This window comes from Billgrantia desiderata, assembly GCF_900108215.1.
GTDB classification, from domain to species: domain Bacteria; phylum Pseudomonadota; class Gammaproteobacteria; order Pseudomonadales; family Halomonadaceae; genus Halomonas; species Halomonas desiderata.
Map to the genome: position 1 here is coordinate 1 of NZ_FNVC01000010.1, position 57671 is coordinate 57671.

44 protein-coding genes and 1 pseudogene (1 of these 45 running past the window's edge) are annotated in these 57671 nt (G+C 67.0%); 21 read left to right on the top strand and 24 right to left on the bottom strand.

The window, feature by feature from the left end:
* Positions 1 to 419 precede the first annotated feature (419 nt).
* From C4S71_RS10785 to zwf, 3 genes are read right to left on the bottom strand one after another with little or no spacing between them, the layout of a single operon-like run.
* Positions 420 to 1082, bottom strand: a complete 663-nt coding sequence (locus tag C4S71_RS10785) for a bifunctional 4-hydroxy-2-oxoglutarate aldolase/2-dehydro-3-deoxy-phosphogluconate aldolase (protein WP_103969114.1) — start codon at positions 1080 to 1082, stop codon at positions 420 to 422.
* 16 nt (positions 1083 to 1098) lie between these two features.
* Positions 1099 to 1776: a 6-phosphogluconolactonase gene (pgl, locus tag C4S71_RS10790; RefSeq protein ID WP_086510050.1), complete on the bottom strand. Its 678-nt coding sequence runs from the start codon at positions 1774 to 1776 to the stop codon at positions 1099 to 1101.
* Position 1777: 1 nt separating this feature from the next.
* Positions 1778 to 3286, bottom strand: coding sequence for a glucose-6-phosphate dehydrogenase (gene zwf / locus C4S71_RS10795; protein WP_103969115.1), 1509 nt, complete (start codon positions 3284 to 3286; stop codon positions 1778 to 1780).
* Between the two features lie 196 nt (positions 3287 to 3482).
* On the opposite strand from zwf, the gene C4S71_RS10800 reads away from it, so the two are divergent.
* The 4 genes from C4S71_RS10800 (at position 3483) to C4S71_RS10815 (ending at position 7582) form a co-directional block, all read left to right on the top strand.
* Complete coding sequence (locus tag C4S71_RS10800; protein WP_086510052.1) at positions 3483 to 4343, top strand: MurR/RpiR family transcriptional regulator; 861 nt, start codon at positions 3483 to 3485, stop codon at positions 4341 to 4343.
* 82 nt (positions 4344 to 4425) lie between these two features.
* Positions 4426 to 5298 (top strand): putative selenate ABC transporter substrate-binding protein, encoded by an 873-nt coding sequence (locus C4S71_RS10805; RefSeq protein ID WP_103969116.1) that lies wholly within the window; start codon positions 4426 to 4428, stop codon positions 5296 to 5298.
* Positions 5298 to 6062 (top strand): ATP-binding cassette domain-containing protein, encoded by a 765-nt coding sequence (locus tag C4S71_RS10810; protein WP_103969117.1) that lies wholly within the window; start codon positions 5298 to 5300, stop codon positions 6060 to 6062. The genes C4S71_RS10805 and C4S71_RS10810 overlap by 1 nt, the downstream gene beginning before the upstream one ends.
* The gene (locus C4S71_RS10815; RefSeq protein ID WP_235014305.1) at positions 6059 to 7582 is read left to right on the top strand and encodes a PhnE/PtxC family ABC transporter permease; all 1524 of its coding nucleotides are present in this window, start codon (positions 6059 to 6061) and stop codon (positions 7580 to 7582) included. The genes C4S71_RS10810 and C4S71_RS10815 overlap by 4 nt, the downstream gene beginning before the upstream one ends.
* Before the next feature lie 142 nt (positions 7583 to 7724).
* Here C4S71_RS10815 and C4S71_RS10820 read toward each other — a convergent pair whose 3' ends face one another.
* Positions 7725 to 8099 carry a RidA family protein gene (locus C4S71_RS10820; protein WP_086510055.1) on the bottom strand — a complete coding sequence of 125 codons (375 nt, stop codon included), beginning with the start codon at positions 8097 to 8099 and terminating at the stop codon, positions 7725 to 7727.
* Positions 8100 to 8306: 207 nt separating this feature from the next.
* Here C4S71_RS10820 and modA point away from each other — a divergent pair, with 207 nt between their 5' ends.
* From modA to modC, 3 genes are read left to right on the top strand one after another with little or no spacing between them, the layout of a single operon-like run.
* On the top strand, positions 8307 to 9083 hold the full coding sequence (gene modA / locus C4S71_RS10825; protein WP_103969118.1) for a molybdate ABC transporter substrate-binding protein: 777 nt from the start codon (positions 8307 to 8309) through the stop codon (positions 9081 to 9083).
* A gap of 6 nt (positions 9084 to 9089) precedes the next feature.
* On the top strand, positions 9090 to 9788 hold the full coding sequence (modB, locus tag C4S71_RS10830) for a molybdate ABC transporter permease subunit (RefSeq protein WP_086510057.1): 699 nt from the start codon (positions 9090 to 9092) through the stop codon (positions 9786 to 9788).
* Entirely contained in the window at positions 9785 to 10849 is a 1065-nt protein-coding gene (modC, locus tag C4S71_RS10835; protein WP_086510058.1) for a molybdenum ABC transporter ATP-binding protein, read from the top strand. Before modB ends, modC begins: the two co-directional genes overlap by 4 nt.
* A gap of 21 nt (positions 10850 to 10870) precedes the next feature.
* On the opposite strand, the gene C4S71_RS10840 is transcribed toward modC, so the two are convergent.
* The 6 genes from C4S71_RS10840 to C4S71_RS10865 all read right to left on the bottom strand — a co-directional run bounded on the left by C4S71_RS10840 (position 10871) and on the right by C4S71_RS10865 (position 17319).
* Positions 10871 to 11239 (bottom strand): winged helix-turn-helix domain-containing protein, encoded by a 369-nt coding sequence (locus C4S71_RS10840; RefSeq protein ID WP_200825274.1) that lies wholly within the window; start codon positions 11237 to 11239, stop codon positions 10871 to 10873.
* A gap of 76 nt (positions 11240 to 11315) precedes the next feature.
* Positions 11316 to 12170: a universal stress protein gene (locus C4S71_RS10845; RefSeq protein ID WP_103969119.1), complete on the bottom strand. Its 855-nt coding sequence runs from the start codon at positions 12168 to 12170 to the stop codon at positions 11316 to 11318.
* Positions 12171 to 12188: 18 nt separating this feature from the next.
* Positions 12189 to 13679 (bottom strand): SulP family inorganic anion transporter, encoded by a 1491-nt coding sequence (locus C4S71_RS10850; protein WP_103969120.1) that lies wholly within the window; start codon positions 13677 to 13679, stop codon positions 12189 to 12191.
* A gap of 311 nt (positions 13680 to 13990) precedes the next feature.
* Positions 13991 to 14905: a DMT family transporter gene (locus C4S71_RS10855; RefSeq protein ID WP_086510062.1), complete on the bottom strand. Its 915-nt coding sequence runs from the start codon at positions 14903 to 14905 to the stop codon at positions 13991 to 13993.
* A 65-nt stretch (positions 14906 to 14970) separates the two neighbouring features.
* A complete protein-coding gene (locus C4S71_RS10860) occupies positions 14971 to 15771 on the bottom strand; it encodes a slipin family protein (RefSeq protein ID WP_086510063.1) in 801 nt (266 codons plus the stop codon).
* 51 nt (positions 15772 to 15822) lie between these two features.
* A complete protein-coding gene (locus tag C4S71_RS10865; protein ID WP_086510064.1) occupies positions 15823 to 17319 on the bottom strand; it encodes an NfeD family protein in 1497 nt (498 codons plus the stop codon).
* Positions 17320 to 17456: 137 nt separating this feature from the next.
* On the opposite strand from C4S71_RS10865, the gene C4S71_RS10870 reads away from it, so the two are divergent.
* The 4 genes from C4S71_RS10870 to C4S71_RS10885 all read left to right on the top strand — a co-directional run bounded on the left by C4S71_RS10870 (position 17457) and on the right by C4S71_RS10885 (position 22024).
* Positions 17457 to 18653: an ABC transporter substrate-binding protein gene (locus C4S71_RS10870; protein ID WP_103969121.1), complete on the top strand. Its 1197-nt coding sequence runs from the start codon at positions 17457 to 17459 to the stop codon at positions 18651 to 18653.
* A gap of 15 nt (positions 18654 to 18668) precedes the next feature.
* The gene (locus C4S71_RS10875) at positions 18669 to 20363 is read left to right on the top strand and encodes an ABC transporter permease (RefSeq protein WP_103969122.1); all 1695 of its coding nucleotides are present in this window, start codon (positions 18669 to 18671) and stop codon (positions 20361 to 20363) included.
* Positions 20360 to 20995 carry an ATP-binding cassette domain-containing protein gene (locus C4S71_RS10880; protein ID WP_103969123.1) on the top strand — a complete coding sequence of 212 codons (636 nt, stop codon included), beginning with the start codon at positions 20360 to 20362 and terminating at the stop codon, positions 20993 to 20995. The genes C4S71_RS10875 and C4S71_RS10880 overlap by 4 nt, the downstream gene beginning before the upstream one ends.
* 75 nt (positions 20996 to 21070) lie before the next feature.
* Complete coding sequence (locus tag C4S71_RS10885) at positions 21071 to 22024, top strand: sulfurtransferase (protein ID WP_103969124.1); 954 nt, start codon at positions 21071 to 21073, stop codon at positions 22022 to 22024.
* 83 nt (positions 22025 to 22107) lie between these two features.
* Here the strand turns inward: C4S71_RS10885 and C4S71_RS10890 are convergent, their stop codons facing one another.
* Together C4S71_RS10890 and C4S71_RS10895 are read right to left on the bottom strand one after the other, a co-directional pair.
* Positions 22108 to 23502, bottom strand: a complete 1395-nt coding sequence (locus C4S71_RS10890) for a hypothetical protein (protein WP_103969125.1) — start codon at positions 23500 to 23502, stop codon at positions 22108 to 22110.
* 91 nt (positions 23503 to 23593) lie between these two features.
* Complete coding sequence (locus C4S71_RS10895; protein ID WP_103969126.1) at positions 23594 to 24577, bottom strand: SDR family oxidoreductase; 984 nt, start codon at positions 24575 to 24577, stop codon at positions 23594 to 23596.
* A gap of 530 nt (positions 24578 to 25107) precedes the next feature.
* Here C4S71_RS10895 and glgA point away from each other — a divergent pair.
* From glgA to C4S71_RS10935, 8 genes and pseudogenes are all read left to right on the top strand, one after another.
* Positions 25108 to 26724 carry a glycogen synthase GlgA gene (glgA, locus tag C4S71_RS10900; protein WP_086510071.1) on the top strand — a complete coding sequence of 539 codons (1617 nt, stop codon included), beginning with the start codon at positions 25108 to 25110 and terminating at the stop codon, positions 26722 to 26724.
* Positions 26721 to 28532: a malto-oligosyltrehalose trehalohydrolase gene (gene treZ, locus C4S71_RS10905; protein ID WP_103969127.1), complete on the top strand. Its 1812-nt coding sequence runs from the start codon at positions 26721 to 26723 to the stop codon at positions 28530 to 28532. The genes glgA and treZ overlap by 4 nt, the downstream gene beginning before the upstream one ends.
* Entirely contained in the window at positions 28529 to 30661 is a 2133-nt protein-coding gene (gene malQ, locus C4S71_RS10910) for a 4-alpha-glucanotransferase (protein ID WP_103969128.1), read from the top strand. The genes treZ and malQ overlap by 4 nt, the downstream gene beginning before the upstream one ends.
* Positions 30654 to 33446: a malto-oligosyltrehalose synthase gene (gene treY / locus C4S71_RS10915; protein WP_103969185.1), complete on the top strand. Its 2793-nt coding sequence runs from the start codon at positions 30654 to 30656 to the stop codon at positions 33444 to 33446. The genes malQ and treY overlap by 8 nt, the downstream gene beginning before the upstream one ends.
* A gap of 1 nt (position 33447) precedes the next feature.
* Positions 33448 to 34167, top strand: coding sequence for a DUF2934 domain-containing protein (locus C4S71_RS10920; RefSeq protein WP_086510074.1), 720 nt, complete (start codon positions 33448 to 33450; stop codon positions 34165 to 34167).
* Between the two features lie 89 nt (positions 34168 to 34256).
* Complete coding sequence (glgX, locus tag C4S71_RS10925; protein WP_200825275.1) at positions 34257 to 36440, top strand: glycogen debranching protein GlgX; 2184 nt, start codon at positions 34257 to 34259, stop codon at positions 36438 to 36440.
* Between the two features lie 28 nt (positions 36441 to 36468).
* The gene (gene glgB / locus C4S71_RS10930) at positions 36469 to 38700 is read left to right on the top strand and encodes a 1,4-alpha-glucan branching protein GlgB (protein ID WP_200825276.1); all 2232 of its coding nucleotides are present in this window, start codon (positions 36469 to 36471) and stop codon (positions 38698 to 38700) included.
* Between the two features lie 41 nt (positions 38701 to 38741).
* A pseudogene (locus C4S71_RS10935) lies at positions 38742 to 40043 on the top strand (MFS transporter); the annotation flags it as partial.
* 123 nt (positions 40044 to 40166) lie between these two features.
* On the opposite strand, the gene C4S71_RS10940 reads toward C4S71_RS10935, so the two are convergent.
* The 12 genes from C4S71_RS10940 to doeA all read right to left on the bottom strand — a co-directional run bounded on the left by C4S71_RS10940 (position 40167) and on the right by doeA (position 55784).
* Positions 40167 to 40850: a haloacid dehalogenase type II gene (locus C4S71_RS10940; RefSeq protein ID WP_103969130.1), complete on the bottom strand. Its 684-nt coding sequence runs from the start codon at positions 40848 to 40850 to the stop codon at positions 40167 to 40169.
* An 89-nt stretch (positions 40851 to 40939) separates the two neighbouring features.
* The gene (locus C4S71_RS10945; protein ID WP_103969131.1) at positions 40940 to 41890 is read right to left on the bottom strand and encodes a cyclodeaminase; all 951 of its coding nucleotides are present in this window, start codon (positions 41888 to 41890) and stop codon (positions 40940 to 40942) included.
* Positions 41891 to 41913: 23 nt separating this feature from the next.
* Positions 41914 to 42918 (bottom strand): hydroxyectoine utilization dehydratase EutB, encoded by a 1005-nt coding sequence (eutB, locus tag C4S71_RS10950; protein WP_103969132.1) that lies wholly within the window; start codon positions 42916 to 42918, stop codon positions 41914 to 41916.
* A gap of 155 nt (positions 42919 to 43073) precedes the next feature.
* A complete protein-coding gene (locus C4S71_RS10955) occupies positions 43074 to 44498 on the bottom strand; it encodes an aminotransferase (RefSeq protein ID WP_103969133.1) in 1425 nt (474 codons plus the stop codon).
* Between the two features lie 268 nt (positions 44499 to 44766).
* Positions 44767 to 46266: an NAD-dependent succinate-semialdehyde dehydrogenase gene (locus C4S71_RS10960; protein ID WP_200825277.1), complete on the bottom strand. Its 1500-nt coding sequence runs from the start codon at positions 46264 to 46266 to the stop codon at positions 44767 to 44769.
* Positions 46267 to 46454: 188 nt separating this feature from the next.
* The gene (locus tag C4S71_RS10965) at positions 46455 to 49232 is read right to left on the bottom strand and encodes an aminotransferase class I/II-fold pyridoxal phosphate-dependent enzyme (protein ID WP_103969189.1); all 2778 of its coding nucleotides are present in this window, start codon (positions 49230 to 49232) and stop codon (positions 46455 to 46457) included.
* 63 nt (positions 49233 to 49295) lie between these two features.
* The gene (locus tag C4S71_RS10970) at positions 49296 to 50279 is read right to left on the bottom strand and encodes a C45 family autoproteolytic acyltransferase/hydrolase (protein ID WP_234245307.1); all 984 of its coding nucleotides are present in this window, start codon (positions 50277 to 50279) and stop codon (positions 49296 to 49298) included.
* Between the two features lie 41 nt (positions 50280 to 50320).
* A complete protein-coding gene (locus C4S71_RS10975; protein WP_103969135.1) occupies positions 50321 to 51793 on the bottom strand; it encodes a biotin carboxylase in 1473 nt (490 codons plus the stop codon).
* Between the two features lie 149 nt (positions 51794 to 51942).
* On the bottom strand, positions 51943 to 52812 hold the full coding sequence (locus C4S71_RS10980; RefSeq protein ID WP_200825278.1) for a carbon-nitrogen hydrolase family protein: 870 nt from the start codon (positions 52810 to 52812) through the stop codon (positions 51943 to 51945).
* 196 nt (positions 52813 to 53008) lie between these two features.
* On the bottom strand, positions 53009 to 53485 hold the full coding sequence (locus C4S71_RS10985) for an Lrp/AsnC family transcriptional regulator (RefSeq protein WP_086510083.1): 477 nt from the start codon (positions 53483 to 53485) through the stop codon (positions 53009 to 53011).
* A 54-nt stretch (positions 53486 to 53539) separates the two neighbouring features.
* Positions 53540 to 54553 (bottom strand): N(2)-acetyl-L-2,4-diaminobutanoate deacetylase DoeB, encoded by a 1014-nt coding sequence (doeB, locus tag C4S71_RS10990; RefSeq protein ID WP_103969137.1) that lies wholly within the window; start codon positions 54551 to 54553, stop codon positions 53540 to 53542.
* Between the two features lie 31 nt (positions 54554 to 54584).
* The gene (doeA, locus tag C4S71_RS10995; protein ID WP_086510085.1) at positions 54585 to 55784 is read right to left on the bottom strand and encodes an ectoine hydrolase DoeA; all 1200 of its coding nucleotides are present in this window, start codon (positions 55782 to 55784) and stop codon (positions 54585 to 54587) included.
* A 213-nt stretch (positions 55785 to 55997) separates the two neighbouring features.
* Between doeA and ehuR the strand changes: the two genes are divergently transcribed.
* Complete coding sequence (ehuR, locus tag C4S71_RS11000; RefSeq protein WP_103969138.1) at positions 55998 to 57404, top strand: MocR-like ectoine utilization transcription factor EhuR; 1407 nt, start codon at positions 55998 to 56000, stop codon at positions 57402 to 57404.
* Positions 57405 to 57434: 30 nt separating this feature from the next.
* Positions 57435 to 57671, top strand: the start of a protein-coding gene (locus C4S71_RS11005) for a 2-hydroxyacid dehydrogenase (protein WP_103969139.1). The gene runs 699 nt beyond the window's last position; 237 of the gene's 936 nt are visible here — the first part of the coding sequence; its start codon is at positions 57435 to 57437; its stop codon lies beyond the right edge, outside the window.

Genomic DNA, 57671 nt, shown 5'->3' on the forward strand with positions numbered 1-57671 from the left:
CACTGTGGCAGACCATCAGACCTCCCAGGGTAAGACGCGCGACCTTCCTCCCATACACCCGCCGCATCTACTGCCGCCCCTTCCGGATAGCTATTGGGCTTCGAGTTTCTTGGCCCTCTCGCCCAGGTGGCGACAGCCTCGTATGCGATTTCTGTTCGTCGGGCCGGGAGTTTGCCTCCAACTTCCTTCAGATTCCGTCTCGCGACGGACACCCTTGCTGTTCGGCTAACGGTTCCCGCTATCAGGGTCCGTAGGGGACTTTCACCCCCAAGTCATTCCGAGGCACCACCCTCGGAAACAGCGCCCGTCGGGCGCTGCGCGCCATGCCTGGCGCACCAAAAAAAGCCCGGCCTACCAAGGCCGGGCAAATGACAGCACCTGGCTGCCGAGAGAGCACAACAATAGGGTCGGTGAGCCGCTCAGTGATGGAAATGCTGGGCGGCTTCCTTGGCGAGCTGGCGGATGCCGTTCCAGTCCTCGGCCTCGACCAGGGACTTCGGCGTCAGCCACGAGCCGCCCACGCACATCACGTTCTTCAGCGCCAGGTAGTCCTCGGCGTTGTCGAGAGTGATACCGCCGGTGGGGCAGAAGCGCGCCTCGGGGATCGGACCGGCGAAAGCCTTCAGCGCCTTGACGCCACCGCTGGCCTCGGCGGGGAAGAACTTGAAGCGGCGGTAGCCGTACTGCCAGCCGGTCATCAGCTCGGACACCGTGGCCACGCCGGGCAGCATCGGCACCGGACTGGTGACACCGTAGCGGTAGAGCGCTTCGGTAGTGCCGGGGGTGACCACGAAGTCGGCGCCCACCTGTTCGCTCTGGCGATACTGAGCCGGCGTGAGCACCGTTCCCACCCCGATGCTGGCCTGGGGCAGCGCCTGCTTGAGGCGCTTCACCGCTTCCAGTGCGCAGTCGGTGCGCAGGGTCACTTCCAGCACGCTGAGTCCGCCTTCGACCAGGGCGCGGCCGAGCGGCACGGCATCCTCGATGCGCTCGATGGCCAGCACCGGGATGACTTCCGCCTTGAGGCAGATGCTGTCGAGCTCGGTGGTCCGCGTGGACGGCAGCTGTTTGTCGATGGTCATGCGCAAGACTCCAAGTTCAGGGGGCCCAGTAGACGGCCAGCGGGCAGGAAAGAAAGGCACGGATCGGCAGTTCGCGAGAGTCGTCGCCGGACATGGCCCGGGCCAGTACGCTGCGCTTGTCGTCACCGGTGATGTGCAATACGTGGCGCCGGGCCTGGTGCAGGCGGTCGGCGCTCAGGGTGATACGCGGCTGAGGCTGGCTGGGGGTACGTGCGGCCAGCACCGGCGCATCGGTGGTCAGCCCCAGCTCCAGCTCGCGGCTGTCGGGGAACAGCGAGGCGGTGTGACCGTCGCCGCCCATGCCCAGCACCACCAGGCTGGCGGGCCAGGTCAGCGCCTCGATGCGCTGGGTGACCGCCTCGACGCCCTGCTCCGGCGTCTCGTCGTCGGTGGTCAGCGAAACGAAGCTGGCCGCAGCGGCGTGCCCGGTAAGCAGATGGCGACGCACCAGGCGCGCATTGCTCGCCTCGTCGCTCTCGCTGACCCAACGCTCGTCGGCCAGGGTCACCTCGACCCGCTCCCAGGGCAGCTCCTGTTTGGCCAGGGCCTGGAAGAACGGTACCGGCGTCGAGCCGCCGGAGAGCACCAGCAACGCACGCTCCTGCTGCGCCAGGTCGCGGCGCAGCGCCTCGGCGGCGGCTTCGGCGAGCTGCTCGGCAAGCTGCTCGCGCGGTGTGGCATCCAGGTTCGTCATCTCAGTAGTCCTCGTACCAGCTGCGCCCGTCCTGGGTGATCATGGCGATGGAGGCCACCGGCCCCCAGGAGCCGGCCGGATAGCGCCGCGGCGGCTCGCCCATCTCTTCCCAGGCGGCGATCAGGCTGTCGCACCAGTGCCAGGCGTGCTCCACTTCGTCACGCCGCACGAACAGGTACTGGCGACCCTTCATCACCTCGAGCAGCAGACGTTCGTAGGCATCGGGTATGCGCTCCTGAGGGAAGGCGCTGCCGAAATCCAGATGCAGCGGGCCGCGCCGCAGGCGCATGCCGCGGTCCAGGCCGCTGTCCTTGGTCAGCACCTCCAGCGCGATGCCTTCGTCGGGCTGCAGGCGGATGACCAGCTTGTTGGCGGCCAGATTGCGCTGATCGGGGTCGAAGATGTAATGCGCCTGCTGACGGAAGTGAATCACGATCTGCGACAGCTTCTCGGGCATGCGCTTGCCGGTGCGCAGGTAGAACGGCACCCCGGCCCAACGCCAGTTGGAGACGCCGGTCTTCATCGCAACGAAGGTCTCGGTGCCGCTCTCGCGGTTGGCGCCCTCCTCCTCGAGGTAGCCCGGCACGCCCTTGCCATTGATGGTGCCGGCGATGTACTGCCCGCGCACCACGTCGCGATTGAGCTTGGCCTCGCTGAAAGGCTGCAGCGCCTTGAGTACCTTGACCTTCTCGTCGCGGATGGCGTCGGCGTCCAGGTTGGCCGGCGGATCCATCGCGATCAGGCAAACCAGCTGCAGCAGGTGGTTCTGCACCATGTCGCGCAGCTGGCCGGCACGGTCGAAGTAGCCCCAGCGGCCTTCGATGCCGACCTGCTCGGCCACGGTGATCTCCACATGGGAGATGTGGTTCTGATTCCACTGGGTGCCGAACAGGGGATTGGCGAAGCGCAGCGCGATCAGGTTCTGCACGGTCTCCTTGCCGAGATAGTGATCGATGCGGTAGACCCGGGACTCCGGGAACACCTCGCCGATGGCGTCGTTGATCTCGCAGGAGGACTCGAAGTCGTAGCCGATCGGTTTCTCGACCACCACGCGGGAGAGTTCGTCGAGACATTCACCGGTTTGCAGATTGCGGCAGATATCGCCATACAGGCTGGCCGGCACGGCCAGATAGACCACCAGGGGGCAGACCACGGTGTCGTGACGCACCGCCTTGCGCCACTCGGCGATGCCGCGATAGCCCTCGGCGGTGCCGAAGTCGAGCTGCAGGAAGTCGAGACGCGCGGTGAAACGCTTGACGGTCTCGCGCTCCAGCTCGGCGGGCTTGACGTAGGTCTGCAGGGTCTCGGCCACACGCTTGCGGAAGGCGTCGGTCTGCATCTCCTGACGCGCCAGCCCGAGGATGCGGGTATCGTCGTGAAGCAGCCCCTCGCGGTCGAGATGGTACAGCGCGGGATAGAGCTTGCGCAGCGAGAGGTCGCCCAGGGCGCCGAAAAGCGCCAGATCGATGACCGGCCGATCCTCGTCTTCAGACCGCCTGGTTGCCTTCATGTTTGCCCCCAATCTGGTTAACTTACATAAAAAATACGTCAGCACTGCTGCTCATGCAACGCATGTTTTGTAATATTACACTAATTTCTTAGTGACGGACCTGTCTCGTTCGCGGCCGGGACGACACCGCGATAGGATAGCCCATCATTTTGTTGTTAAATCACTACATCATCTGTTTCAGAGAGTCGCAACCGCCATGGCCCATGATCTGCTGCAACGCATTCGACAACGCCTCGATGAGCTCAACCGCTCCGAGCGCAAGGTAGCAGACGTCATCCTGGCCGACCCGGCTCGGGCCACCGGCCTGAGCATTGCCAGCCTGGCCCAGGCGGCCTCGGTCAGCGAGCCCACCGTAAACCGTTTCTGCCGCAGCTTCGATGCCAAGGGCTATCCCGATTTCAAGATCAAGCTGGCCCAGAGCCTGGCCGGCGGCACGCCCTACGTCAGCCAGTCGGTGGAGCCCGGCGACGCGGCGGAGGACTACACGCGCAAGATCTTCGGCGCCACCATCGCCGCCCTCGACGAAGCCAGCCGCACCCTGGACCCGGCCCGCATCGAGCGGGTGGTGGACTACCTGATCCAGGCCAAGCAGATTCACTTCTTCGGCCTGGGCGCCTCCGGCGCGGTGGCCCAGGATGCCCAGCACAAGTTCTTCCGCTTCAATCTCCCGGTTACTTCCTACGTCGACGTGCTGATGCAGCGCATGGTGGCATCGGCCTGCCATACCGGCGACGTGGTGGTGATCATCTCCTGGACCGGGCGCACCCGCGAGCTGGTCGACATCGCCCGCCTGGCGCGGGAGAGCGGCGCCGTGGTACTGGGCATCACCGCCCCCGCCTCGCCGCTGGCCATGGAGTGCACCGAAACCCTGGAGGTCGCCACCCCCGAGGACACCGACGTCTACATGCCGATGACCTCGCGCATGATCCAGCTGACCCTGATCGACGTGCTGGCCACCGGCGTGACCCTGCGTCGCGGCGAGGATTTCCTGCCGCACCTGAAGAAGATCAAGGACAGCCTGCTGGAGACCCGCTACCCGGCCACGCGCCAGGATTGAGTTAAGGTGATCAAGGGTTGTCAGCCAGGCGGCACGGCCCAACAATAGCGGCTCCGTCCTCGCCGACCGCCAAGGAACCACCATGCGCCGGATCGCACGCTCTGCCATCTCCCTCACCGCCCTTGCCTTCGCCCTGTTCGCGCAGGGAGCCCTCGCCGAAACCTTCCGTTTCACCGCCATTCCGGACGAGGATCAGGCGCGGTTGGTGGAGCGCTTCGGCAAGGTGGCCGACTACCTCGAGGAGCGCCTCGGGGTCGAGGTGGAGTACGTGCCGGTGAAGTCCTACAGCGCCGCGGTCACCGCATTCCGTAACGACCAGGTCCAGCTGGCCTGGTTCGGCGGCCTTTCCGGCGTGCAGGCCCGGCGTCTGGTACCGGGCTCCCAGGCGCTGGCTCAGGGCAGCGAGGACGATGCCTTCATGAGCTACTTCATCGCTCACGCATCCACCGGTCTCGAGCGTGCCGACGAGCTGCCCGACGCGCTGGAAGGCATGAGTCTGACCTTCGGCTCGCGCACTTCGACCTCCGGGCGCCTGATGCCGGAGCACTTCTTCCGCGAGCGTTTCGACGACGTCGCCCCGGAGCGCTTCTTCTCCCGCGTCGGCTACTCTGGCGATCACTCACGCACCATCGCGCTGGTCGAAGCCGGCACCTACGACATCGGTGCGGTCAACTACACCGTGTGGGAAGCCGCCGTCGAGGATGGCCGGGTCGATACCGATCGGGTCCGGGTGATCTGGGCCACACCGTCCTACCCCGACTACAACTGGACCCTGCGCGGCGACGCCGACGAGCGTTTCGGCGAAGGCTTCACCGAGAAGGTACGGGCCGCCTTCCTCGAGATGGACGACCCGGAGCTGCTCGCCTCCTTCCCCCGTGAGGCGTTCATTGCCGCCGACAACGAGCTCTATGCTCCCATCGAGGAGGTGGCCGAAGCGCTCGGCCTGCTGCGCTGATGGTGGGTGAGCAACGGCGTCTGCTGATCCGCTTCGAGGGCGAGGACCTCGGTCAGGGCGCGCATGTCGTGCTGCCGCGTCTGACCCTTGCCCTGCACGAAGGCGAGCGGGTCGCCCTGCTCGGCCAGAGCGGCGCCGGCAAGTCGACGCTGCTCGCCGAGCTGCGCCGCCGCCTGGGCGGTCAGGCGGCCTGGTGTCCCCAGCACCACGGCCTGGTGCCGCAGCTCGCCGTCTATCACAACGTCTTCATGGGACGCCTGCCGGAACACTCGGCGCTGGCCAACCTGTGGAACCTGGTGCGCCCACTGCGCGGACCATGGCGAGAGGTGGCCGCGCTGTGCGACGAACTGGGCCTGGCCGGCCTGATGCGCCGTCCGGTGGGCGAGCTTTCCGGCGGCCAACGCCAGCGGGTGGCCATCGCCCGCGCCCTGTATCAGGCCCGCCCGCTGTTCCTGGGTGACGAGCCGGTGGCCAGCGTCGACCCTCACCAGGCGCTGCGGCTGCTGGACCTGATCGACTCCCGCCACACCACCTCGGTGGTGGCGCTGCACCAGCGCGAGCTGGCACTCTCCCACTTCGACCGGGTGTGGGGGCTGCGCGACGGCCGCCTGGCGATCGACGCCCGTGCCGATGCGCTGACCCTGGCCGAGCTCGATGCGCTCTATCCCGATGCCGCGGAGCCGAACCGTCGCCCGCCGCCCGATGGCAGCGACGCCGCAATGCCGAGCCCCGAGGCGCTGCCCTGCGCCCGAGGGCGGCCATGAGCGATGCCCTGGTCGACAGCCGCCTCCCCTCGGCACGCAGCTGGTGGCGCGGCGGCTCCCCCGGCCTGCGCCTGGCCCGTCATAGCCTGGGCCTGGTGGCGCTTGCCGTGCTGCTGGTGCCCTTCGCCGATCTGGCCATCCACACCCGCGACCCCTGGGGCGAACTCGGACGCATGGCCGCCGGGCTGGCGTGGCCCGCCTGGGGCGCGCTGGAATCGCCCTTCGCGGCCCTGGGCCTGACCGTGGCGGTGGCCTTGTGGGGCACCCTGGCCGGCGTGGTGCTGGGCTTTCCCCTGGCGCTGCTGTTCGCCCGCTCGCGCCTGGTGCGCGCCGCCTGCGCCTTCGTGCGTGCCATTCACGAGCTGTTCTGGGCGCTGCTGTTCCTGCAGGTGTTCGGCCTCTCGGCGCTCACCGCCCTGGCGGCGCTGGCGATCCCCTATGCCGGCATCTTCGCCAAGGTCTACGCCGAGATCCTCGAGCAGACGCCGCGCGCACCGCGCGATGCCCTGCCACCCGGCAGCGGACGGCTGGCACGCTTCGTCTACGCCGAGCTGCCGCTGGCCTGGTCTCAGCTCGCCGCCTATACCCGCTATCGCTTCGAGTGCGGCCTGCGCGCCAGCGTGCTGCTCGGCTTCGTCGGCCTGCCGACCCTGGGCTTCCATCTCGAGACGGCGTTTCGCGAGGGGCGCTACCATGAGGCGGGTGCACTGCTGTGGCTGTTCTACCTGCTGATCGCCAGCCTGCCGTGGTGGGGCCACAAGCGGTTGATCCCGCTGCTGCTGGTGGGCGGTGTCTGGCTGCTGGGCCCCTGGCCCAGCGTTGACGGCGCGCTGCTGTGGCGCTTCGTCTCAGAGGATATCTGGCCGGCGGCGCTGCTGGTCGGCGACTGGGCGGGGCTGTTCGAGTGGCTGGCGCGGGTACCGGCGCTGGGCCCGGCCATCGGCAACACCCTGCTGCTGGGGCTGCTCGGCAGCGTGGGGGCGCTACTGGTAGCGCTCATGCTGTGGCCGCTGGCCAGCCGCCATTTCGGCAACCGTGCCACCCGTCTGGCCGGACACGGCGTGCTGATCTTCCTGCGCTCGACGCCGGAGCTGATGCTGGCGTTCGTCTTCCTGCTGCTGCTCGGCCCCTCGCTGCTGCCCGCCTGGCTGGCCCTGGCGCTGCACAACGGCGCCCTGATCGCCTTTCTGGTGGCACGCCACGCCGATGCCATCACCCCCGGCATGCCGGGGCTTACCGCCAGCGGACGCCTGGCCTACGAGCTGCTGCCGCGGGTCTATCCGGGGCTGCTGGCGCTGCTCTACTACCGCGCCGAGGTGATCCTGCGCGAAACGGCGATCCTCGGCATGCTGGGGGTGGCCACGCTGGGGTTCTATATCGAAGAGGGCTTCGACTACCTGATGTTCGACGTGGCCTTCTTCCTGCTGCTGATCACCGCCGCGCTCAACGTCGCCGTGGACGCCCTCTCGCGACGGCTGCGGCCGCGAGAGGCACCGCTCGACGATCCCTGCGTTCGTTAGGAAACCACCGAGGTTCTGCTGCACTCGATATCCGGGTCGCCGGCAGTACTCGTATTCCTCATTGAGCAGACAGTCAACTCCGGTTACTCCGTGCTGGCGGCAACCCGCCTATCTTCGCTCGCCAAGAACCTCGACGGCTTCCTCAGTAGGAATAGTCGCCGCCGACGACTGCCGCCGTGACGGTGATCTCCACCTTGAGCTCGTCGGCAGGCATCGGCGCACAGACGCAGGTACGTGCCGGGGCATGGCCGGTGGGTACCCAAGCGTCCCACACCGCGTTCATGGCGGCGAAGTCATGACCGTCCTTGAGGTAGATGGTGGCCGTCAGCAGGTGCTCGCGGTCGGAACCGATCTCGGCCAGCAGCGCATCCACCCGCGCCAGCATGCTTTCGGTCTGCTCGGTGATGTCGCCGTGGCGCGCCTCGGGGCCGGCGACCTGGCCGCACAGGTAAGCGATACCCTGGTGGATCACGGCGCGGCTCATGCGTGCCTTGGTGTCATGACGGACGATGGTCATCTCTTGCTCCTCGGGAAGTAAAAATCTCGCCGATTCTAACGCATTCGGCGGAGTCGACGTCGACACACCCAACCGGCATACCTCCTGCGCGGTATATCCAGGATGCGTTATGCATGGCAGTATACGACGAAGCGTTATATCCATCGGGATATGACGATGACTCGCCCACGCCGGAAGAGCACAGAGAACCCAACGGGGGAACGATCGATGAGCCGTGTTTTTCGTCTGCTGGCCGGCGTGGCCGCCCTCGGCCTGAGCCTCACCATCGCCACGGCCATGGCCGACCCGCAGCCGACCCGGATCGCCGCCGCCTCGGACCTGCGCTTCGCCATGGACGAGATCCTGGAGAACTTCGCCAGCGACCATCCGGAACACCCCATCGAGGTGCTCTACGGCTCCTCGGGGCGTTTTCGCAGCCAGATCGAGCACGGCGCCCCCTTCGATCTCTTCTTCTCGGCGGACATCGCCTACCCTCGGGCACTGGAACAGGCCGGCCATGCCGCCGGCGAGGTGATCCCCTACGCCGAAGGGCGCATCGTGATCTGGAGCGACGGACTCGACGCCTCGGAACTGACACTGAGTGACCTCGCCGACGAGCGCTTCCGCCGCATCGCCATCGCCAACCCCCGCCACGCACCCTATGGCGACCGGGCCCGGGAGGCCCTGCGCGCCAGCGGCCTGTGGGAGACGCTGGAGCGACGCCTGGTGTTCGGCGAGAACATCGCCCACACCCTGCAGCTGGTGCAGAGCGGTGCCGCCGAGGTGGGCATCATCGCCCTGTCGCTGGTCCGCCACCCGTCGATACTCGACCAGGGTGGCTACCACTTGATCGACGACGCGCTCCACGCGCCGCTCACCCAGGGCTTCATCATTACCCGCCGCGCCGCCGACAACCCTACCGCGCGGCTGTTCGCCGACTACATGAGCGCAGCGGAAACCCGCAGCATCATGCGCGCCTATGGCTTCCAGCTACCCGATGAGTAAGGCGAGATGACCTGGCTCGGGATCGGCGAGGCCGACTGGATCGCCCTGCAGCTCACCTTCCGTCTGGCGCTGATCAGCACCGCCCTGCTGCTGGTGCTGTGCCTGCCGCTGGCCTGGTGGCTGGCCCATACCCAGCGCCGCATCAAGGTGGTGATCGAGGCGCTGGTCGCGCTGCCGCTGGTGCTGCCGCCCACGGTGATCGGCTTCTACCTGTTGATCCTGCTCGGCCCCCGCGGCGCCGTGGGCGGCACCCTGGAGCGCCTGGGCGCGAACCACCTGGCCTTCACCTTCACCGGGCTGGTGATCGGCTCGATGATCTATTCGCTGCCCTTCGTGGTACAGCCGTTGCAGAACGCCTTCCAGGCCATGGGGCGCCGCCCGCTGGAAGTGGCCGCCACCCTGCGCGCGGGCCCATGGGACCGCCTGGTGTCGGTGGTGCTGCCGCTGTCGCGCCAGGGGCTGCTCACCGCGGCGGTGCTCTCCTTCGCCCACACCCTGGGCGAGTTCGGCGTGCTGCTGATGATCGGCGGCGGCATCCCCGGCCAGACCCAGGTCGCCTCCATCGCCATCTACAGCCACGTCGAGGGCATGGACTACGCCTCCGCCCACCGCCTGTCGCTGTTGCTGATCGTGACGGCCTTCGTGATGCTGGTGTGCATCTATGCGCTCAACAAGCGCTTCAAGATCGTGGGAGTGGCGCCATGAGCCTGGCGTGCGAGTTTCGGCTGGCGCGCGGCGACTTCGCGCTGGACGCCCGGATGACCCTGCCCGAGCGCGGCGTCACCGCGCTGTTCGGCCGCTCCGGCTCGGGCAAGACCACGCTGCTGCGCTGCCTGGCCGGCCTCGAGAGAGCCGAGGGATGGCTGACGGTGAACGGCTGCCGCTGGCAGGACGACGAACGCTTCCTGCCGGTGCATCGCCGCCCGCTGGGCTACGTGTTTCAGGAAGCGAGCCTGTTTCCCCACCTGCGGGTACGCGACAACCTGCGCTACGGCTACCGGCGGGTGCCGGTGGCGCGGCGCCGGGTGGACTTCGACGAGACGGTGCGGCTGCTCGGCGTCGAGGCGCTTCTCGAGCGCTACCCGCAAGCGCTCTCCGGCGGCCAGCGCCAGCGGGTGGCCATCGCCCGGGCGCTGCTGGCCAGCCCCCGGCTGCTGCTGATGGACGAACCCATGGCATCGCTGGACGCCACCAGCAAGGCGGAGATCCTGCCCTACCTGGAGCGGCTGCACGACCACCTGGAGATTCCGGTGGTCTATGTCAGTCATGCCCTGGAAGAGGTGGCCCGACTGGCGGATCACATGGTGCTGCTGGAAGCGGGCCGGGTGCTGGCCACCGGGCCCTTGCACGAGTTGCTGACCCGCAGCGACCTGCCGCTGGCCCATGCCGACAATGCCGCCGCGGTGCTGGAGGCGCAGGTGCTGGATTACGACGCCGGGCGGCAGCTGGTCACGCTCGGCTGCGGCGACGTGCGACTGCGGGTCTCGCGGGAGCAGGCACCGTCGAGCCAACGCCTCAGACTCAGCATCAGGGCCAGTGACGTGGCGATCAGCCTGAGCCCAGCGCGGGATTCCAGCGTGCTCAACTGCCTGCCGGTGCGGATTGCCGAGATCGACGACGACCCCCATCCCGGCCATCGGCTGGTGCGTCTGGCCCTCGGCGATCAGGCCCTGCTCGCGCGCATTCCCCGCGAGGCCGTGGAGCGTCTGGCACTCGCCCCCGGCATGGCCGTGCATGCCCAGGTGCGGGCGCGGGCGCTGACATGAGAATTGAGATCGACAAGGCGATCAGTTGGATGGCGGCGAATCGGCAAACAGCGCAGTGAAGGCCTCCATCTCCTCGGCCACCGCCTCGCTGGCGATGCGCTGCATGCGCCGGTAGCGCTCCAGCACTTCCTCGCCGAAGGGCGTGATCCGCGCACCGCCGCCTCGTTTGCCGCCGGTGGCGGTGGTCACCAGCGGCTCCCTGAAGCACTGGTTCATGGTGTCCACCAGCATCCAGGCGCGTCGATAGCTCATGCCCATGTCGCGTGCGGCGGCACTGATCGACCCGGTGGCGGCAATCGCCTCGAGCAGCTGCGCCTTGCCCGGCCCGATGGCGATGGCAGGGCCCAGCTGAATGCGCAGGCGGGGAATGGTCGGATCATGGGCGGCCACGCTGTGCCTCCTTGGACAAGTCAGCAGGATGCTACCACTCCTCATCTTGTCTGACATGTCGCCAAGGGAAGCCCTCTCAGCGAAGCAGCAGTACCGGCACCCTGGCCCGCCGCAACATGGCGGTAGTGGTGCTGCCCACCAGCAGGTGGCGAATGCGCGAGTGGCCGTAGGCGCCCATCACCAGCAGATCGATGGCGTTCTGCTCCTGGTAGACGCGCAGGGTCTCCTCCACCTCGCCGGCACGGATCGCCCCTTCGGCCTCGTGGCCGGCCTCGCGCAGCGTGGCCAACGCCCACTCCAGCTGCGAACGGTTGTCGCCGGTCTCGGCCCCGACGATCACCACGTGCACCGGAATGCCGTTGAACAGCGGGCTCTTGGCCAGCATCTCGACTCCCTTGCGGGTGGTCTTGCTGCCGTCGAAGGCAAGCATCACCCGCCGGGGCTGGGTGAAGCTCTCCGGCACCATCAGAATCGGCCGATGCAGCGTGCGCACCACCCGCTCCAGGTTGGAGCCCAGATGCTCGCTGGCCTGGTGGGCGGTCTCGCCGCGCTTGCCCAGTACCAGCAGGCGAATCTCGTTCTGCAGCTCGTCGAGGGTTTCCACCAGGGTGCCGTTGCGCTGGCGGGTGGCGGGCTCGGCCACGCCATCCTCGATGGCACGCTCCTTGGCCGCCGTGAGCACCAGCCGCCCCTGCTTCTGGGCCACCTTGGCGCGCTGCTCGTCGAGCTGAGCGAGCTCCTCGAGCAGATGCTCGCGGGAACCCAATCCAATATGGCCGGAGAGGTCCGCTTCGGCGGTCTGAGGATGGTTGTCCACCACGTGCAGAAAGGTCAGCGGCGCGCCGAGCGCCTGGCTGGCCCAGGCGGCGTAGTCGCACACCCCGGTGGAGAACTGCGAGCCGTCGATGGCGGCCATTACCTGTTCGGTCATGTCTTGCTCCTCGTTTCCTTAGTGTCCGCCCATCAACTTTTCCACGGCCGCCGGGTCATCGTGGATGGCATGGCGGTCGACGATGGTGGCACTGGCCTCGTTGAGCCCGATCAGCTCCACCTCGGTACCCTCACGACGGAACTTGATCACCACCCTGTCCAATGCCTGCACCGCCGTGATGTCCCAGAAGTGAGCGCGAGAGAGGTCGATGGTGACCTTCTCCACCGTCTCCTTGAAGTCGAAGACGCTGCCGAAGCGCTCGGAGGAGGCGAAGAACACCTGGCCCACTACATGATAGATTCGACGGCTGCCGGCGTCGGCCTCTGCGGAGCCGATGTAGAGAATGTTGCCCACCTTGTTGGCAAAGAACATCGCCGCCAGCAGCACGCCGACGAACACCCCGATGGCCAGATTGTGGGTTCCCACGGTAACCGCCACGGTGGTCAGCATGACGACGTTGGTGCTCAGCGGATGCTTTTTCAGGTCGCGAATCGAGGCCCAACTGAAGGTGCCGATGGAGACCATGATCATCACCGCCACCAGCGCGGCCATGGGGATCAACGACACCCAGTCGGAAAGGAACACCACCAGGATCAGCAGCAGCACACCGGCCACCAGGGTGGAGAGCCGCCCGCGTCCGCCCGACTTCACGTTGATCACCGACTGGCCGATCATCGCGCAGCCGGCCATGCCGCCCAGCAGGCCGGAGCCGATATTGGCGATACCCTGTCCCTTGCACTCACGGTTCTTGTCGCTCGGGGTGTCGGTCAGATCGTCGACGATGGTGGCGGTCATCATCGACTCCAGCAGACCCACCACGGCGAGCATCACCGAGTAAGGCAGAATGATCCACAACGTGTCGAGAGTCAGCGGCACGTCGGGCCACAGGAAGACCGGCAGGGTATCGGGAAGCTCGCCCATGTCGCCAACGGTACGAATCTCCATGCCGGAGAGCAGGTAAACGGCGGTCAGCACCACGATGCACACCAGCGGCGAAGGAATCGACTTGCCCACCCTGGGCAGGTAGGGAAAGAGGTAGATGATCGCCAGGCCGGCCACGGTCATGGCGTAGACGTGCCAGGTTACCCCGGTCAGCTCAGGCAACTGCGCCATGAAGATCAGGATGGCCAAGGCGTTGACGAAGCCGGTGACCACCGAGCGCGAGACGAAGCGCATCAGCTCGGCCAGTTTCAGGTAGCCGGCCACGATCTGCAGCACCCCGGTGAGCAGGGTGGCGGCCAGCAGGTATTCGAGACCGTGATCGCGCACCAGCGTGACCATCAGCAGCGCCATGGCGCCGGTGGCTGCGGAGATCATACCCGGCCGGCCGCCGGTGAAGGCGATGATCACGGCGATACAGAAGGAGGCATAGAGGCCGACCTTGGGGTCGACACCGGCGATGATGGAGAAGGCGATTGCCTCGGGAATCAGGGCCAATGCGACCACGATGCCGGCGAGGGTATCGCCCTTGATGTTGGAGAACCATTCTTGCTTGGTGGATCGGAACATGCTTCGGTCCAGTCTGTGAGTCGTCATGCCAACCGGCACATATCGGATGGCGTCAGGTGCGATGACACATGTTTCCCACGGCGCGCCGGGTAGCGACCTGAGGGAGCACTGTGAATCGGTGAGATAGGGGCAAGCGGCCCGGGACATCGGCAGATGTCGAGCGGTGGCGTGCCGATGGCGGCATCACCGAGAGAAGGGAAGCGCTAGGGCGGCGTGACCAGCCCTGTCGAAGGTTTCAGCACGTTGCGTTGCATCCGTGGTCGGTTGAGCGGGGCAAAGACGGCATGCCCCGAAACGAGCGGCGCATTCTATCAGTTCCGCTGCAATGCTGCACCCTGAGCCCTCAGCCGCCGCTCCAGCCGCCGTTCGTAAAGCCCTTTGGCCAGCAGCGTACCCAGCACCAGGCCGCCGCCCAGCAGGGCAAAGGGCGCCGGTCGTTCGGCCAGCAGCCACCATACCCATAGCGTGCCTACCACCACTTCCATCAGCATCAGCAGCCCCACCTCGGCGGCGGGCAGGTAGAGCGGCCCGCGCTGGATCAGGGTGAAGCCCAGAGGCAGCAGCACCAGGCACAGCAGTATCAGCAACAGCAGGCTATCGGCCGGCGGCAACGCGATGCCGCCGCCGGCCAGCCCGAGCAGCCCCGCGGTGGCGGCCACGATCAGCCCCGACAGCGTGAGCATCGGGCTCATGTCGACCCCGGGGCGGGTGCGGCAGAGGGTGAAGTTGGCCGCCAGCGCCGTGGCCGCCAGCAGGGCGAAGGCGTTGCCGATCCACGACCCCGCCCCGGTGTCGTCGAGCACGATAAGCGAGGTGCCGAACAGGCAGATCCAGATGGCGAGCCAGGTGCGCCGGGGCAGCCGCTCGCCGAGGAACAAGCGTGACAGCAGTGCCGCAATCAGCGGCGCCCCGGCCAGGATCATCAGCACGTTGCCGCCCTTGGTGTACTGGTTGCCGAGCACGAAGCCGTAGGTGGAGAGGCTGAACAGCACGGCCACGCCGATGCCGGTCCAGCCGCAGCGGCGATAGGCAGCGACGGTGCCGGCACCGTGGCGGGCCAGCATGATGAGGAGGAAACCCAGTGCGGTGAGCAGACCCCGCCAGACCAGAATCTCGCTGTCGGGCAGAGCGATCAGCTTGATCAGCAGGGCATCGGGGGAAATGATCAGCGCACCGCCGCCGGTCAGCAGCAGCCCCTGCTGGCGGTGCGAAAGAGAGTGGATCAAGGCGACCTCGAATTCCGTCGGATCGCCTCAGCATGCCACGTCCGGGGGGACGTGGCACGCTTCGCTCAGCCTTCGCCCAGGTCGCTTGGCCGCGTGGCGTTGGTCTTCGCCTGGGCGGTGGACGCCTGCATGTGCCGGAACGCCTCCATGATGTCCATCGGCAGCGGGAAGACGATGGTCGAGGCGTTCTTGTTGCTCATGTCGCTCATGGTCTGCAGATAGCGCAGCTGCAGGGCGGCGGAGTTCTCGGCCATGACGTTGGCCGCTTCGACCAGCTTCTTCGAGGCCTGCAGCTCACCCTCGGCGTGGATCACCTTGGCACGACGCTCACGCTCGGCCTCGGCCTGCCGGGCGATGGCGCGGATCATGCTCTCGTTGAGGTCGACATGCTTGATCTCGACGTTGGCCACCTTGATGCCCCACTCCTCGGTCTGGGCGTCGATGATCTCCTGGATGTCGTCGTTGAGCTTGTCGCGCTCGGAGAGCATCTCGTCGAGGTCGTGCTTGCCGAGCACCGAACGCAGCGTGGTCTGGGCCAGCTGGCTGGTGGCCACGGCAAAGTTCTCGACCTGAATGATCGCCTTCTCCGGATCGACCACACGGAAGTAGAGCACCGCGTTGACCTTCACCGTGACGTTGTCCTGGGAGATGACGTCCTGCTCCGGCACGTCCATGGTGATCACGCGCAGGTCCACCACGCTCATCTGCTGGATGCCGGGAATGACGATGATCAACCCCGGCCCCTTGACCGACTGAAAGCGGCCGAGGAAGAAGATCACGCCGCGTTTGTACTCCGGCAGAATGCGGATCGACGCGGCGATCAGCATGAACAGCAGGACGACCGGAATGAGATATTCGAGCATCATGAGAACTCTCCTTGATGTGTGTTGCGCTTGGACTCGATGAATTCCGTTACATTACCGAGCGGTTCGTTGCACGGGTTCGACGTGTAGCGTCAGGCCGTCGACCGCCACCACCCTGACCGCCTCTCCACGCCTCACGGCAACGGGGCTGTGCGCATTCCAGCGCTCCCCCCGCATGCGCACATGGCCTTCCTGCCGGAAGTCCTCCAGGGCCATGCCATGACAGCCTATCAGCTGCTCCTGGCCGGTGCGGGCCGGGCGCCGGCGCAGGCCGGTGAAGCGAATCATCACCCACAGCATGAGTCCCGCCGCCACCAGGGCGACGCCGCCGATCATCGGCAGCGAGACGGCGAGCTGGTCGGTATCCATCAGCATCACCGAGCCGATCACGAAGGCCGCGATCCCGCCCATGCCTAGGATGCCGAAGCTCGGCATCAGCGCCTCGCTCACGATCAAGCCCAGCCCCACCAGGATCAGCGCCAGGCCGGCGTAGTTGATCGGCAGCAGCTGAAAGGCGAACAGCGCGAGCAGCAGCGAGATGACGCCGATGGTGCCCGGCACCAGGGCCCCCGGATTGGAGAGTTCGAAGATCAGCCCGTAGAAGCCGATGATCATCAGGAAGTAGGCCACGTTGGGGTTGGTGATCACCTGCAGGAACTGGGTGCGCCAGTCGGGATCGAAGCGCTCGACGGTGATGTCGGCGGTACTGAGAGTAAGCTCGCCACGCTCCATGACCACCTCGCGACCGTCGATCTGCTCCAGCAGGTCGTCGATGTCACGCGCCACCACGTCGATGACGTTGATTTCGAGCGCTTCGCGGGAGGTCAGGTTGACCGCTTCGCGTACCGCCTCCTCGGCCCAGTCGGCGTTGCGGCCATGGCGCTCGGCCAGCCCGCGAATGTAATAGACGGCGTCCTCCAGCACCTTGCGCTCCATGGCGGTCTCGCCGCGCCGACGCGTATCGGCAGGCTCGGCGGGAGCGTCGCCTTCGGCCTCCGTGGCCTCGGCATCGTTGGCCTCGTTCGCCTCGTCGGCTTCCTGCTCCGCCTCGTCGTTCTCCCGTGCGTTGCGCTCCTCGGTCTCTTCCTCTTCGTCGCGCTCGTCCAGGCCGGGAAACCCACCGCCCATCTGTACCGGCGTGGCCGAGCCGAGATGGGTCGAGGGCGCCATGGCGGCCACGTGGCTGCCGTAGAGCAGATAGGTGCCGGCGCTGGCGGCCCGGGCGCCGCTGGGCGAGACGTAGATGGCCACGGGCACCGGCGAGGTGAGCATGGAACGGATCATGCTGCGCATGGTGGCATCGAGCCCGCCCGGGGTGTCCATCTGCACGATGACGAGTTCGGCATTGCGCTCGGCCGCCTTGCGCAGCCCGCGTTCGAAGTAGTCGCCGGTGGCCGGCCCGATGGCGCCCTCAACCGTCATCACCAGGGCGATGCGTTCGTTCTCCTGAGCCTGGCTCTGCCAGGCCAGCAGACCACCTCCGACAGCCAGGCACAGGAAGCTGAACCACAGCACAAGACGGTGAAGCCGGGCGACACGGCGCACGCTCATGACAGACTTACCTCGCGTCGTGATATGGGTATGCTTGTAGGACCCTACTGTTGGTGATTCAGTTTCTCCTTAAATCAGGTTAGCAGGCGAAGCCGAGAAAGCCGAACCCGACACGAAGCCAACCCAGGAGCACGACGATGCGCCTTCTTGTCACTGCCATAGCCCTCTCGTTGATCCTGGTACCGCCGGCGGCGGCCGACTCATGGTCGCAGGTGCTCGACGAAGCCCGCGGCCAGAGCGTCTACTGGCACGCCTGGGCCGGCGATACGCGGGTCAACGACTATCTCGAATGGGTGAAGCGGCAAGTGCGGGACGAGCACGATATCGAGCTGGTGCATGTCAAGATCGACGATACCGGTGCCGCCGTCTCCCGCGTGCTGGCCGAGCGCAGCGCCGGCAATCACGACGACGGCAGCATCGATCTGATCTGGCTCAACGGCGAGAACTTCGCCGCCATGAAAGAGAACGACCTGCTGTACGGCCCCTTCGCCGAGCGGCTGCCCAACTTCGCGCTGACCTTTCCGGAACACAATCCCGAGGTGGTCACCGACTTCACCCTGCCCACGGAAGGCTATGAGTCGCCCTGGGGCAAGGCACAGATCACCTTCTATTACGACGCCAGCGAAGTCGGGGACGAGCCGCCGCGCAGCATGACACAGCTGCTCACCTGGGCCGAGGCCAACCCGGGACGCTTCACCTACCCCCGCCTGCCCGACTTCCTCGGCAGCACCTTCCTCAAGCAGGCCCTCATTGCTCTGGTGGACGATAGCGATGCCCTCTATGAACCGGTGGCGCAGAGCGACTTCGAAGACGTCACGGCACCGCTGTGGGAGTATCTCGACGCCCTTCACCCTCACCTATGGCGCAGCGGGCGACAGTTTCCCGCCAATGGCCCCGAGCTGCGGCGGCTGATGGCCGACGGCGAAGTCGCACTGGCCTTCACCTTCAATCCGGCGGAGCCGGCCGCCGCGGTGGCCGACTTCGAGCTGCCCGAAACGACCCGCAGCTACGTACTCGACGGCGGCACCCTGGGTAACGTGCATTTCGTTGCCATTCCGTTCAACTCACCGCGCCGTGCCGCCGCCATGGTGGTGGCCGATTTCCTGCTCTCACCCGAGGCCCAGGCGCGCAAGCAGGACATCTCGGTGTGGGGCGATCCCACCGTGCTCGACGTGACGCGCCTCAATGCCGAGACCCGCGCACTCTTCGAACAGGCGCGCGACAATCCCGCCCTGCTGGCACCGGAGGCACTGACCGAGACCCTGCCGGAGCCGCACCCGAGCTGGATGACGGCGCTGCAGGACGCCTGGCAGGCGCGCTACGTCGGCCGCTAGGGACAGCCGCTGCCGATGCTGCGCCTTGCTCCGTGGCTGATCGTCATCCTGCTGGTCGGCCCGATACTGGCCGGCCTGACCATGGCGGTACTGCCTGCGTTCGGCTATTTGCCGGCGCTGGGCGGCCATGCCTTCAGCCTGGAGCCCTGGCGGCTGCTCCTGGCCCAACCGGGCCTGACCCGCTCGGTGGGTGTGAGTTTCGCCAGCGGTCTGATTACCACGGCCATCTCGCTTGCCGTGGTGCTGCTGTTTCTGGCCGGCGTATCGGGCAGCCGGCTGGACCGATGGATCCGACGCCTGGTCGCGCCGCTGCTGTCGATCCCCCACGCCGCCGCGGCCTTCGGCCTGGCCTTCCTGATCGCACCATCCGGCCTGCTGTCACGACTGGTCTCGCCGGGGCTGACCGGCTGGGAGCGTCCGCCGGACGTGCTGATAGTTCAGGACCCCTGGGGGTTCTCGCTGATGGCTGGGTTGATCATCAAGGAGATCCCCTTCCTGCTGCTGATGTGCCTTGCCGCCCTGCCCCAGCTCGACCCGGAACGGCGCGTGGCCATGGCCCGCTCGCTCGGCTATCGCCCGACCACCGCCTGGCTCAAGGTGGTGACCCCTTCGCTCTATCCGCTGATCCGACTGCCGGTCTTTGCCGTCATCGCCTATGCCACGTCGGTGGTGGACGTGGCGCTGATTCTCGGCCCGACCCTGCCGCCGACGCTGGCGGTCTCGATTCTCGTCTGGTTCAACGACCCCGATCTGAGCCGGCGCTTCATGGCCTCGGCCGGCGCCGTGCTGCAGCTCGGCGTCACGGCCGCGGCGCTCATCGCCTGGTGGTGCCTGGAACGCCTGGTCGCCCGGCTGGGGCGGCACTGGCTCGCGCGTGGCGGACGCGACAGCGGCGATTTGCCGCTGCGTCTGGCCGGCAAAGGGCTGATCGGGCTGGCCACACTCACTGCCTTCGCCGGCATCGCCGGCCTGGCGCTATATTCCATTGCCGGCTTCTGGCGCTTTCCCGATGCCCTGCCGCAAGGCCTCACCGCGGCGCACTGGCTGCGCGCCCTGCCCGCCCTTGCGGGGCCGGTCGCCACCACGGCGCTGATCGCCATCGGCGCTACGCTGATCGCTCTGGCGCTGACCCTGGCGGCGCTGGAGAACGAACAGCGAACGGGCCGGCAGCCGGCCCAGGGACGGCTGCTCTCGGCGCTCACGCTGCTCTACCTGCCGCTGATCGTGCCGCAGATCGCCTTCCTGTTCGGGCTGGTGGTGGTGATGGAGTCGCTGGGCACTCGCCCCACCCATGCGCTGGTGATCTTCGGCCACCTGCTGTTCGTGCTGCCCTACGTGTTTCTCTCCCTCGCGGAGAGCTACCGCCGCTTCGACCCGCGCTGGTCGCAGCTGGCGGTGAGTCTCGGCGCCTCGCGCAACGGCGCCTTCTGGCGGGTGCGGCTGCCGCTGCTGCTGGCGCCGCTGCTCACCGCCGCCGCCGTGGGCCTGGCCGTCAGTATCGGTCAGTACCTGCCCACCCTGCTGCTGGGTGCCGGCCGTGTGCCCACCGTGACCACCGAGGCGGTGTCGCTGGCCGCCGGTGGCAATCGTCGGGTGATCGGCGTGTGGGCAATGGTTCAGGCCAGCCTGCCGCTGGTAGGCTTCGTCATCGCCGTGGGCCTGCCACGGCTGCTGTGGCGCAATCGACGCGACATGAGGGGATCACCATGAGCACAGGTCACCGCCTGGTGCTGGACGAGGTCCGCATCGTCCTGGCGGGCAGCACACTGCTCGAACTCGGCGCCGAGATCGGTCCCGGCGAGGTCTTCACCGTGATGGGACCGTCGGGATCGGGCAAGTCGACCCTGCTGGCATACCTGGCCGGCTTCCTGGCACCTGTCTTCCAGGCCAGCGGCCGGGTACTGCTCGACGATAGCGACATCACTCGACTGCCGGCGGAGCGCCGCGGTATCGGCCTGCTGTTCCAGGACCCGCTGCTGTTCCCGCATCTCTCGGTGGCCGGTAACCTGCGCTTCGGCATGCCCCGCGCCCTACCCGACAAGGCGGCAAGGGTCGAGACGGCACTGGCGCAGGTCGGCCTGGCCGGCTTCGGGTCACGCGACCCGGCCACCCTCTCCGGCGGCCAGAAGGCCCGAGTGGCGCTGATGCGCCTGCTGCTTTCCGAACCGCGTGCCGTACTGCTCGACGAACCCTTCTCGAAGCTCGACAGGCAGCTGCGCCACGACATGCGCCGACTGGTCTTCGACCGGCTGCGCGAGGCGGGGCTGCCCAGCCTGCTGGTGACCCACGACCGCGAGGATGCCGAGGACGCCGGCGGCAGGGTGATCGAGCTGGGCCAATGAGCCGAAGACGCAACGTTGCCTCCCCGCTGCCACCGGCCTAGGCTTTCATCCATCCCCAGCGAGGAGGACGGGCTCATGCGAACTCCACTGATCTTGGCAGTCACGCTGGCAATGGCCGGCACCGCCCAGGCGATGCACCCTTCTCCCCTGGTCGAGGCCGAGTGGCTGGAAGAGCATCTGAACGCTGCAGGTCTCGTGGTGCTCGACGTGCGCTCCACCATCGACGACGGCGGCGACCGTACCGCCTTCGAGGCCGCCCGCATTCCCGGCAGCCGCTACAGCAACTACGCCGAGGATGGCTGGCGCGAAGAACGCGACGGCGTGGCCGGCCTGATGCCGGACGTGGACGATCTGGCACGGCTGATCGGCGGCCTGGGCATCGACAACGGCGACACCGTCATCGTCGTGCCGGCGGGCACCGGCCCCACCGACTTCGCCAGCGCTACCCGGGTCTACTGGACCTTCAAGACCCTGGGCCATGACGAGGTGGCGATCCTCAACGGCGGCTTCGCCGGTTGGGAACGGCAAGGGTTCGAGACCGCCAGCGGTCCGCTCGAACCGCCCGAGGCGACCGCTTTCTCCGCAACGCTGCGCGAGGAGCTGCTGGCAAGCGACGCCGAGGTCGACGCCTCACGGCAGGCCGGCGAGCAGCTGGTTGATGCCCGCCCCGAGGAGTTCTTCAGCGGAGCACGGCAGTCGCCAGCCACCCGTGCGCCGGGCACCATCCCGGACTCGGTGAACCTGCCCCATGATGATGCGCTGGTAGAGCGCGACGGCGCCTGGTACCTGGAGCCCGAACGCTTGACCGCGGCGATCGACGCCCTGGGGCTGGACCGGGAAGCCCCTACCGTCGCCTTCTGCAATACCGGTCATTGGGCCGCCAGCGGTTGGTTCCAGTTGAGCGAGGTGGGCGGCTTTACGAATGCCACCATGTACGATGGCTCCATGGCCGCCTGGACCCGAGACGACGCCCGGCCGGTGCAACTGGCCGACCGCGGCGTCATGACGGTGGGAGAAATGAGGGACTGATCCCTCTCGGGCGAAGTGCAGATCGCGAACGGACCAGGCCTGCTTCGTCCTCGCAGCGGCCGAAGCAGGCCACGCTGTCCGCCTCATGCCGCCAGCAGTTCGACGTCGTAGCGCTCACCGTGACGTTCCATGTAGTCGGTCAGCCGCGCCAGCGGCAGCGGGCCCGGCAACGGGTAGCGCGCCTTTATCTTCTGCCGGGTCTCGAGGTAGTAGCGTCCCAGCGAACCGAAGTCCCGCGGGTGCAGCTCCTCGCTGACGCCGATGAACTGACCCTGCCTGCGGGCCCGCTCCAGCACCTGCCGCCAGCGGTCGATCTGCGGGAACCCCACCCCCTCGACGCCGTTGTTGAACAGCATCAGGTTGATCTCGTCGAAGGGCTCACGAGAATCGAGGTAGGACTCGATGGCGTCCACCGAGGGGTTCATGTTGAACTTCATCCAGAACGGCACCGAGCCCGTGCGCAGCGCCCAGTAGGGCTCGAGCATGATGAAGGACTCGACCAGTACCCGATTGGCCTTGAGCCCCCGTTCACGGTTCCAGTCGCGGTAGAAGTCGGCCACCATCGGGCTGAGGGAGTCCGGCTCGTCGTAGATCAGTCGCTTGACCTGATAGCCGTGCTGGGCGGCAAAGCGCAGGATGTCGTCGCGCAGCGCCGCCTCGAAGCCCCACTCCGCCTCGGGGCTCCTGCCATCCGGCTCCGGCGAGTCCCAGCGCCGTACCGGCGCATCATAGCGCTCCAGGTACTCCTCGACCCGCTCGCTGCCGTGGTGGAACTCCTCTTCGGTGGCGCCACCCAGCGCCCCGTGCTGGAAGAAGTGGCGCTCGCCGATACGGGTCGTCGGCCAGCTGCTGCCGCACTCGGTCACTATGATGGTGCCGCCCGGCTCGAGGTTCGCCTCGAGAAAGCGCTCGTAGGCCCGACCCAGGGTCAGCCGCTTGACGCGAAAGTAGTCCATGTACTCCACCATCAGGCGATCCTGATTGGCGTCGTGCATGTGATGGAGCTGCAGATCCGGATTGGCTTCGAGCAGCTTGGGGGCATAGCGACGACCGAACTCCATGGCCTTCTTCGGGTCGTCGTTGTCCCCCGAGAGGTGACGCACCGGGATGAAGAAGGTCTGCGGCAGCCAGGGGATGTCGAAGGCGGCGGAGAGATGCGTCAGCGCGCCGCTGGCCGAGCCGACCATCACCGCCTGATAGCGCCGCTGGGGATAGCGGGCGGTGATCCACTCCGCCACCTTTTCGGCATCGACCTGATCGAGCTTGTCGGGGGCGTGCCCCTCGGTCACGCCGCCCACCGCATAGACCTCTTCGCGAGCCGCCTGCGGCAGCCAGTTCGCCGCCTGCACAATTCGGCCCATGGCATGCCCCTTGCCCAGGCCGGGGTAATCCTGACCGTGCAGGTAGTTGGAGGTGGCACGCAGCATGCCGGTAGCGGAATCGAAATCGGCAATGTAGGAAGGGGAACTGGGTCGCATGAGAAACTCCTGTCTTCAGCGATGTGATTCGAAATCCCAAGGGAGCGACATCCTGTCGCTCCCGGCGGTCAGGCTTGGCAGTGAGGCGACGTCAGGTTTGACGGTGATAGGCGTACATCGCCAGCGGCACCACCACGGCCGCCAGCCCTAGTGCCAGCCCCATGCCGCTGCTGGTGCCGCCATGTTCGCGCTCGATCCAGCCGCCGCGAACGGCCCCGACTCCGCGCGAGTGGAACAGGTTGCCCGAGCCGGGCTCGACGGGCAGGTCCTGGGCGAAGTGGTCGCTGTTCACCTTGCGTTCCATCATCTTTTCGCCGAGCGGCGGTGCCAGCGTGCGAAGCGCCGCCATCATACGCCCCGAGTTGCCGACGAAGTGTTCGCGCATCGGGTGCCTGGCCACGTGCACGATGGCCGCCGCCACCTTCTCCGGGGGATAGACAGGCGTCATGGCCTTGACCGGCTGCCCCACGTAGTTGGCCGCACGCTGAAACAGCGGTGTATCGATGGAGGCCGGCAGAATGGTGGAGACATGGATGTCCGGCGCATCGGCGAGCTCCATGCGCAGGCACTCCGACAGGCCGCGAATGCCCCATTTCGAGGTCACATAGGCACTGGTGAAGGGCTGACCGGAGTGGGCCACCATCGAGGAGACGTTGATCAGCCGCCCATGACCCTGCTCGCGAAACTGGCGAATCGCTTCCCGCGCTCCGTTGACGCAGCCCAGCAGGTTGGTCTGGATCACCTTTTCGAAGGCGTCACGCGGCGTTTCCTCCAGGCGGCCGAACAGCGTCACCGCGGCGTTGTTGATCCAGACGTCGATGCGCCCATAGCGCTCCACCGCCTTCTCGCATAGCCGCTCGACCTGATCGGCCTCGCACACGTCGGTGGGAACGACGATGCCACGGCCGCCAAGCCGCTCGCACTCCTGCAGTGTCTCCTGCAGGGCGGATTCTCGTCGGGACGCCAGCACCACAGTGGCCCCGCTGCGGGCGAAGGCATGTGCCGTGGCTCGCCCGATGCCGCTCGAGGCACCGGTGATGACCACTATGGCGTCGTGCAACTCGCTGCGTTTCATGACCTACCTCCTTGGAAAATCAACGCTGTCGAACATCTTGCCGTGATGCCGGCTCACGCTCCTGCGACTTTTGAGCCTGCGATGAGATTGAGTGCGTGGCGCCCTGCCTCTCGATCGCGCTTCTCTCACCTCATTGCGTAAATATAAAAAAATATTCCAGGCACATTTATTTACCCAAAAAGACGAAATAACAAATCGCATCGAGTTCAATATGGCACACACCGTCGCTCTCCATTGTGTCGACGGGTGAGGAAGTATTTCATGCCTGTTATCAAAAAAACCTTGCTGTTCCGACAGGTATCCTTCCATGCTCCGCCCCACCGTCTTCATGCCTGTCGAGGCAATACCTGGATTACATAGGTTAGTGAGAGATCGACTTCACCAAGGTAGATTTCATCGTCTATACCTAGGCAACGACATCAGCGTCGCACTATGTTTTTCCCGGTTGGCCGATACGGATGCGGCTCCAACCGGGTAGACAGGCTGCATGAACATTGTCTGGCCATGCCACAACAGGGAGGGTTGTCATCATGGGCAATGTGGCATTGAAGGGTATCGATTCCGATACGAAAGCGGTTCCTCGAAGTCGCGCGTTCACCACACGCCTCGAGGAGATCAGGCTCGACGATCACGTCAAGAGCGAACGCGACGCAGCCCTGCCTCGGGACAGAAACGAAGGACGACACCCGTCGCAGCGAATCCTCTTCGTCACCCCGGAAATAGCCGATTTCGTCAAGGTCGGCGGGTTGGGTGACGTCTCTTCGGCACTGCCCCGGGCGTTGGCGGCCCACCACGACATTCGCATTCTCATGCCGGCCTACCGCGAAGTTCGCAATTCGGCGCTCAACATCCGTCGCGTCGGTCGCTTGCCCGCTCACGCCGGGCTGCCGGCCTGCGAGCTTGGCGAGATGACCTGTGCCGATGGCATGGTGATCTACGTACTGCTCTGCCCCGAGCTCTACGAGCGCGATGGCGGTCCCTATGGCACCGGCCCCGGGGGCTACGGCAGCGGCGGCTGGGAAGACAACGACGTACGCTTCGCCAGGCTGTCGCTGGCTGCCGCCCAGATCGCTGCCGGCCAGGCCGGGCTCGACTGGCGGCCCCAACTGCTGCATCTGAACGATTGGTCGTGCGGCCTGGCCCCCGCCTATCTGGCGTGGATGGGACACAAGGTCCCGAGTGTCTTCACCATCCATAACCTGGCCTATCAGGGGCTCTTCGACAGATCGCGCTGCGCGGCGCTGGGCATTCCCGAAAGTGCCTTTCATATCGAAGGGGTCGAGTATTACGACAGGCTCTCCTTCATGAAGGCGGGCATCGTCTACGCCTCCCACGTGACCACGGTGAGCGCCACCTATGCGCGGGAGATCACCACGCCGGAGTTCGGCTGCGGCCTGGATGGGCTGCTACGCTGCAAGGCGCAGCAAGGGCGGCTCAGCGGTATTCCCAACGGTATCGACGACTCCTGGGACCCGCGCACCGACGCTCATCTGGTGCAGGCCTTCTCGGCCAACGACTGGCGCGGCAAGCGCGCCAATGCCGATTACGTGCGCCACCGCTTCGGCCTGGCGCCCAGCGCCGGCCCGCTGTTCGCCATGGTCTCGCGCATGGTGCACCAGAAGGGGGTCGACCTGGTCATCGAGGCCGCCCCCAGCATCGTCCAGGCCGGTGGTCAACTGGTCTTCATCGGCAGCGGCGAGCGCCGCGTGGAGGCACAGCTGGATCGGCTGGCGGAGCGCTATCCGGGGGCCGTGGGAACCTACATCGGCTTCGACGAGTACGAAGCCCGCTGCATCTACGCCGGCAGCGACTTCCTGCTGATGCCGTCGCGCTTCGAACCATGCGGTCTCAGTCAGATGTATGCCCAGCGCTTCGGCTCGTTGCCCATCGCTCATCGCACCGGGGGGTTGGCCGATACCATCGAGAACGGCGTGACCGGGTTCCTGTTCGAGGGCGCCAATCTGGCCAGCTTCATGCAGGCGCTCCAGCAGGCCTTCTCGGTCTACCACTCCACCGAGCTGTTCTACGCCATGCGCCGGGCCGCCATGACCGGGCGCTACCACTGGCGTCAGTCTATCGCGCCTTACACGCAGCTCTATCGGCGCATCTGCAACGAAGCAGACGTGGAGGTGCAACAAGCCGGATGAACGCAGTCACTCGATTCGAATACAGCTTCGGCGCCCAGGTACTGGGCCCGCAATGGACCCGCTTCGCGCTCTGGGCGCCAAGCGCCCGCCGGGTCGAGCTGGAAGTGGAAGGGCAGGCGCCGCTCGCCATGATCCAGGCCGGCGAAGGACGCTTCGTCGGCGAGGCCGAGTGCGACCACGGCACCCGCTATCGCTATCGTATCCATCTCGACGACGACGCCGAGGGCATCCTGGTGGCCGACCCCGCCTCCCGCGCCCAGGCAGGCGGCATCGACGGGCCGAGCCTGGTCGTCGATCCTTTTCGGCATGCCTGGCGGCATGCCGACTGGCTGGGCCGGCCGTGGCACGAGACGGTGCTTTACGAGCTGCACCTGGGTGCTCTGGGCGGACTGGAGGCGGCGCGCCGGCAGCTGCCCTACCTGGCCGAGCTCGGCGTCACTGCAGTCGAGCTGATGCCGGTGGCGGCCTTTCCCGGCTCGCGCAACTGGGGCTACGACGGCGTACTGCCCTACGCCGTGGACGAGGCCTACGGCGACCCGGACGCGCTCAAGGCCTTCGTCGACGATGCTCACGGCCTGGGCCTGATGGTGTTTCTCGACGTGGTGTACAACCACTTCGGCCCCGACGGCAATTACCTGCCGCGCTACGCCGAGGCCTTCTTTCGCCACGACCGCGATACCCCCTGGGGGCCGGCCATCGACTTCCGACAGCCCATGGTGCGGCGTTTCTTCATCGAGAACGCGCTGATGTGGCTCGACGAGTACCGCTTCGACGGCCTGCGCCTCGATGCGGTACACGCCATCGGCGAGCGCGACTTCCTGGTCGAGCTGGCCGAGACGCTGCGCAGCCACCTCGACGCCAATCGTCACGTGCATCTGGTGCTGGAGAATGAGCACAACGACGCCGAGCTGCTCGGGCCGGGCCGCTTCACCGCCCAGTGGAACGACGACTGGCACAACGTCATGCACGTGCTGCTCACCGGGGAGCGCGAGGGTTACTACGGCGAATTTGCCGACGAACCGACGCAGAAGCTGGTGCGCTGCCTGAGCGAGGGCTTCGTCTATCAAGGTGACCCCACCCGCGACGGCACGCCGCGAGGCACCCCCAGCGCCCACCTGCCGCCAAGCGCCTTCGTCGCCTTCCTGCAGAATCACGACCAGGTGGGCAACCGCGCCCTGGGCGAACGTCTGACCCGGCTCGCCGAGCCCCAGGCCCTCGAAGCCGCTACGCTGCTGCTGCTCTCGCCCATGGTGCCGCTGCTGTTCATGGGCGAGGAGTGGGCCAGCGAGCGGCCGTTCCTGTTCTTCACCGATCATCGTGCCGAGCTGGCCGAGGCCGTGCGCGAGGGTCGCCGCGCCGAGTTCGCCGCCTTCAGCGCCTTCCAGGACCCGGCCAGGCGGGAAGCCATCCCCGACCCCAACGCCGAGTCGACCTTCGCGGCGTCGCGCCCCGACTTCGACAGCCGGGGGACGCCACCCCATGCCGACCGGCTGGACTACGTTCGGCACCTGCTGGCAATTCGCCATGAAGAGATCGTGCCGCGGCTCGACGGCGCCCGTGCCCTGGGCGCCGAGCCGCTGGGCGACAAGGCCGTGGTGGCCCGCTGGCAAATGAACGACGACAGCCAGTTGGTCATTTCCGTGAACCTGAGCCAGCAGGCGGTGGCCACCTCCGCCTTCGGCATCGGACGGCGCCTTTACGAGACCCGCGACGGCGCGGCGGTGGCCACCGAGAGCGGCAGCCTGCCGGCCAGCTGCGCCGTCGCCTGGCTGCGCCCTGGTCCTGGCGACGAGGAGCTTTGCGCATGAGCGAGGAACGCCTGGATGCGCTGACCGAGGCCGCCGGTCTGATCGGCGAGTGGCAGGACAGCAAAGGATGCACACACCGGCTCGACGACGCCACCCGGCGGGAGCTGTTGGCGGGCCTGGGTTTCCCCGCCGAGAATGCCAGCGAGATCGACGCCAGCCTGGAACGGTTGCGCCCTCCTGCTTCTCCCGCACATTGGCCACCGCTGATCACCGCCGAGCAGGGCAGGGGCACGGCGCTGCCTTCCTTCCTCCCTGAAGGCACTCGCTACGTTCTCGTTCTGGAAAACGGCGAGCGTCGCGAGGGGCGGCTCCCGCGAGCGGGCGAACTGCCTCCCGTCGAGACACCCGGCTACCACCGGCTGCAGATCGGCGACAGCGTGCGGACCCTGGCCGTGGCCCCGCCGCGCTGCTTCACGCTGGCCGACGCCTGCGACAGCGAGACACCGCGCCATTGGGGCCTTGCCGCGCAGCTCTACGCCCTGCGTCGGCCCGGCGACGGCGGCATCGGCGACACCCTGGCGCTGGAGCGGCTGGTACGGCATGCCGCCGAGGCCGGTGCCGCAGCCGTGGCGATCAGCCCGACCCACGCCATGTTCAGCGCCGACGTGACGCGCTACAGCCCCTACGCCCCCTCCAGCCGGCTGCTCTACAACGTGCTGCATGCGGCACCGGAAGCCCTGCTCGGCGAGGAGCCGGTCAAGCGCGCCAAGGATATCAGCAGCGTGAACGATGCCCTGCCGCGGCTCGAAGCGGAACCGCTGCTCGACTGGCCCGCTGCGGCCATTGCCAAACTGACCTGGCTGCGGGCCTTGTGCGAGGACCTGATGCAGCGTGAGGATGCGAAGGCAGTCAGGCTTCGCCAGGCCCTGGCGGCCTTTCGCCAACGCGGGGGCTCGACGCTCGAGCACCACTGCCGCTTCGAAGCGCTGCAGCAGCGGCTCGGCATTCTCGACTGGCGCCAATGGCCCCGGGAACTACGCGACCCGACCGGTCCGGAAGTGGCGCGCTTCGCCGAGGTGGACTCCCGCGACGTCGAGTTTCACGCCTTCCTGCAATGGCTGGTAAGCGAAGGCCTCGCCCGCGCCCAGGCCTCGGCCCGGGAGGCCGGCATGACGGTGGGACTGATCGCCGACCTGGCGGTGGGCGCCGATGCAGCGGGCAGCCAGGCCTGGAGCCGCCAGGCGGAGATGCTCGAAGGCCTGTCGATCGGCGCCCCGCCGGACGCCTTCAACGTGCACGGCCAGGACTGGGGCCTTGCGCCCTTCTCGCCCCAGGGCCTGGTGCGCTCGGGGTTTCGCAGCTTCATCGACATGCTGCGCGCCGGCTTCGCCCACGCCGGGGGGCTGCGCATCGACCACGTGATGGGCCTCATGCGCCTGTGGCTGGTGCCCCACGGCAAGGCCCCTACCGCGGGCGGCTACGTACGCTATCCGTTCGACGATCTGCTGCGGCTGGTGGCGCTGGAGTCCTGGCGTCACCGCGCCATCGTCATCGGCGAGGACCTGGGCACCGTTCCCCCCGGCTTTCGTCAGCGGCTGGCGCGCCACGGCATTCTCGGCATGCGCGTGCTGTGGTTCGAGCGCGATGACGATGGCGGTTTCCTGCCGCCGGCGCAGTGGTCGCGAAACGCCATCGCCACCAGCACGACCCACGATCTGCCCACCCTGGCGGGCTGGTGGGCGGGGCGCGACATCGAGTGGCGCGACCGCCTGGGCCTGCTGGGCGAAGGCCGTGATGCCGACGGCGAGCAGGCCGAGCGCCGCAGCGACCGGGCACGCCTGGCTCGGTCTTTCGGCCTGCTGGATCCACTGGCTTCCTCTACCGTGCTGGAAGCTACCGAGCTGCCCGTGTCGCAGGTGCTGGATGCCGGCGCGCAGCAGTTGGGGCTGACCCCGGCGCCGCTCACGCTGCTGCCGGTGGAAGACGCCCTGGGACTGGAGGAGCAGGCCAACCTCCCGGGTACCCTCGACGAGCACCCCAACTGGCGGCGGCGCCTGCCCGATGCCACCGCACGCCTGTTCGCCTCCACCGAAGTGAGAGATCGGCTGGAGCAGTTGGCCATGGCTCGCCGCCAGGCGGCGCAGGCGGTCACGACACCGGAGACTGCGAATGATGATGGCGATGAGTGACATTCGCGCCACCGTGCGCCTGCAATTCCATCGCGGCTTCACCCTCGACGAGGCCGCCGAATGGGTCGGCTACTATGCCAGGCTCGGCATCAGTCATGTCTATGCCTCGCCGCTGCAGATGTCCCGCAGCGGCTCGCCCCATGGCTATGACGGCATCGACCCTACCCGCATCGACCCCGAACTCGGCGGCGAGGCGGCGCTGGAGCGGCTGGTATCGCGCCTGCGCGCCCACGGCATGGGCCTGATTCTGGACATCGTGCCCAACCATGTGGCGGTCGGCGGCTCGCAGAACCCCTGGTGGCAGGATTTACTAGCGTGGGGCCAGGCGAGCCCTTTCGCCGGCTTCTTCGACATCGACTGGCACTCCCCCGACCCGCTGCTGCACGGCAAGGTGCTGCTGCCTTTCCTCGGCGAGCCCTATGCCGACGCCCTGCACGGCGGCGAGCTTTCACTGCGCCACGACCCGGAAACCAGCGCCTTCCACGTGGCCTATCACGAGCATCGCTTTCCTCTCGATCCGCGCCGCTACGGCGACATCCTGGGCCTGGCCGAGCACGCTGCACTCTGGGACCTGGCACCGCGTTTCGACGCCCTGCGCCAGCGCGACGACGCCTATACCGCCGTGGCCGAGTGTCGCCGCGAGCTGCGTCAGGCACTGGCGGACCCGGCCGCCGAGCGAGCGCTGGCCCATGCCCTGGGCTTGTTCGACGGCAGCACCCGCGGCGGCGCCATTCGCCTGCACGACCTGCTGGATCAGCAACATTATCGCCTGGCCTGGTGGCGAACCGGCACCGACGAGATCAACTGGCGCCGCTTCTTCGACATCACCGAACTCGGCGGGCTGCGCATCGAGCAGCCCGAGGTGTTCGAAGCGGTGCACGCCCTGCCGCTGCGCCTGGTGGAACAGGGCTGGGTCGACGGGTTGCGCATCGACCATATCGACGGCCTGGCCGATCCACGCGGCTACTGCCGCCGTCTGCGGGCCCGCCTGGGCGAGGCCCAGAAGCGACGCCCGCCGGACGCGGTACGCCACGTGGCGATCTTCGTCGAGAAGATCCTGGCCGCCGACGAGACCCTGCACCGCGACTGGGGCGTCGACGGCACTACCGGCTACGAGCTGATGAATCAGGTCTCGGCCCTGCAGCACGACCCCGCCGGGTCCCAGCCGCTGCGCGAGCTGTGGCGCCGCATCAGCGGGCGCAGCGACGACTTTCTGGACGAGGTGCGCCAGGCCCGCCGCGAGGTGCTGCACACCCTGCTGGTCAGCGAATTCGAGGCCTGCGTTCGTGCTCTGCACGCCGTGGCCCGCCACCGCCTGGCGAGCCGCGACGTCACCCTGGCCGCCCTGCGTCGGGCGCTCGAGGCGCTGATCGTGCATTTCCCGGTCTACCGCACCTACGCCGACGATGGCGGCCGCCCGGAACTCGACGCCTGCTTCTTCGATCAGGCCATGGCCGGTGCCCGCACGGCGCTGAGCCCGCCCGATGCCGTCGTGCTGACCTGGCTCGAGCGCTGGCTGGGCGGCGAAGCCCCCGCCGACGCCGAGGACACAGAGGAGCGCTGGCTGCGCCAGCGCGCCATCGTGCGCTTCCAGCAGCTCACCTCGCCGGTGGCCGCCAAGGCCGTGGAGGACACCGCCGGTTATCGCAGCGCGGCCTTGATCTCGCGTAACGACGTCGGCTTCGACGGCGAGCATTTCAGCCACTCGCCGCGCCGGTTCCACGATGCCAACGCCTGGCGCGCGCGCCACTTCCCCCACGGCCTGGTCGCCACCGCCACCCACGATCACAAGCGCGGTGAAGACGTGCGGGCGCGTCTTGCCGCGCTGAGTGAAAACTCCGCCGCCTTCGCCACCCGCGTCGAACGCTGGCGCGAGCTGACCGCCCCGTTGCGCCAGGTGCTGCCCTCGGGCCCGGCCCCCAGCCCCGGCGATGAGCTGATTCTATACCAGCTGCTGCTCGGCGCCTGGCCGCCGACGCTCTCGCGTCACGACGACGACGGCATGCGCGAGTTCGCCGAACGCCTGGCTCAGTGGCAGCAGAAGGCGGTGCGCGAAGCCAAGCTGCGCACCCACTGGCTGTGGCCCGACGAGGCCTACGAGAGCGCCTGCCGCGATTATCTGCAGGGCCTCCTGGCCACCCCCGAGCTGTGCCGCGAGATCGAGGCGGCGGCCCGCGAGCTCGATCTGCCGGGCGCGCTCAACGGCCTGGTTCAGACGGCGCTGCGCCTGACCGTGCCCGGCATTCCCGACCTCTATCAGGGCTGCGAATTCTGGGACTACAGCTTGGTCGATCCCGACAATCGCCGCCCGGTCGATCACGCCGCTCGCCTGGCAGCTCTCGATCAACACAGCGCCCCTCAGGCGGCGCTGGCCGACTGGGGCCACGGCGCCGTCAAGCAGACGCTGATCGCACGTCTGCTGGCGCTGCGTCACGAGCAGCGCGGGCTGTTCGTTCACGGCGACTACCAACCGCTGGCCACCACCGGCAGGCATGAGGAACGCCTGGTGGCGTTCCTGCGCCGCCACGCCGACCGACAGCTGCTGGTCGTCGTGCCACGGCTGACTGCGGGGCTGCTGACGGACGCCGACCGCCCCCTGGTGCCACCGGCGCAGTGGGGCGACAGCGGCATCTGCCTGCCCGAAGAGGCACGTGGCGCTTGGCAAAGCGCGCTGACCGGTACCACCCTGACAGTAACGATGGAGACTGTCGCCGCTGGGGAACTGCTGAGGGATTTTCCCGTCGGCGTCTACCTACGAGACACGCACAGGCAAAGGGAGAGCTAGGATGGCTGACGAAGAGCGCGTACGGAACCTGGCCTACGAAATCTGGGAATCGGAAGGACGCCCCGAAGGGCAGCAGCAGCGCCACTGGGACATGGCACTGAAGATCGTTGCCGCGGAGCAGGCCGCGGGCATGGACGCCGAGCTCGAGGAGGTCGGCGAGCCGGTTGACGAGCCCCCCATTCTCGAGAACGACCTGCCGCTGGAGGATGACGAGAGGGGCATCGATGAGAATCGGCTGCCGCTGGAGCCCCCCGACGGTGAACCCGACTTCGACGAACTGCCCTACCGCGACGACCGCGACGTGGCCCAGGACGTCCCGGTGCAGGATCGCGCTAGCCCCGGCCCGGCCCCGGACGAGCCCGAACCCACCGCGGCCTCGACCCGCCCGTTGCCGGCCGAGGAGGCGACCAGTACCGGTGCCCAGGACCAGGAGGTCGCCAATCGCGGCGGCACTGAGGCTCCGGAAGCCTCGGCGGAGCCCGGCCCGGGGCCGATGGAGCCGCTACCGCCGCAATCCGCCACGGCCAGGCGCACCCGCAAGCCGCGCCGCGAGAGCGATGGCCTGACCCAGCCCGACACCGGCGACACCGCCCAGGTGCCGGGCAAGACGGCCAAGCGGCAAAGCAAGACGACCGGGGTGGCGAAACCCAAGGCAGCAGCCGACTCGCCCGCGGGCAAGAAGGCCGCAGCGGGCAGCCGCTCGAAAACCCGCAAGAAGTGACCCCGCAAGCAAGAGAGAAAGGAAGCGGGTGATGCGTCAAGCAGCACGATAGCGGGTAAGCCGCCCACTGCGATCAAGGACGACGGACGATGAACACGAGGCAGGAGCCGCAGAAGATCGACCCCGCCGTGGCGGTCGATGAACAACCCGGGGTGATCCGGCGCTCGCGTGTGCGCGAGGGCTGGCCGTTCCCGCTGGGCGCAACCTGGGACGGCCTGGGCGTCAATTTCGCTCTCTTTTCCGCCCACGCCACCCGGGTCGAGCTGTGCCTGTTCGACGCGAGCGGCGCCCAGGAGGTGGAGCGCATCGAGCTGCCGGAGTATACCGACGAGGTGTGGCACGGCTACCTGCCCGACGCCCGCCCGGGCCAGCTCTATGCCTATCGGGTCCACGGCCCCTATGAGCCCGAGGCGGGACACCGCTTCAATCCCCACAAGCTGCTGCTCGACCCCTACGCCAAGCAGCTCGTGGGCGAGCTGGTGTGGGACGAGGCGCTGTTCGGCTACACCATCGGCCATGCCGACGGCGACCTCAGCTTCGATAGCCGTGACAGCGCTCCCTTCATGCCCCGCTGCCGGGTGATCGACCCCGCCTTCACCTGGGGCCGCTCCCGCGGCGTTCAGCAGCCCTGGGACCGCACCGTGATCTACGAGACCCACGTGCGCGGCTACACCATGCGTCACCCGGCGGTGCCCGAAGCGCTGCGCGGCACCTTCTCGGGGCTGATGGTCAACGAAGTGGTCGACTACATCCGCTCGCTGGGCGTGTCGTCGGTGGAGCTGCTGCCGATCCACGCCTTCGTCGACGACCAGCACCTGCTCGAGCGCGGGCTGCGCAACTACTGGGGCTACAATACCCTGGGCTTCTTCGCCCCCCACTCGCGCTATCTCTCCGGGTGCAACATCAACGAGTTCAAGCAGATGGTGGCCTGTTACCACGCCGCCGATCTCGAGGTAATCCTCGACGTGGTCTACAACCACACCGCCGAGGGCAACCATCTCGGCCCGACCCTCTCCTTCAAGGGCATCGACAACGCCTCCTACTATCGCCTGCTGCCCGACGAACCGCGCCACTACATCGACGACACCGGCACCGGCAACACGCTCAACCTGAGCCATCCCCGGGTGCTGCAGATGGTCACCGATTCGCTGCGCTACTGGGCCACCGAGATGCGTGTCGACGGCTTCCGCTTCGACCTGGCGACCATCCTCGGCCGCGAGCCCCACGGCTTCGACGAGGGCGGCGGCTTTCTCGACTCCTGCCGCCAGGATCCGGTGCTGAGCCAGGTCAAGCTGATCGCCGAGCCCTGGGACTGCGGCCCCGGCGGCTATCAGGTCGGCGGCTTCCCGCCCGGCTGGGCGGAGTGGAACGACCGCTTCCGCGACACCAGCCGCGCCTTCTGGCGCGGCGACGAAGGCCAGCTCGCCGAGTTCGCCTCGCGGCTGATGGGCTCGGCGGACCTGTTCGACCGTCGTGGGCGTCGTCCCTTCGCCTCGGTCAACTTCGTCACCGCCCACGACGGCTTCACCCTGCACGATCTGGTCGCCTACGACGACAAGCACAACCAGGCCAACGGCGAGGAGAACCGCGACGGCCACGACCACAACCTGTCGTGGAACCACGGCGAGGAGGGGCCCACCGATGACCCGGAGATCCATTCGCTGCGCCTGCGCCAGATCCGCAACTTCCTCGCCACGCTGCTGCTCTCCCAGGGCACGCCGATGCTGCTGGCCGGCGACGAGCTGCTGCGCACCCAGCGCGGCAACAACAACGCCTACTGCCAGGACAACGAGATCAGCTGGCTCGACTGGAACCTGGAGGGCGACGCCCACGACATGATCGAGTACCTGCGCCGGCTCATCGCCCTGCGCCTGCGCTACCCGATCCTGCGCCGCGGCCGCTTTCTCTCCGGCGAGTACAACGAGGAGATGGGGCTCAGGGAGGTCACCTGGCTCGCTCCCGACGGCAGCGAGATGGACGTGCAGCGCTGGGAGGACCCGGCGGCACGCAGCCTCGGCCTGCTGCTCGACGGTCGCGCCCGCCCCTCGGGCATTCGTCGTGCCGGCGACGACCGCTCGCTGCTGATCCTGTTCAACGCCAACCCTGAACCAAGCTCCTTCTGTCTGCCCGACGTGCCCCGCGGCAACGGCTGGGTGTGTCGGCTCGACACCAGCCGCAGCGCGGCTTCCGATGCCGACCTGCGCGCCTTCGGCGAGGAGTACGCCATGCTCGGACGCTCACTGGTCATGCTCGAACTGGAGCAGACGCCATGAACACGACCACCCCCCAACGGAAGGGCCCATGACGGAACTGATGGAGAGGAAAACGCAGCCGAATGACCGGCAAGCGAGCGCCGCCCTGCCCCGCAGCGATGCCGAGGCCCTGGCAAACGGCCGCCATCCCGACCCTTTCGCGGTGCTGGGGATGCATGCCCAGGGAGATGGGTACGCGCTCAGGGTCTACCTGCCCGGCGCCCAAGGGGTGGAGGTCCTGCGGCGGGACAGCGAGCGTATCGAGGGGCAGCTCAGCGAGCTCGGCATGCCGGGGCTGTTCGTCATCGCGCTGGACGAGGCCTTCGCCTACCGGCTGCGCATTCACTGGTCCGACGGCGTTCAGGAGACGGAAGACCCCTACAGCTTCGGTCTCCTGCTCGGTGACATCGACCTGCACCTGATCGGCGAGGGTACTCATCGCGATCTCGGCCGCTGCCTGGGTGCACAACTCATGGAGATCGACGGCGTGGCAGGCGTGCGCTTCGCCGTGTGGGCGCCCAACGCCCGGCGCGTCTCGGTGATCGGCGCCTTCAACGGCTGGGACGGCCGCCGCCATCCCATGCGCCTGCGCCACCAGGCCGGCGTGTGGGAGCTGTTCGTGCCGCGCCTGCAGCCGGGTGAAGTCTACAAGTACGAGCTGGTGAATGCCCAGGAGCAGGTGGTGCACAAGGCCGATCCGGTGGCGCTGGCCAGCGAGCTGCCACCCGGCACCGCCTCCAGAGTGGCCGACATCGAGAGCTTCGAATGGCACGACGAGGCCTGGCTCGCCCGGCGCGGCGAGACGTTAGCCCCCGACCGGCCGATCGCCATCTACGAAGTTCACGCCGCCTCGTGGCGCAAGCACGGCGGCAACGAGGGCGAGCTCTACGACTGGCGGGAGCTGGCCGAGCAGCTGATCCCCTACGTGAGCGAGATGGGCTTCACCCACATCGAGCTGCTGCCGATCATGGAGCATCCCTTCGGCGGCTCCTGGGGTTATCAGCCGCTGGGGCTGTTCGCCCCCACCGCACGCCACGGCTCGCCGGCGGATTTCGCTTACTTCGTCGACGCCTGCCACCGGGCGGGGCTAGGCGTGATCCTCGACTGGGTGCCGGCCCACTTTCCCACCGACGCCCACGGTCTGGCGCGCTTCGACGGCACCGCCCTGTACGAGTACGAGCACCCCTATGAGGGCTTCCATCAGGACTGGGACACTTACATCTACAACCTAGGCCGGCGCGAGGTGCACGGCTTCATGCTCTCTTCCGCCCTGCACTGGCTCAGGCACTACCACATCGACGCCCTGCGCGTGGATGCGGTGGCCTCGATGATCTACCGCAACTACTCGCGGCGCGACGGCGAGTGGATTCCCAATCGCCATGGCGGGCACGAGAACCTCGAGGCACTCGATTTCCTGCGTCACCTCAATGCCGTGGTCGCCGAGGAGTTTCCCGACGCCGCCGTCATCGCCGAGGAGTCGACCGCCTGGCCCGATGTGACCCGGCCGGTGGCCGAGGGCGGGCTCGGCTTCGCCTACAAGTGGAACCTCGGCTGGATGCACGACACTCTGTGCTACATGGTGGAGGATCCCTTATACCGCTGCCATGGCCACCACAACATGACCTTTCCTCAGGTCTACGCTTACTCCGAGCGCTTCGTGCTGCCGATCTCCCATGACGAGGTGGTTCACGGCAAGCGCGCGCTGCTCGACAAGATGCCCGGCGACGAGTGGCAGAAGTTCGCCAACCTACGCGCCTACCTCGCCACACTGTGGACCCAGCCGGGCAAGAAGCTGCTGTTCATGGGCTGCGAGTTCGGCCAGTGGCGTGAATGGGATCACGACCGCGAGCTCGACTGGTGGCTGCTCGACGAGCCGCGCCACGCCGGCGTCAGGCTGCTGCTGGGGGATCTCAACCGCCTGTATCGCGAGCTGCCGGCGCTGCACCAGGGCGACTGCGATCCGGCCGGTTTCGTCTGGGTCATCGGCAACGACCACGCCAACAGCGTGTTCGCCTGGCTGCGCTGCGATGCCCAGGGAGCACCGCTGCTGATAGTGGCCAACATGACCCCTGTGCCACGGCACGATTACCGGGTCGGGGTGCCGCGAGCCGGCGCCTGGGAAGAGATCATCAACAGCGACGCGGCGTGCTATGGCGGTTCGAACCTGGGCAACCTGGGCCGCCTCGAGGCCGCCGAGCAGTCGCTGCACGGCCAGCCGGCAAGCCTGGAGCTGACCCTGCCGCCGCTGGCGGTGATCATTCTGCGGCCGCTGGCGAGGTAGGGGAACACACTCACGACTTCAACACGGAAGTAAGGAGAGATGGCATGCTGGCCATGCTGCAACCGGTCCGTTCGATTCTCTGGAGCGTTGCCCTGCTGCTGCTGGGCAACGGCCTGATCAATACGCTGCTGACCCTGCGCGGCACCGACGAAGGATTCTCGTCGACCATGGTGGGCGTGATCATGTCGGCCTACTTCGTCGGCTTCACCTGCGGTACCTGGGTCAGCAGCCGCTTGATTCGGCGCGCCGGACACATTCGCACCTTCGCCTTCTGTGCCGCGCTGTGCGCCTCGGGCGCGCTGCTGCACATCATCTTCGTCGACCCCTGGGTGTGGATCGTGCTGCGCTTCTTCTACGGCCTGGCCTTCGTCACCCTGATGACGGTGATCGAGAGCTGGCTCAACGGCCAGGCGGCCAGCCACGAGCGCGGCCGCGTGTTCGCCACCTACATGCTGGTCAACCTCGGCGCGATTGCCGCTGCCCAGCAGATCCTGCGCCTGGATACGCCCGGAGGTTTTCTGCTGTTTGCCGTGACGGCCATCCTGATCAGCTGGGCGCTGCTGCCGATCACCATGACCCGGCGCCAGCAGCCCACCGTGCCTGAAAACGCCAAGAGCAGCCTCAAGGCTTTGATCGGCTTCGCGCCGCTGTCGGTCACGGCCTCGGTGCTGTCGGGGCTGGCCATGGGCGCCTTCTGGGGCATGGCGCCGCTCTATGCCCGCCAGTTGGGCTGGAGCGCCGGCGACGTGGGTACGCTGATGAGCGTGACCATCCTGGGCGGCGCGCTGCTGCAGCTGCCCATCGGCCGCTTCTCCGACAAGCACGACCGCTCTCAGGTGCTGACCTGGGTGGTGATCGCCGCCGCGGCGCTCGCCGCGCTGATGCCCTTCGCCCCCAACCAGGTCGCCCTGCTGGGCCTGTTCTTCCTGTGGGGCGGTTTCTCCTTCACCATCTACCCGCTGGCGGTGGCGCAACTGATCGATCAGCTGCATCCCGAAGAGGTGGTTTCGGCCTCGGCCGACATGCTGGTGACCCAGGGGGCGGGCAGCGCCCTGGCGCCCATCGTCGCCGGGGCCCTGATGGGCGTGCTGGGCCCCCAGGCGCTGCCCTTGTACATCGCCGCGGTGCTGGCCGTACTCGGCGCTTATGCCCTGTATCGCCGTCGCCACGTCTCCGATCTGGTCTACGGCCATCCTGCCCACTTCGAGCCGATGACCCAGACCAGCCCGCTGGCGCTGGAGATGATCTTCGACGACTCCCAGCCCGACCTGTTCGACGACCCCAGCTTCTACGAGGAGCAGGAACGCCAGCGGCTGATCGAGGCGTACCGCCAGCGGGAATAGCGTGCTTACCCAGCCCAGCCGGTCCGAGAGCCTTCAGCCCAGGCTGTCGAAGAGCCTTCAGCTCAGGAAGAGCCTTCAGCTCAGGCTGTCGACAAGCCTTCAGCTCAGGCTGTTGAAAAGCCTTCAGCCCAGGCGGTCGGAAAGCGCGTCCAGATCGGTGACGGTCAGGTCCGGCTCGATGCCCCAGGGATCGAAGGGGGCATCGAGGCTGCGCCGCACCCAGGCGGCATGCAGTCCGGCATGGCGCGCGCCGATCACGTCGAAGGGGTTGCTCGAGATCAGCCAGGTATCGCCGGGAGCGACGTCGAGGCGGTTGCGCAGGTGGGCGTAGACGGCGGGGTCGGGCTTGAAGCGCTTGACCTCATCGACGCTGATCACCGCCTCGAAGCATTCGCCTATTCCGGCCTGTTCCAGCAGGCCGCTGACCGCTTCGAGGGTGCCGTTGGAAAAGGCTACGCAGCGCATGCCGCTCGCCGCCAGTCGCTTCAATGCACCGGCGGCCTCGGCAAAGGCCGGCAGACGTCCGTAGACCGACATCAGGTGGTCCTTGTCGACGTCCGACAGCTGCGTCTGCAGGGCGCGGTCGGTGAAGTCCAGCGCTTCTCGGGTGCACTGGCCGAAGGTCACGTAGGCTCCCATCAGGCCGCGGCGGAAGCTGTACTCCAGCTGCTTGTCGCGCCAGCGCCGCGAGAACTCCGCGGCCAGCTCCGCCCTGCCGCTCCTGCCGAGCCGCTCTTCCAGTTCAGCGACCACGCCATGGGTATCGATCAGGGTACCGTAGACATCGAAGGCGAGTACCGTTGCCATCCGCTGCGCTCCTCGTTGCGTTTCGTCACCCCAAGCATGGGGGCGGCTGCGTTCGGGCTCAAGGCGTGCCCGCGGAGATACCCTGCCGCTTACCCCGCCAGCCGAGAGAGGGCGAAGTTGGCAATGGCGGTGTCCTGCACGCCGGTGCCGGTGAGATCGCACACGGTGATGGTCGCCTCGGAATTCCGCAGCCGATCCCCCCGTTCGATCACCCGGCCCAGCTCGTATACCTGAAATGGCGGCTCGCGCCCCGCGTTGGCAAAGACCTTGAGTTCCCCGTTTTGCTCGCTCTGCGCCCGGCTGTCGCAGACGAAGGCGTCGGCCCGGGCCAGTACCGATTCGTCCAGCTCGCGCTTGTCGGGGCTGTCCGAGCCCATGGCGGTGACGTGCACGCCCTCGGGCAGGTCGCCGGCGTTCAACAGCGGCTCCCGCGACGGCGTGGCGGTGACGATGATGTCGGCCTGCTGGCAGGCGGTGTGCACGCTATCGCGCACGGTGACGGTGAGGCCCTGGCTGCGCATCTCCTCGGCGTAGGCCTCGGCCGCTTCGCGGCGGCGCGCCCAGACGTCCAGGGTATCGACGTTGCGCACCAGGCGCAGTGCTTCCACCTGCCGCCGCGCCTGCTCGCCGGCGCCGATCACCCCGACCCGACGGCTGTCCTCGCGGGACAGATGCTTGGCGGCGATGGCCCCGGCCAGGGCGGTGCGCACCATCGTCAGATAGCCTTCGTCGAACAGCACCGCCTCGACCCGGCCGGTCTCGGCGGAGAACAGCATCATCAGGCCGCTCAGGCTCGGCAGGCCGCGCTTGGGATTGTCGAAGGCGCCGCTGCTGACCTTGATCGCATAACGTTCCCATCCCTTGATATGGGCCGTCTTGACGTCGACCTCGCTATTGAACTCCTCCATGGCCATCGACAGGATCGGCGGCTGTACCACCTCGCCGCGCCCCAGCGCGGCGAAGCCCGCCTCCACCTGGCGCAGCGCCGCGTCGTCGATACCCACCACCGCTTCGATTTCGTCACGTTGATAGAGCTTCATCTCTCCTCCTTGAAGACTGCACGTCAAACTCGACCAGCGGCGATTCGGCGCGCCCGATCCAGCGTCTCCAGCGCCACGCCGTTGCCCGACAGGATCAGCGCCACCCGCTGGCCGCGCACCTCGATACCATGCTCCGCAAGCGCCGCCAGCCCCACCGCAGCGGCCCCTTCCACCAGCAGCTTCTCGTGCTCGAGGATGTCGACCATGGCCTGGGCGATGGCCGCCTCCGAGACCTGGTAGTGCTCGTCCATTACCTCGCGCACCAGGCTGAACGTGCAGCGATTGTCGAGGCCGATACCGCCGCCCAGCGAGTCGGCCAGACTCTCCACTTCTTCGACCGCCACGGGACGCCCAGCCTGCAGGCTCTGCCACATGGCCGCGCCGCGGGAGAGGCTGACGCCGGTGATGCGGGTCTCGGGGCGGATGGTCTTCACCGCCGCGCCGATGCCCCCCAGCAGCCCACCGCCGGAGAGACCGACGATCACCCGGTCGAGATCCGGCGCATCCTCCATCAGCTCCAGGCCGATGGTGCCCTGGCCGGCTGCGATCAGCGGGTCGTCAAAGGGCGGAATCAGCGTCATGCCGCGTTCGCGTATCAGCCGCTCGACCTCGCCGAAGGCCTCGTCCTGACTCTTGCCCACGCGCCTGACCTCGGCGCCCAGCGCCTCGATGGCGGCCACCTTGTTGGCCGGTACCAGGCGCGACAGGCAGATCGTCGCGGCAATGCCGAGCTTCGATGCGGCATAGGCCACGGCACGACCATGGTTGCCGGTCGAGGCCGTGACCACCCCGGCCTCCAGGGCATCACGGCCGTGACGCTCGAGCAGCGCGGCGATCATGTTGGCGGCACCGCGCAGCTTGAACGACCCGCTGGGCTGAAGGGTTTCCAGCTTGAGCAGGATCTCGGCGTCGAAGCGCTCGGAGAGTGCGTGGGAGCGGACCAGCGGGGTCCGTACCGCCTGACCGGCAATGCGGCGGCGCGCCTGGTAGACGGAAGCGAGGGTAACCCCGTGAGCAGAGGTCGACATTGGCAGATCCGGTTGCTTGGCTCGTGGCGAGAGGCTTGGCGCTTTCAGCCTAGAAGAGAAGGACAGGCCCAGCCAAGCAAAGCGCCGCGGGCATTACCCGCGGCGCTCGTGGCCAGACATACTGAGCGCTTGCCGATTCGACTCGGCAGTACGGCTCAGCTCACCGACATGGCGGCCTTGACCACGCCTTCGCGCACCAGCTGGTCGGTGACCTTGTTCACCGCACGCTCGGCGCGGGCGACGATCTCGTCGATCTCGGCAGGGGTCGCCACCAGCGGCGGCGCGAAGCCGAGGATGTCGCCCTGGGGCATGGCGCGGGCGATCAGGTTCTCGTCCAGCGCCGCCGCGGCGATGCGCGGACCGACCTTGTGCGCGGCGTCGAAGTGCGCGCGCCGGGCAGGGTCGACCGAGAACTCCAGCGCCGCCAGCATGCCCACGCCGCGCACGTTGCCGACGATGGGATGCTCGCCGAAGGCGGCCTGCATTCGCTGCTGCAGGTAGGCGCCGGTTTCGGCGGCGTTCCGGGTCAGCCCCTCGCGCTCGATGATCGCCAGGTTGGCCAGCGCCGCGGCGCAGCCCAGAGCGTGACCGGAGTAGGTCCAGCCGTGGCCGATGGGGCCGTACTGACCGGTGCCCTGCTCCAGCACGCTCCATACGCGGTCGCCGACGATCACGCCGGAGAGCGGCTGGTAGGCGCTGGTCAGGCCCTTGGCGACGGTGATCAGGTCGGGCTTGATGCCGTAGTGGTGGCTGCCGAAGTCGGCGCCGATACGACCGAAGCCGCACACCACTTCGTCGGCGATCAGCAGCACGTCGTACTTGGCCAGCACGGCCTGGATCGCCTCCCAGTAGCCTTCCGGCGGCGGCACGATGCCGCCGGTGCCGAGCACCGGCTCGCCGATGAAGGCGGCCACGGTGTCGGGGCCTTCGGCCAGGATCATCTCCTCCAGCTTCTGCGCGCAGTACTGGGAGAACTCGCGCTCGCTCATGCCCTCCTGCTCGGCGGCGCGGTGATAGTAGTACGGCGCCTCGGTGTGCAGGATGCCCGCCAGCGGCAGGTCGAACTGGTCGTGGAACGCCTTGAGGCCGGTCAGCGAGCCGGTGGCCAGGCCCGAGCCGTGGTAGCCGCGCTGACGCGAGATCACCTTCTTCTTCTGCGGGCGACCGAGCACGTTGTTGTAGTAGCGCACGATCTTGAGCTGGGTCTCGTTGGCGTCACTGCCGCCGAGGCCGTAGTAGACCTTGGACATGCCGGGGCCGGCGAGCGCGATGATCTTCTCGGAGAGCGCGATCTGCGGCTCGTTGGAGTGGCCCACGTAGGTGTGATAGTACGAGAGCTCCAGCGCCTGCTGATAGATCGCCTCGGCCACCTCGGTGCGGCCGTAGCCGATGTTGACGCAGTACAGCCCGGCGAAGCCGTCGATGAACTCGCGGCCGTCCTTGTCGACGATGTGGATGCCCTTGCCGCCGGTGATCACCCGGCCCGGCGCATCGCCATGGGCGAAATCGCGCAGGTGGGTGGAGGCGTGGAAGGTGACCTTGCGGTCGCGCTCGATCAGATCGCGGTGCTGCTGGTTCATTATGCTCTCTCTTCTCCAATGCCCCGCCGCAGCGGGGAGATGTTCAATTCGTTATGACGTCGCTGGCCCAGCGCCAGGGCAAGCCAACGAGCGATATCTACCCAAGGGCGCTGGCGCAAGTGCAGCGGCGCGCGGCGATCGACAGGGATGTCGATCGAGGACCGGCAAGAGGGACCTTGATCCGGTCCGACGCGCAAGCCGCAAACGCAGCGTCAGGGTTTCGCCCTTGGGCATCGCGAGATGGGATGCGCTGGCGCTTCCTCTCGCTTCAGCTCCCCGATACGGACCCCAAAGCCCCCAGGCAGTAATACTTGGTCTCGAGATACTCATCGATCCCGTTGATGCCGCCCTCGCGGCCCAGCCCCGACTGCTTGACGCCGCCGAAGGGCACGGGCGGGCCGGTCATCTTCACCGAGTTGACGCTGACCATGCCGTACTCCAGCGCCCGCAGCAGCTTCCAGATGCGGCGGATGTCGTGGGTGTAGACATAGGCCGCCAGGCCGTACTCGGTGTCGTTGGCCATCTCGATCACTTCGTCGTCGTCGCGGTAGGCGGTCACGCCGGCCACCGGGGCGAAGTTCTCCTCGCGCCATACCTTCATCTGCGGGGTCACGCCGGTGAGCAGCGTGGGCATGAAGAAGTTCTCTCCCGGTGCCCGGGTCTGGTCGCCGGCCACCAGCGTGGCGCCACGGGAGATGGCGTCGTCGACGATGGCCGCCGCCTTGTCCACCGCCTGACGATGGATCAGCGGCCCCAGGTCGACCTCGCTCTCCATGCCGTTGCCCACGGTCAATGCCGCCATGCGCTCGGCGAAGTGTTCGACGAACTCGTCGTGGATCGACTCGTGCACCAGGATGCGGTTGGCCGCCAGGCAGTCCTGACCGGCGGTCTGGAACTTGGCCGCCACCGCGGCAAAGGCCGCCTCCTTGGGGTCCATGTCGGGGCCGACGATGAACGGGGCGTTGCCGCCGAGCTCCAGCGACACGCGCTTCACCGTCTGGGCACTCTGCTCGAGCAGCAGCCGGCCGACCCGGGTGGAACCGGTGAAGGATAGCGCCTTGACCCGCTCTTCGGCACACAGAATTTTCGAGACCTCGGCGGGCTCGCCCAGTACCACGTTGAACACGCCTTCCGGAATGCCGGCACGCTCGGCCAGCTCGGCCAGTGCCAGCGCCGAGAACGGCGTCTCGCCGGCCGGCTTGACCACCACGGTGCAGCCGGCGGCCAGGGCGGCGGCGGCCTTGCGCGTGATCATCGCCAACGGGAAGTTCCACGGCGTGATCAGCGCGGCGATGCCCACCGGCTCCTTGAGCGTGCCCAGGGCGGCGTTGGGGATGTGGCTGGGAATGGTCTCGCCGAAGGTGCGCTTGCCCTCCTCGGCGAACCAGCGCACGAAGCTGGCGCCGTACTCCACCTCGCCGCGGGCATCGGGCAGCGGCTTGCCCTGCTCCAGGGTCATGATGATGGCGAGGTCCTCGCGGTGGGCCTGCAGCAGGTCGTGCCAGGCCATGAGCCGCTCGGCGCGCTCGTCGGCACGCAACGCACGCCAGTGCACGAAGGCGGCATCGGCGGCGTCTACCGCTTCACGGATCTGATGCGCCTCGAGCCAGGGGATGTAGCCGATGACCTCGCCGGTGGCAGGATCGAACACCGTCTCCTCACGGCCGCCGTCGCCGTGGGTCCATTTGCCGTTCACATAGGCGTGCTGACGAAACAGACGCGGATCATCGAGCATGGTGGACAGTGTATTGGTCAGCTTCATGTTCATGGGCACCTCCCCTGACACCGGCCCCTCGCTCACGGGCCGGCTGTGGCAAAACGACAGAGCAGCCGGCGGCTGCTCGATGGCTACAGGGTAAGGGCAAACCCGGGGCGGGACTTTTCGTTAACCGGCAGGGCAAGTGCGCTTTTTTTTGTCCTCCAGAGCTAAGTTGCGTTTTTTTCTGCGCGCGGCGCTCAGGTCTCCGGCGGCGCGGCCAGCGCCTCTTCGGTGAACACGATCAGGCCCAGCTCCGGCCGGTAGCCGTGGATCTCCTTGACGTCGAGCGCCTGCAGGAAGTGGAGGATCTCCTCGCTGATCACTTGCCCCGGTACCAGCACCGGGAAGCCCGGCGGATAGGGAATCACGAAGCTGGCCGAGACCACGTCGCGGCCGGCGCGCATCTCGGCCTGGAGCTCGCCGTTGTCGAAGCGCAGGTACTCGGTGTTCTCCTCGTCGTAGCTGAGGAAGTAGGCACGTCGAATGTCGCCCTCGGGGGTCTCGGGGCACTGGCGGAAGGCGTCGTGGAAGCGGCTGAAGTCGGGCAGCGGCGGCAGCTCCTGGGTCAGCGAATGCACCCGGCGTTCGATGATCTTGCGCTCGGGCCGGCTGCTCTCCTCCCAGCGGTACTCGAACTCCTTGGCCAGCTTGATCAGCACGTCGAGCAGGTAGGCGATGGAGCCGCGGGTGGTGCCGATGTTGGTCATGAACAGCACGGTGTTGCGCGAGGTCTTGTTGATCTGGATGCCGTACTTGTTCATCAGATATTCGTTCTTGAAGGCGTCGCCGTCGACCCCGGTGTTGCCGATGGCGATGGTCACCCGGGTGGGATCGACCACGAACTCGTCCCGCGCCCACGCCTCCTCCATCTGGTTCCAGCCGGTCACCGGGTCGAAGTAGGACTCGACCCCCGATTCGCGATACTCGGCGGGCACCATGTCGCTGTTCTTGAGTACCCGGAAGTACTTCTGCAGCAGCGGATGGGTGTAGAGCTGCTCGCGCAGCGACAGTGCCGCCTCCACCTGGGCATGAACCAGCTCGAAGCCCTCCATCTCGGCCTGCATGCGCCCAACGTCCAGCGACGCCACAATCTGATAGTTGGGCGAGGTGGAGGTATGCGTCATGTAGGCCTCGTGGAACGGCGCCTCGACCTTCTGGCGGAAGTCCTGGTCCCAGACATGGATCATCGAGCCCTGGCGCAGCGAGGTCAGGGTCTTGTGGGTGGAGTGGGTGGCATAGGCGCGGATGCGCACCGTCTCCGGGTCGGGCAGCAGCCGGCGCTCGAGCCAGGTGGCATCGTCGTCGGGGTCGAGCGCATCGAACTCCGCCTTCCACGCCGCATACTCCTCGCGGTAGGCCTCGCTGCGGTAGCGCTCGCGCAGGGTGCGCGCAGCGTGCATGGCGGTACGCGGCCGGTAGGTGGGGTTGAAGGTGGCGAAGGCGAACCACGCCTCGTCCCACAGGAACACCAGGTCGGGCTTGATCGCCAGGCACTCCTCCATCACCCGACGCACGTTGTAGACCACGCCGTCGAAGGTGCAGTTGGTCAGCAGCAGCATCTTGACCCGGTGGAGCTGACCGGCGCGCTTGTACTCCAGCAGCGTCTTCTTGATCTCGCGCAGCGGCACCGCGCCGTACATCGAGTAATCGTTGAGCGGATAGGAGTCCAGGTAGCTGACGTGGGCGCCCGCCAGCACCATGCCGTAGTGGTGCGACTTGTGGCAGTCGCGGTCGATCAGCACGATGTCGCGGGGCTTGACCAGCGCCTGCACCACGATCTTGTTGGCCGTCGAGGTGCCGTTGGTGACGAAGAAGCTCTGGCGCGCACCGAAGGCGCGGGCGGCGTACTCCTGGGCCTTCTTGATCGGACCGTAGGGCTGCAGCAGCGAATCGAGGCCGCCCGAGGTGGCCGAGGTCTCGGCGAGGAAGATGTTGATGCCGTAGAAGTCGATCATGTGCCCCGCCCAGTGCGAGCGGGTCACCGACTTGCCGCGCGAGATGGGCATGGCGTGGAACACCCCGGTGGGCTTCTTGCTGTATTCGCGCAGGGCATCGAAGAACGGCGTGCGGTAGCGGCTGTCGATGGCACGCAGGATGGTGTGGTGCTGCTCGATGTAGTCGGTTTCGCGATAGAAGATACGGTTGAAGTGGCGGATGTCGCGGCTCGCCGTGGCCTCCACGTCGCCGCTGGTGACCAGGAACTGATCGATCTCGGGGCGCAGCTCGTGAATCATCGAGCTGAGCAGGATGCTGCGCTCGGCCTCCGACTGGTGCTCCAGCTCCTGCTCCGAGAGCCCCTCCAGGTAGTTGCGCAGCGCGCTGAGGTTGTACTTGGACTTGTAGGGAAACTCGTAGCGGATCAGGCAGGCTTGGATGTTGGGATTGACCAGCACCGCGATCAGGGCGTCCTCGAAGCTGCGTACGGTGACCACGTCGTAGACGAAACGGTCCTCGGGCCGGCGCAGACTGTGAAACGCCTCGCGCACCACCTCCTCTTCCTGGGACGAGAGATTGTCGACGATCAGCAGCTCGAAATAGGGCTGGGCCGAGCTGTTGGAGGCCGGATGCCCATGGCGCAGCTGCGCCAGGGCATCAAGGGTCTCGAGATCCTCGGCGTCGGCATCGGTCTCGGAGAGATCGACGTGGCGGCGACGGTAGGATTCGCTGATCAGCGCCCGCACCAACCGCTTGACCACCTTCTCCAGCAGCACGTACTCCTCACGGTCGAACAGCGCCCAGAGGTGACGGAAGTCCTCCTTGGAGGGAAAGGCGTGGTAGTCCTCGATGATCTCGAGGCGCGTCAGCTTGACGTCGATCGCCTTGATCAGGTTACGTGCCCGGCTCTCGTCGTTGAGCCGCACCAGCTGTCCCAGGTCGCGCTTGAGCGCGTTCCAGGTGTCGGCGCGCAGCTGGGAGATCTTGTGATAGAAGCCCAGCGCGGTATAGGGCGTTTCGGTATGGCTGCTTTCGTTCATGGCGACACCCATCCCTCTTTGTCGTTATTGTTCCCGCGGCGCCTGCGCGATACCGCGGCTACGCTACCTGGGGCCGTAACGGACCCTCAACTGCTGTTCGGGAAAATGCTCGAAGGCCAGTTCCAGACGCTGCTGCGGCCAGCGATAGCTGATCCGTCCCGACAGCGGCCAGTAGGCGGCGGTGTAGATGGTGCCGAGCCCGCGTGCGTAGTCGCGGCGAAACAACGGCGGTGCGGCGAAGGCGTCGAGCAGGCGCGCCTCGCTGGTGGCCGGGTCGTCCACCAGGATCGACAGCTGGCGCTCGCGGATCAGGGTTTCCGAGGCCAGTGCATGGGCGTACCACTCGATCTTCTTCTGGTGGTTGGTGGCCACCGCCACCCGGCGGATGCTGGCCCGCTGGTCGGGGGCGATCATCGCCGTGACATAGCGCCCCGCGGCATCGGTCAGGGTGACGTTGTAGGCCATGTGGCTGGGCACCCGGGCCAGCACCTCGGCGGCCTGGGGCACGCTGTCGCAGAACTCCAGCAGATAGCGCAGGATGATCGGCGCGCCGAAGCCCTCGCCCACCGCCTTGCGTCCGCCGAAGGCCAGCGACACGGCCAGCCCCGCCTCGTTCATGCCATCCAGCACGCCCCACAGGCAGTCGGTCATGGCGATCACGCCGCGTCCGTTCCAGCGGGTGTACAGCACCGTGCCCTCGCACAGCTCGGGCGGGTAGTCGTAGTTGCGCGCCAGCACCGGCGCGCCATGGCGCACCAGCACCGCCTGGGAACAGCCGGTGATGTACGGCGGCGGCTGGTAGAGACTGAGAAAGCGCGCCGCCAGATCGCCGCCCCCGGCCAGCTCGCACAGCGCCCGGTAAGTGTCCAGCAGTTCCGGCATGTGCCGACGCAGGGCGTTGTAGCAGCTCAGGTAACCCGGCCGCTCACGCTCCCCCTCGGCCAGGTACCACGCCTCGTAGGCCGGCCAATGGTAATCGAACAGCGATCGCCACTTGGGCCCCGGCGTCTCCTCCTGCAGGGTACGAAAGACCAGCGCTTTCTCCATCTCCCCTCGCCGCGCCTGGTGGTGCCGCTCGACTTCGCCGTTCATAGGATCTTGAAGTTGCCGCCGCCGATGGCGTGACTCACCGCGACCTCCTCCACCAGCGGGTCCTGCAGCGGCTGGCCGGCGTATTCGCCGCGAATGCCCTCGATCCAGGCCTTGGCCCGCTCGGTGAGCTGGAAGTCGTCGTCCATCAGGCGACCCCGGGTGATCAGGATGCCCAGGTCGGCGCCCTCGTAGCGGAAGTCGCCCGGCCCGCTGATACGCAGGAAGAAGGCCTCGCGCTCGTTCTCGGCGGCATGGGGGTGATAGCTGTAGTGGTCATAGGCGATGCGGTTGTCCGCGCCCAGCGTCCACACCCCGGTACGCGGCGCCCGGGTGAGCAGATCGACGCTCTCGTCGGTGTGCTTGATCACCAGCTGGCTCCAGCTGTCGACGCTGTCGGGGTGCGACCAGCGCTCGTTGATCTCCTCGATGTCGAGATCGAACTCGACGTCGGAGAACTCCAGCAGGTGGAACAGGAACAGCGGAATGTCGGAGTGGGCGAAGGCCGCCACGTTGGTCAGCGAGCTGGCGCCGGTGACCCGCGGGTTGAGTTCGCCCAGGTAGACCTCGCCGTTGTCCATGTCGATCAGGAAGTCGAGCTCGAAGTAGCCGCGGTAGCCTTCTTCGCGCAGGGCCTCGCCGAACTTGAAGGTGTATTCGCGGGCCTTGTCGCGGATCTCCTGGCTGAAGGCGCCGGCGAACATCTCGTTGCCGCACCAGCCGCCTTTGTAGGGAGTCAACGACTTGAAGCCCACCAGTTCGGTCATCAACGGCCCCACCACGGTGCCGCAGCGGGTGGCGCAGGCCTCGATGGCCGAGCCGCGGCAGTTGATGCGCTTCATGATCTTGACCTCGGGCTCGGCCTCGATCTCCTCGGCGTGCTTGTAGTAGTCGTCTTCGCTGGCGATGAAGAAGGTGGTGTGACCGGAGTCGCCGTAGGCGGTCTGCACCACCAGGTCGTCGCCCAGCTCACGGCTGACCTCGAGCAGCTCCTGGTAGCTGCCGACCCTAGCCAGCACGTTGGGCACGCTGGGCACTCCGGCCTTGTTGCCGATACGTACCGTCTCGATCTTGTTGTCCATGCGCGAGCGCAGCTCCGCCGGCGGGAAGGCGACCCGCAGGCCGAGCTGCCGGCAGATCTCCTCGGTATGCTCGTCGAACATCAGGAAGGCGGCTACCCCGGCATCGTCGCCGCTGGCACGCGACTGGATGAAGTCGATCACCTCCTTGTGTTCGAGCAGGTAGTTGTTGATGTCCTCGATGCTCTCGAAGTCGCGCGGGAATTTCTCCTTGGGCACGAAGACGTTGCGCTGCTGACCGTCGAAGCAGTCGATGTAGTTGATGTGCCGGAAGTTGCCCACCCAGTCGCCGATGCCGAGCAGGTTGAAGTTGGTCGCCGAGATGAAGTAGACCGGCTCCTTGTTGTTGCGAAAATGACGGCGAACGTCGGCAATGTTGTTGATCTTGTTCATTGTTCTCGCTCCATCGATGACGGAAGGGATAGCATCGGCGCGGCCTGTACCGGCGGCCAATGCCGCAGTGGAACCCCGCGGCGGGAAGCTCCGCTGCAACAGCTGGATCAGGCGCAACAGGAACTCCCGCATGACGACCTCCTGAAGGGTCAATACTCTTCGATATCGGTGCGCTGCGGCTTGGCCAGCGGCCCTAGGCTGGCAAGAAACGGCGAGGGACCATGCTCGAAGCGGTAGACCGAGAAATCCACCTGACGGTCGCGGAAGCTCTTGAGCGGTTGCCCCAGGCCGCGCAGGCCCGTCTCGCGCTCGCGCCGCACCCGACTGAAGTCGACCTCGATGGGCATGATCTCCTCACCGGTGCCGGCCTGATGGATCACGTCGCCGGAGGGGCCCACCACGATGGAACGGCCGTTGCCGAGGGCGCCGGCACCGTTGATGTCGAAGAAGTAGCACTGGTTGACCGCGGCGTTGGTGCGGGCGATGGAAAGCTCGATGTCGCGGTCGATGGTATCGGTCATGGTGGGGTGTAGAATCACCTCGGCGCCCATGGCGGCCAGGGTTCGGGTGGTCTCGGGAAACCACATGTCGTAGCAGATCGACACGCCGAAACGACCGACGTTGGGCACGTCGAAGACGACGAACTCCGTGCCGCTCTCCACGCCGGCCTCGTAGGGGCGGAAGGGGAACATCTTGCGGTAACGCGCCACCACCTGGCCGCTCGGATCGATCACCGACAAGGTGTTGTAGGTACCGCTCTCGGTGCGTTCGAACATGGAGCCGGGAATCAGCCAGATACGGTACTGCTCGGCGAGCTGGCAGAAGAACTGCTCGACATGGCTGGGTAACGGGTGGGCATGGTGTGGCGAAGCGCCGAGCGGCATCAGCTCGCTGAACAGAACCATCTGCACCTGGGGAAAGCGACTCATCAGCGCGTCGACCCGGTGGCGCATGGCCTCGGTATTGTCACCGTGATGCAGGGCCTGCATCTGCACCCCGGCAATGGTGAAGTAGGACATGGGCATCTCTCTACGTCAGGCGATCTTGTCTCTGGGCGCTAACCAACTCGTCCGGCACCGCGATGACATGCCGGAAGATCGCCCGGCTGAGTGAGCCGTCGGCTCACTCTCGCTTTTAGCTTATGCCATGATTCTCCCCAGAGCATCAACGTTGAGTTCGCGTTGGAGGCCTCGCCGCCAGCGGCTCCAGCCTAAATCAACTGAGAAAGTCGCCCCGCGCCAGGCCCGGCGCGGGGCGTTTGACCGCCTTGGTCACGATGTAGGTGAAATAGCGCTCGATGCCGACGTCCGAGGTGAGCCAGGCGTCGATGAGACGCTGATAGGCATCGACGGAGTCGGCCTCCACCTTCATCAGGTAGTCGACCCCGCCGCCCACGGCCACGCATTCGGTGACCTCGGGGGTTTCGTGGACCAGCGCCTCGAAGCGGGCGAAGCTCTCGGCATTGTGCTGCTTGAGCTCGATCTGCACCCACACCGGGGTGCGCTTGACCAGCGCATCGGGGTTGATGCGTGCACCGTAACCCTCGATGATGCCGGCCTTCTCCAGCCGCCGCACCCGCTCCCAGCACGGGCTGACCGAGAGGTTGATGGCCTCGGCCAGCTTCGACTTGGTGATGCGTCCATCGCGGGACAGGATCTCGAGAATCTTCAGGTCGTATCGATCGAGCTTCATCGTTTTCTCTTGTTATCGGCGGAGCGGCCTTGTCATCGGCAGAGCGACGCGGATTCAGCCGAGGGAGTCGACCACGTCGGCAATCACGGCAATGGTGTCACCCATGTTGACCAGCGCGGGGAAACGCCGCGCTGCCAGGATGCCGTCACGCCCGGCATGGTACTCGACCGGTGCCGCACCGCTGCGGGTCATGTCGTAGACGCGGGCGATCACCTGGCCCTTCTCCACCCTGTCGCCCAGCGCCAGGGTCAGCTCGAGCAGACCGCTGTGCTCGCTCTGCACGTAGCAACTGGCGTCGGGCATGTCGAGATAGACCTGCGGCTCGGCGGGCATCTCCACCTTGCCCTGAAGCAGGCCGAAGTGGATCAGGAAATTGCGCACGCCGCGCTCGGTGAGGGCCAGACTCTCGGGGGTCGAGGTGCCGCCGCCGCCCAGCTCGGTGGCGACGAAGATCTTGCCCTGACTCTCCACCGCGGTATCGAACAGCGCCGCGGCATCGAGTTCGAACATCATCATGGCGTAGGGGGCGCCGAACGCCTTGGCACCCTCCAGCGCCTGGCGCTGCTGCTCGGGATCGTCGAGCACGTGGGAGGCGCCGAAGGGAATGATGTCCAGGGTACGCCCGCCGGAGTGCAGGTCGAGCACCACGTCGCACATCGGCGTCATGACCCGGGTGAAGTAGTCGGCGATCTTCTCGGTCACCGTGCCGTCGGGGTCGCCCGGAAAGCTGCGGTTGAGATTGCCGCCATCCATCGGCGAGGTGCGCTTGCCGGCCGTGGCCGCTGGCATGTTCATCATCGGCACGATGATCACGCGACCGCTCACGTCCTCGGCACGCAGCGAGCTCGACAGCTTCAGCAGCGCAGTGATGCCCTCGTACTCGTCGCCGTGGTTGCCGCCGGTCAGCAGCGCCGTGGGGCCCTCGCCGTTCTTGACCACGGTCACCGGAATCATCACCGCGCCCCAGGCCGACTCGTCGGTGGAGATCGGCAGCTTGAGGAAACCGTGCTGGACGCCGTCGGCGTCGAAGTCCACGGTGGCGCTGATCGGGCTGGGTCGCTTGCTCATCTTGTTCTCCTTGACTTGACGAACGCTGGCCTTACTTGACGAAAAGCTGGCGCGGAAAATTGGCCAGCGCTTCGCAGCCGGTCTCGGTGATCAGAATGCTCTCGGTAATCTCGAGCCCCCAGTCGTCCTGCCACAGGCCCGGCATGAAGTGAAAGGTCATGCCCGGCTCGAGAACGGTCTCGTCGGAGGGACGTAGGCTCATGGTGCGCTCGCCCCAGTCCGGCGGGTAGCTGATGCCGATGGGGTAGCCGCAGCGGGCACCGCCGCGGTCGAAGCCGTACTTGTCCATCGCCGCGCCCAGGGCCATGGCGATGTCGGCGGTGCGATTGCCGGGCTTGGCCACGGCCAGGCCGTTCTCGATACCCTCGAGCAGCGCCGACTCGGCGCGCACGAAGTCCCGCGGCGGACGGCCCAGGAATACCGTGCGCGACAGCGGCGCATGGTAGCGCTTGAACACCCCGGCGATCTCGAAGAAGGTCCCTTCCCCCTTGCGGAACGGCGTGTCGTCCCAGGTCAGGTGAGGTGCCGCCGCATCCTTGCCGGTGGGCAGCATGGGCACGATGGCGGGGTAGTCGCCGCCGTGCACCTTGCCGTTCTCGTCGACCCAGCCCTCGATACCGACACGGTAGATCTCCGAGACCAGCTTGCTCTTGGGCAGGCCGGGCTCGATCACCTCGAGAATGCGAGAGTGCATGCCCTCGACGATCTTGCCCGCGACCCGCATGTAGGCGATCTCCTGGGGCGACTTGATCGCACGGCACCAGTTGACCAGCGAGTTGGCGTCCATGAAGCGCGCATGGGGCAGTTCGCGCAGCAGGCTCTGGTAGGCCTTGGCCGAGAAGTAGTAGTTGTCCATCTCCAGCCCTACCACGCCCTGATGCCAGCCGCGATCGGGCATGATCGACTGGGCCAGGTAATCCATGGGGTGCATGTCCGGGTTCTGGACGTAATAGTCGGGGTAGTAGGTGATGTTGTCCGGATCGATCCAGCAGGTGCGCAGCGCCCCATTGGCGTCCATGCGCCGGCCGTACCACACCGGTTCGCCCTCCAGCCCCACCAGCACGCACTGGTGCACGTAGAAGGACCAGCCATCATAGCCCGTCAGCCAGGCCATGTTGGACGGGTCACTGATCACCAGCACGTCGATCCCTCGACTGGCCATTTCGGCCCGCACCTTCCACAGCCGGCTGGCATATTCCTCACGAGTGAAGGACAGGGATACCTGAGTCATGGGCCACTCGCCATAAAATCACCAAGAACCGGCCCTCTTCGCTGCAGAAGAAAGCCGGGCCATCGGATAGTCGGTCATCGCGGTCAGGGGTGAAAGGACCGGCCCAAAATTGTCATGATCGATTTTGGCGGAAAACATGACAATCCCAGTTCAATGCCGCTAAGCTGATAGTAGCATCCCCCCTTGGCTGGCGGTCAAAGGCTTTATTGAATCATGACGATTGACCTAACCCCGTACCTGACGGATACGGGCCCCAAGTATTTGGCCATCGCTCGCGCTCTCTCGGAAGCGGTGCGCCAGGGTGAACTCGTGCCCGGCACCCGGTTGCCGCCCCATCGCCAACTGGCCGAGAGTCTGGGGGTCAGCGTCCAGACCGTGTCACGGGCCTATGCCCAGGCCGAGAGGATGGGACTGGTGCAGGCCCGGGTGGGCAGCGGCACCTGGATCAATGCGCTGGACGACGCCCGCGAGTCGGCCTATCTGCGTGGTCACGAAGCACGTCACGAGAGCCCGCTGATCGATCTGTCGATCGCCCACCCGGTATGCCCACCGAGCCATCATTTGCGTTTTCGCCACACCCTGGCCGAGCTGGCCGAACTGGCCAGCCCCGAAGTGATCAGCGCCTGCCGCCCCATCGCCGGCCTCGCTCACCAGCGCGAGCGCGCCAGCGCCTGGCTGCAGTCGCGCCTGCACGTACCCGGCGAGATGGACGACCGCATTCTCTGCAACGGCGCCGCCCACGGCCTGATGCTGGCGATTTCCAGCGTAGTGCAGCACGGCGACCTGGTGCTGACCGAGGCGCTCACCGATCACGGCCTGATCGCCCTGTCGCGCACGCTGGGGTTCCAGCTGCGCGGCATCGCCATCGACGCCGAGGGCATCGTGCCGGAAGCGCTGGAGCTGGCCTGCCAGCGCTTCAAGCCGCGCGCGCTCTACCTGACCCCGACCCAGCTCAACCCCACCGGAGCGACCATGAGCGAGGCGCGCCGCGACGCCGTGGCCGAGGTGCTGGCGCGACACCGGGTGTGGCTGATCGAGGACGACGTGCATGCACTGCTGGAAGCCCCGGGATTCACCCCCGTCGCGGCGCGCATCCCGCAGTTGAGCTTCCACGTCACCAGCCTGACCAAGGTCACCGTGCCGGGCCTGCGTGCCGGCTACCTCACCGTGCCGCGCGGCCAGCTGCACCATGTGCTGCCGCGCATGCGTGCGACCACCTGGATGGCAACGCCGCTGATCTTCGAGATCGCCGACCGCTGGCTGGCCGACGGTACCGTCGAAACCCTGGCTGCCGAACAGCGCAGCCTGCTGGGCGAACGTCAGCAGCTTGCCCAGCGCCTGCTCGGCCATCATGCCCTGGAGTCACGCCCCACCAGCCTGCACGTGTGGATTTCGCTGCCCGACGCCTGGCGCGCCGAGGAGCTGCAGCAGCAGGCGGAACAGGAGGGACTGGCCATCACCACGGCGGTGCCGTTCATGGTGGAGCAGACCCCGCCGCCCAGGCGCATCCGGGTGAGTCTTGGCGCCGAGCAGGACATTGCCCGCCTCGAAGAGGGGCTCAAGCGTCTGGCCGTGCTGCTCGACGAGGCGCCGCCGCCCATGATGCAGATCGTCTATTGAGAGCCATCGTCTACCGAGAAAGGAGCCGTCATGCGCATATTGCTTCACATCGACGACATCGAGGCCTGGCGCGATGCACTGGCCGAGCGCCTGCCCGGTGCCGAGATCGTCACCGCCGACGACCCTGCCGACAAGCGCCGCGATGCCGACTACCTGGCGGTGTGGAAGCCCCCCGAGGCACTGCTCGCCGAACAGACCCGCGCCCGCGGCATCGTCAACCTGGGAGCGGGCGTGGATGCCCTGCTGAGCAATCCGGCGCTGCCCGCG

What these genes read in the sequence shown, in the direction of transcription:
- glgA (WP_086510071.1), top strand. Translation starts at nt 25,108, where the DNA reads ATGGGCAATGTGGCATTGAAGGGTATCGATTCCGATACGAAAGCGGTT.
- C4S71_RS10895 (WP_103969126.1), bottom strand. Translation starts at nt 24,577, where the DNA reads ATGAAACGCAGCGAGTTGCACGACGCCATAGTGGTCATCACCGGTGCC.
- C4S71_RS10965 (WP_103969189.1), bottom strand. Translation starts at nt 49,232, where the DNA reads ATGAACGAAAGCAGCCATACCGAAACGCCCTATACCGCGCTGGGCTTC.
- glgX (WP_200825275.1), top strand. Translation starts at nt 34,257, where the DNA reads ATGAACACGAGGCAGGAGCCGCAGAAGATCGACCCCGCCGTGGCGGTC.
- C4S71_RS10860 (WP_086510063.1), bottom strand. Translation starts at nt 15,771, where the DNA reads ATGATGCTCGAATATCTCATTCCGGTCGTCCTGCTGTTCATGCTGATC.
- C4S71_RS10810 (WP_103969117.1), top strand. Translation starts at nt 5,298, where the DNA reads ATGGTGGGTGAGCAACGGCGTCTGCTGATCCGCTTCGAGGGCGAGGAC.
- C4S71_RS10920 (WP_086510074.1), top strand. Translation starts at nt 33,448, where the DNA reads ATGGCTGACGAAGAGCGCGTACGGAACCTGGCCTACGAAATCTGGGAA.
- zwf (WP_103969115.1), bottom strand. Translation starts at nt 3,286, where the DNA reads ATGAAGGCAACCAGGCGGTCTGAAGACGAGGATCGGCCGGTCATCGAT.
- C4S71_RS10805 (WP_103969116.1), top strand. Translation starts at nt 4,426, where the DNA reads ATGCGCCGGATCGCACGCTCTGCCATCTCCCTCACCGCCCTTGCCTTC.
- glgB (WP_200825276.1), top strand. Translation starts at nt 36,469, where the DNA reads ATGACGGAACTGATGGAGAGGAAAACGCAGCCGAATGACCGGCAAGCG.
- C4S71_RS10940 (WP_103969130.1), bottom strand. Translation starts at nt 40,850, where the DNA reads ATGGCAACGGTACTCGCCTTCGATGTCTACGGTACCCTGATCGATACC.
- C4S71_RS10955 (WP_103969133.1), bottom strand. Translation starts at nt 44,498, where the DNA reads ATGAACCAGCAGCACCGCGATCTGATCGAGCGCGACCGCAAGGTCACC.
- C4S71_RS10820 (WP_086510055.1), bottom strand. Translation starts at nt 8,099, where the DNA reads ATGACCATCGTCCGTCATGACACCAAGGCACGCATGAGCCGCGCCGTG.
- C4S71_RS10845 (WP_103969119.1), bottom strand. Translation starts at nt 12,170, where the DNA reads ATGACCGAACAGGTAATGGCCGCCATCGACGGCTCGCAGTTCTCCACC.
- C4S71_RS10985 (WP_086510083.1), bottom strand. Translation starts at nt 53,485, where the DNA reads ATGAAGCTCGATCGATACGACCTGAAGATTCTCGAGATCCTGTCCCGC.
- modA (WP_103969118.1), top strand. Translation starts at nt 8,307, where the DNA reads ATGAGCCGTGTTTTTCGTCTGCTGGCCGGCGTGGCCGCCCTCGGCCTG.
- C4S71_RS10960 (WP_200825277.1), bottom strand. Translation starts at nt 46,266, where the DNA reads ATGAACATGAAGCTGACCAATACACTGTCCACCATGCTCGATGATCCG.
- C4S71_RS10800 (WP_086510052.1), top strand. Translation starts at nt 3,483, where the DNA reads ATGGCCCATGATCTGCTGCAACGCATTCGACAACGCCTCGATGAGCTC.
- C4S71_RS10785 (WP_103969114.1), bottom strand. Translation starts at nt 1,082, where the DNA reads ATGACCATCGACAAACAGCTGCCGTCCACGCGGACCACCGAGCTCGAC.
- C4S71_RS10890 (WP_103969125.1), bottom strand. Translation starts at nt 23,502, where the DNA reads ATGCGACCCAGTTCCCCTTCCTACATTGCCGATTTCGATTCCGCTACC.
- C4S71_RS10945 (WP_103969131.1), bottom strand. Translation starts at nt 41,890, where the DNA reads ATGAAGCTCTATCAACGTGACGAAATCGAAGCGGTGGTGGGTATCGAC.
- malQ (WP_103969128.1), top strand. Translation starts at nt 28,529, where the DNA reads ATGAGCGAGGAACGCCTGGATGCGCTGACCGAGGCCGCCGGTCTGATC.
- C4S71_RS10885 (WP_103969124.1), top strand. Translation starts at nt 21,071, where the DNA reads ATGCGAACTCCACTGATCTTGGCAGTCACGCTGGCAATGGCCGGCACC.
- C4S71_RS10850 (WP_103969120.1), bottom strand. Translation starts at nt 13,679, where the DNA reads ATGTTCCGATCCACCAAGCAAGAATGGTTCTCCAACATCAAGGGCGAT.
- C4S71_RS10865 (WP_086510064.1), bottom strand. Translation starts at nt 17,319, where the DNA reads ATGAGCGTGCGCCGTGTCGCCCGGCTTCACCGTCTTGTGCTGTGGTTC.
- ehuR (WP_103969138.1), top strand. Translation starts at nt 55,998, where the DNA reads ATGACGATTGACCTAACCCCGTACCTGACGGATACGGGCCCCAAGTAT.
- C4S71_RS10880 (WP_103969123.1), top strand. Translation starts at nt 20,360, where the DNA reads ATGAGCACAGGTCACCGCCTGGTGCTGGACGAGGTCCGCATCGTCCTG.
- eutB (WP_103969132.1), bottom strand. Translation starts at nt 42,918, where the DNA reads ATGTCGACCTCTGCTCACGGGGTTACCCTCGCTTCCGTCTACCAGGCG.
- C4S71_RS10815 (WP_235014305.1), top strand. Translation starts at nt 6,059, where the DNA reads ATGAGCGATGCCCTGGTCGACAGCCGCCTCCCCTCGGCACGCAGCTGG.
- doeA (WP_086510085.1), bottom strand. Translation starts at nt 55,784, where the DNA reads ATGACTCAGGTATCCCTGTCCTTCACTCGTGAGGAATATGCCAGCCGG.
- pgl (WP_086510050.1), bottom strand. Translation starts at nt 1,776, where the DNA reads ATGACGAACCTGGATGCCACACCGCGCGAGCAGCTTGCCGAGCAGCTC.
- treY (WP_103969185.1), top strand. Translation starts at nt 30,654, where the DNA reads ATGAGTGACATTCGCGCCACCGTGCGCCTGCAATTCCATCGCGGCTTC.
- doeB (WP_103969137.1), bottom strand. Translation starts at nt 54,553, where the DNA reads ATGAGCAAGCGACCCAGCCCGATCAGCGCCACCGTGGACTTCGACGCC.
- C4S71_RS10875 (WP_103969122.1), top strand. Translation starts at nt 18,669, where the DNA reads ATGCTGCGCCTTGCTCCGTGGCTGATCGTCATCCTGCTGGTCGGCCCG.
- treZ (WP_103969127.1), top strand. Translation starts at nt 26,721, where the DNA reads ATGAACGCAGTCACTCGATTCGAATACAGCTTCGGCGCCCAGGTACTG.
- C4S71_RS10870 (WP_103969121.1), top strand. Translation starts at nt 17,457, where the DNA reads ATGCGCCTTCTTGTCACTGCCATAGCCCTCTCGTTGATCCTGGTACCG.
- C4S71_RS10980 (WP_200825278.1), bottom strand. Translation starts at nt 52,812, where the DNA reads ATGTCCTACTTCACCATTGCCGGGGTGCAGATGCAGGCCCTGCATCAC.
- modC (WP_086510058.1), top strand. Translation starts at nt 9,785, where the DNA reads ATGAGCCTGGCGTGCGAGTTTCGGCTGGCGCGCGGCGACTTCGCGCTG.
- C4S71_RS10975 (WP_103969135.1), bottom strand. Translation starts at nt 51,793, where the DNA reads ATGAACAAGATCAACAACATTGCCGACGTTCGCCGTCATTTTCGCAAC.
- modB (WP_086510057.1), top strand. Translation starts at nt 9,090, where the DNA reads ATGACCTGGCTCGGGATCGGCGAGGCCGACTGGATCGCCCTGCAGCTC.
- C4S71_RS10970 (WP_234245307.1), bottom strand. Translation starts at nt 50,279, where the DNA reads ATGGAGAAAGCGCTGGTCTTTCGTACCCTGCAGGAGGAGACGCCGGGG.